Source organism: Streptomyces sp. NPDC060064, assembly GCF_042736455.1.
Taxonomy (GTDB): domain Bacteria; phylum Actinomycetota; class Actinomycetes; order Streptomycetales; family Streptomycetaceae; genus Streptomyces.
In genome coordinates, this window is record NZ_JBHWWF010000007.1 from 84,453 (window position 1) to 140,685 (window position 56,233).

Genomic DNA, 56,233 nt, shown 5'->3' on the forward strand with positions numbered 1-56,233 from the left:
GGTGCCGCTGCACCACCGGCCCCCGGGCGGTGGGTGGGGTCCGTCGGGCGGGCGCCCCGGTCCTTGTCGGGACCGGGGCGCCCGTCCGCTGTCAGCAACGCGACGAGGAACCTGGCCCGTCTCTGGACGCCGCAACAGCTGTCCGGGGCCCGCCTGCCACTGCATCCGGCGCCGTGACCGATGAGTTTTCGGTTGCCGTCCCGTCCATACCTCTGAACCTCTGACCGGGAAGTGACATGAGGAGCGGTGATGACCGACGCACAGAAGCAGGTCCAGACAGCGATCGACCGGATGGTCGACTCCGGTGCGGAACGCGGTGTGCAAGTTGCCGTCTACCGGCACGGCGACCTGCTGGTCGACGCCGTGGCCGGCGTCGCCGATCCGGAGACCGGGCGGCCCGTGACGCCGGGGACCGTGTTCTACAACTTCTCCATCGGGAAGGCCGCGACGTCGACCGTGGCACATGTGCTCGCGGATCGCGGCGCCTTCGGTTACGACACACCGGTGGCAGAGCTGTGGCCGGAGTTCGCCGCGCACGGGAAGGGCGGGGTGACCGTACGGCACGTTCTGACGCACTCGGCCGGAGTACCGGGCGTGCCTGCGGACACCTCGGTGGAGGATCTCTGCGACTGGGAGTCGATGTGCGCGGCGATCGCCGACGCCGAGCTGTGGTGGGAGCCGGGCACGGCGGTCGGCTACCACGCCTACACCTTCGGCTACATCGTCGGAGAGATCGTGCGCCGGGTGACCGGCAAGCCCATCTCGCAGGTACTCCAGGAGGTCGTGACCGGGCCGCTGGGCGTGGCCGACGAGCTCTACTTCGGCATGCCGGCCTCCGAGCACGGCCGGCTTGCCCGGCTGGAGGACGAAGCGGGCTCAGCGGACATGATGGACGGCCTCCCGGAGGATCTGCCGATGTTCAAGGCGGGGCCGCTCTCCCTGTTCCCGACGGCTGAACTCGGCAACCGCAGTGACATCCTCGCCGCCGACATCCCGGCCGGCGGCAAGACCTCGGCCCGCGCCATGGCGCGTCTGTACGCCGGGCTGCTGGGCGATGTTCCCGGTGTCCGGCTGATCTCGCCGGAGCGGCTGCGTGAGGTCACGGCCGTGGCGGCCGAGGGCACCGACCGGATCTTCGGGAACGAGAGCTCATGGGGGCTGGGCTACTCGATCGGCCTCCCCGGCGTTGAAGGGAAGAGGAGCGCGTTCGCGATGGGCGGCGCCGGCGGAAGCTTCGCCTACGGGGACACGGCCAACGGCATCGCATTCGCGATGACCAAGAACCGGCTGACCGTGGACTTCTCTGCCGCCATGGAGCTCATCGGTATCGTGACCGGGGCCACGACGGAGAGCTGAGAGGCGCCCGGAACGGTGCGCGTGCGGGCGCGCCGTCCCGAAGCCGTAGCTCGTCGTTCTCCAGCGGGGGTCTTCGGGTCAGGGGTCTCAGCTCTGGGTTTCTCGAAGCGGGGCACCGATGGCCAGGTCCTCATCGAGTTTTGCCCTCACAGCGGAGCGGAGCATGGGAGGGGGCGTTGTGACTCCTCCCCGCCCTCAAGGGCGGGGCTTCTCGCTATGCCTTGTTGGCGTTACGACGGACCAGCCCGGCCCGTAGAACATTGAGTGCCCCAACCTTGTCGGCATGCGCCTGGTGGCCGCAACTGACGCAGTGGAACTTCTCCTGCGTGGGCCGGTTCTCCTTGGCGGTGTGCCCGCATTCGGGACACCGTCGGGAGGTGTTGCGGGGGTCCACGGCCATCACTTCCCGCCCGGCACTCTCAGCCTTTGCGTTCAAGATCGCGAGGAACACCCCCCACCCGGCGTCAGCGATCGAACGGTTCAGGCCGGCTTTGGCCGCTGCCCCGTTGGGCAGGAAGCTGCCTGGTTGGTCGGGGTCCGGCTTCGGGGCGGGGGCCCTGCTCATGTTGCGGATCTTGAGGTCTTCGTGCGCGATGAAGTCGTGTTCACGGATCAGGGCGACGGCGGTCTTGTGCGCGTGGTCCAGGCGCTGACGCCGGACCTTGTTGTGCAGGGCCGCGACCTTCTCCACAGCCCGCTGGTGGTTCTTGGTGCGGTCCTTGGCCTTGCGGCGAGGGAATCGGCTCAGGGCCTGCTGTGCGGCCTCCAGCTTCGCAGCGGCCTTGCGGGCGTGGCGCGGGTTGGGGGTGTGCTCGCCGTTGGAGTCGGTGAGGAACGACGCTGTACCGAGGTCGATGCCGACCACACTGCCGGTTGCGGGAAGCGGCTCAGGCTGGGTCTGCTCTGCGGTGAGAACGACGTACCATTTGCGCCCCTCGCGCTTGACCGAGACGGTCTTGACCTTGCCGACCACCGGGCGGTGCTGGTTGACCTTGACGTGTCCGACGCCCTGGAAACGCACTCGGGTGACGGGGTCGTACGGGGTGGAGTCCCAGCGGCAACCGTCGCCGTCCTTGGGAAAGTCCACCGTGTCGAACCAGTTCACGCCACGAAAGCGCGGGTAACCGGGCTTGCCCCCGGCCTTGATCCGCCGGAAGAACGCTGCGAACGCCTTGTCCAGCCGGCGAAGCGTCGCCTGCTGCGAGCTGAACGACCAGCGGCCCTGGCGCTCGGGGTCGAACGCCCGGATGTCCTTGAGCTGCCCGGACTGCTGCCCGTACTTGACGCTCGTCTTCGAGACGTGCCGGTAGGCGTCGCGGCGTTCCTGCAACGCACCGTTGTAGAGCGAGCAATGATCCCGCAGCATCTCGCCGAGCGCGGCCGTCTGACCCACGGTGGGCCGCATGAGGAACTTGTACGCACGGATCATCCAGCCCACCCCCTTCGATCGAGTCCGTTGGCCATATTACCCTTGGCGGATGTCACCACGCTGGGAACCAGACCCCGATATCCGCCGAGGAAACCACGTCATCTACAAACTGCACGTGCACTTGGTGTTTGTCACCAAGTACCGGCGTGGCGTCTTCAACGACGAGATGCTGACGCGCTGCGAAGAGATCATGCGGGACGTCTGCCAGTCCTTCGAGGCAGAGTTGCGTGAGTTCAACGGCGAAGAAGACCACGTCCACCTGCTCGTGCACTACCCGCCGAAGATTCAGCTCTCCAAGCTGGTCAACTCCCTCAAGGGCGTCTCATCCCGGTACCTGCGCCAGGAGTTCACCGGCCGTACCAACCGGGCCACCATGCACGGCCGGTTCTGGTCCCCGTCCTACTTCGCCGCGTCCTGTGGCGGAGCACCATTGAGCATCGTCAAGGAGTACATCGAGCAGCAAAAACGTCCGCTCTGACCAGCACGTCGGAGCAGTCCCGAGATCGCATTCCCTCCCGGCCTGAAGGCCGGGATTCCCTGCGAAGATCAGGGATGGACAGCCCACTGTTCGACGAGAGTCAGGAATCCGCCCAGCTCGTCCCGGACGGAGCCCAGAAGTTCGGGCAGCTCATCTCGAGGTATGTCGATGGGGACCCCCGTCGGATGCTCCGCGTCCGGCCACAGACGGACGAGCGATCCGACCTGCTCGAGGCGCGGCGCGGGATCGTGGCCGAGCCATGGCTCTTCGCCGTTCATCAGATCGAGCCAGTCCCGCCAATTCTCCAGGCCGAAGCAGCATCCTGGTAGTGCGGTGACGCCGGTATTGGTGTCCCGGATCCGCAAGCCACCCGGCGCGATGGCGGTTTCAGCCGCCGCCAGGCGACGGATCTGCTCGATGCCGTCCTCGGAATCCAGGGCCGGACGGTCGCGATGTCCCTCGTTGTAGCTAGTCAGGATCGCCATCGCAGTACCGACCTCTCGCGGCGACAGTCGGCCGGAAAGGGCCAGGAGGTGGTCTGCTTGCGGATCGGCGATGGGCCAGAGGGTGAAGTCGGTGGCCGTATAGGTTTCCAGGACTGCATCCATGATCAGCACGTCTCCAGTGTCGCCGTACGCCGAAGCGAACGCCTCTCCTTTTCCTCGTGACGTATTTCCTGGTGAGGGTACGAGTCATGGCCGGCGTCCCGCACGACAGGCATCTGGCTCCGCAGCCTCCGCCCCGCAATGTGATCCGAACCAGCAACGCTCCCTGAGCGGCCTCGGGGAAGTTCAGGCACCCGCCCCGACCCAGGCGTCAGCCTCGCGCAGGAAAACGCCCCGCCAGGAATTGCTCGAACGTGCCCTTGCCCACGGCCCGCTCCGGCGTCAGATGCCCGCCCGTCCGGAACCCGCGGTAGGCCTTGCCTGCCAGGCGCATGCTCAGCAGGGGACGGCGTCGTCCGCTCGCGCGCAGATAGGCCCGGGCCAGCTCCGGAAACGTACGCACCTCGGGGCCGCCCATGTCCGGCACCCGCCCCGCGGGCGCCCCGGTTGCGAGCTCGGCCAGCCGGGCAGCGACCTCCGCCACCTCGATCGGCTGGTCGGCGACCCCCGCCGGGAGCAGCATGACCGGCAGCTTCGCCGAGCCTTGCAGGAGTTGCAGCACCAGGTCGTGGAACTGCGTCGTGCGCAGCACGGTCCAGCCGAGCTCCGATTCCTCGACCAGCCTCTCGACGGCGAGCTTGGTCCGGTAGTAGCCGAGCGGCACCTGGTCGACGCCGACGATCGAGATGTACACCAGATGCCGCACCCCGGCCCGGCGGGCCGCCTCGATCAGATGGCGTGCCGCCGGCTCGTCGCCGCCGCGGGGCGTGGTCGCGCAGTGCACGACCGTGTCCACGCCCGCGACGGCTTCGGCCAGTCCCGTGCCCTCGCGCAGGTCCACGGCGTACGGCCGAGAGTGTCGGCTCAGCACGCGCACCTCGTGCCCGTCCGCGCGCAGCCGCTCGGTGACGAGCCGGCCGAGCGTTCCGGTGCCGCCGGTCACCAGGATCGTGGTCATCGCAGTTCTCATCCCTTCGGTGGGCGTGCGCTCCCCGGTGGAGTGCCCGTCACCCGCTGAGAACCGACGAGCACCCAAAGATGTGACGGCCTCTTCGTGACCGCACTCACCCATCGATCGCCCAACGGTCGGCGCCGCTCCAGCGCAGATACGCGTCCTGCACCGCGTCCTCCGCCTCCTCGGCGGAACCGAGCAACCGGTAGGCCAGGCCGAACATCCTGGGGCGGTGGGCAGTGAACTCCTCGGCGGTCCCTGACGTCACGCGCCCAGCCTGTCACAGGCGCGGAAGCAGCCTAGGACCGCGGCCCGGTCGGCCGTCCGCGCACTCGGCCCGACGCCGTGGCCGACGCGGTAGCCGACGGCAAGGCGTATTCCTCACGCGTCAACCGCGCCTACCTGCGGCGGACCCGTATCGTGGCGGCTCAACCCGCAACAGGCCCTGGTCCGCTCACACGGAGTCGCCGGGCCGGGTTGCATCGCCGGCGAACTCCCTTATCAGGTCGAGAAGACGTGCGGGCTGTTCGATCTGCGGGAAATGACCCGCGTCCGCGACGAGTTCGAACCGCGCCGCCGCGAACGACTCCGCGTATGCCTTGCCGTAGGCCGGGGTGACGATCCCGTCCTCCCGGCCCCAGGCGACAAGGACGGGCACATCGACCTTGGGCAGCCGCCGACGCAGCTCCGGGTCGTGCATGTACGGATCGCGGGCGTAGACGGCGGCCGCCGTCCGGTTTGCGGCGGCCGCGGCGATTTCGTCGTTGGTGAGTGTGGCCGGGTCGGGCCACACAGACGGGTCATGGAAAGCCAGCCGGGCGGCCTGGTCGGGGTGCAGGGCGAAGATGTCGGCGATCTCGGTGGCGTCCCCGTCGACGTGGATGCCGACGGCGTTCACGAGGACGATGCGGCCGATGCGGGAGGTGTCGCGCAGGGCGAGTTCGGACGCGATCCAGCCGCCCAGGGAGTTTCCGACCACGGTGACGTCACGCAGGTCGAGCTGCCGGAGCAGATCGAGGTAGACGGACGCGAGTCCGGGGATGCTGTCGAGGTTGTCGGGACGTGGGCGGCCCGCGAAGCCCGGGTGGGTGGGCGTCAGCACCCGCCCGTGGCCGGCCAGCAGCCTTGCGAACGGCAGGACGGAGCCGGGGCCGGCGCCGCCGTGCAGGAGGAGGAACGGGCGCCCGGTGCCCTGGTCGTCCCAGGTCAGGCTGACTCCGCCGATGAGCGGGGCGGCATGGGCGTGGGCTGCTGTGCGGTCGGACATGGGTGAGCCCTTCAGAAGGTGTGCGGCGACGACACCCCGACCCTAAGTAATGATGTTTATATAAGCAAGCTTACTCAGTCCTCTATAGTGGCCGTATGCCCGTTGCACTCCAAGACCTGGGGCTGGCCGTCAAGCGGCTGCAGCACCGTCATCACCGCACTCTCGACGCCTTGCTGATCGAGCAGGGAACCACGCTCGTCCAGTGGGACGCCCTCCGTGCCATCCACCGCCATCCCGAGTCGACGTCCCACGAGTTGGCACTGCTGACCTTCCAGAGCGACCAGTCCTTCGGCACGCTCGCCAAGCGGCTGCTCGCGCAGGGTCTCATCGAACGCACCGTGGGACCCGGCCGGGCCATCCGGCACCGACTCAACCCTGCGGGCGAGGCCGTGCTCAACAAGGGGCAGGCGGTGGTGGACCGTGTGCTCGCGGAGTCCTTCGCACCGCTCTCGCCGCAGGAACGGGATCTGCTCCATTCGCTGTTGATGCGACTGCTGCCCGAACGGGCCCAAGCCGACACGGAACTCCGCAACTGAGTCACACGTCGACCAGCTGCGCCGCCGTTCACCGAGTACACCTCACGCGTTCCTCCGGCCGTTCCGGAGTCCCGGGTGTCAACCTTGACGCCCATGAGCATCAAGGCCATGCCGTCAGGCGTGTTCCTTCCGATTACGGTGCGAACCGGAGGAAGATTCCGGCGAGGTGAAGTCCGTCCAGGTACGGCACCTCATCCACGCCAGTGGGAGCCATGACCGTGCGGTGGTCCACAACTCGAAACCGATACCGCGATGAACGGTACGCGCGACCAGGCCGTACTGCTGGCTGGCAATGACACCTGGACCGTCACCGCCACGGCCGGCCTGTCATCCGCCGGCCGGGCAGGAAGGGACATGCTGTGACCCTGTCTTCCTCGAAGGCCAGACTGGCTTCCCTGCGCGCCGACCTCGAGCGCCGCAACCCCGCACAGCCTGAATTCCATCAGGCATCAACGGAAGTGCTGGAGACCCTGGCTCCCGTGCTCGCCGTCCGTCCCGAGTACGCGCAGCCAGGGCTCATCGAGCGCCTCTGCGAGCCCGAACGGCAGATCATCTTCCGGGTGCCCTGGCAGGATGATCGCGGCGCAGTGCACGTCAACCGAGGATTCAGGGTGGAGTTCAACAGCGCACTCGGCCCTTACAAGGGCGGCCTGCGTTTCCACCCTTCGGTGAACCTGGGCGTCGTGAAGTTCCTCGGCTTCGAGCAGATCTTCAAGAACGCCCTCACCGGGCTGGGCATCGGCGGCGGCAAGGGCGGCAGCGACTTCGACCCACGAGGTCGTTCGGATGCCGAAGTCATGCGCTTCTGCCAGTCCTTCATGACGGAGCTCCACCGGCACATCGGCGAGCACACCGACGTCCCGGCCGGCGACATCGGCGTCGGCGGCCGCGAAATCGGCTACCTCTTCGGCCAGTACCGGCGAATCACCAACCGCTGGGATGCGGGCGTCCTCACCGGCAAGGGCCAGGGGTGGGGCGGCTCAGCGATGCGCACGCAGGCGACCGGATACGGCAGCGTGCTCTTCGCCGCCGAAATGCTGAGTCGGCGAGGCGAAGAGCTCGCGGGCCAAGGGGCCGTGGTCTCCGGCTCGGGCAATGTTGCGATCCACACCATCGAAAAGCTGACGCGCTGCGGCGCCCATCCCATGACCTGCTCCGACTCCGAGGGCTATGTGGTGGACGAGAAGGGCATCGATCTCGAGCTGCTCAAGCAGATCAAGGAGGTTGAACGCGCACGCGTCAGCGAGTACGCCTCGCGCCGCGGCGCCTCCGCCCGCTACGTCCCCGGCGGCCGCGTGTGGGACGTACCCTGCGACGTCGCCTTCCCTTCGGCCACCCAGAACGAGCTCGACACCCAAGACGCTCGCACCCTTGTCCGCAACGGGGTCAAGGCCGTCTCCGAGGGCGCCAACATGCCCACCACCCCGGAAGCGGTGCGCATCCTGCAGGACGCGGGTGTGGCCTTCGGCCCGGGCAAGGCCGCGAATGCCGGCGGCGTCGCCGTCAGCGCCCTGGAGATGCGCCAGAACGCCGCCCGTGACTCCTGGACACCCGGGCGCGTGGAGGACGAACTCGCGGAGATCATGCGCGATATCCACCGCGTCACGTACGAGACTGCTGAGCGCTACGGAGCACCAGGCGACTATGTGACGGGAGCGAATATCGCAGGCTTCGAGCGCGTCGCGGACGCGATGCTCGCCCAGGGAGTCATCTGACGGGAGCGGTAGCCGGTCGGTGGGCCCGGTCGACCCCGGGCCCACGCAGCGAACACCATGACAGGCGACGGGCAGCATTCTGCAAGAAGCCCCAACGACTCCTGTTGCGCTAAGCATTGACGAAACAAGGGCGCAGATCTAGCTTCATCGCGTTGCACTTCAGACGTCATATATGAGACGCGATACGCGAGATCTGAGAGTGTCCATGGCTTTCGCCCCGAGCCCGATCCCCTCCCGGACCCAGTACGTACTGGAGGCGATCAAGCACGCCATCCTCACCGGCGGCCTCAGCCCCGGCCAGGCCCTCGTCGAGACTGAACTCGCCGCGCAGTTCGGGGTGTCGAAGACACCGGTACGGGAAGCACTCAAGACTCTGGCCGGCACCGGCCTGGTCGTCATGAGCCAGTACAAGGGAGCCACCGTCCGCACGGTCGACGCGGGCATGGCGCGCGAGGTGTACGACGTGCGGCTGCTGCTGGAGCCGGAGGCGCTGCGGCGGTCCATCGAACACTCGGCGGACCTGGACACCGCCAAGGACGCCCTGCTCAAGGCCGATGACTCCGCCGACCGGGCCGAACGCTCGCTGGCCAACCGGGAGTTCCACCGTGCCTTGTATCTGCCGTGCGGCAATCCGCTGCTCGCGCGGATGCTCGACGAGCTACGCGATCAGGCGGCACTGGTCTCGGCCGTGGTCTGGGCCGCCCAGCCGTCCTGGGAACTGGAGGCAGTCGAGCACCGGGAGATTCTGCGGCTCGCACTGGCCGGGGACGCCGACGGAGCGGCCCGCGCCCTGCGCGAACACATCGCCGACTTCGTACAGCGGGCGTTTCCTGAAGGAGCGGACGCATGACCACCTCGGATTTCCCTTCCCTGCGCGCCGCGCTCGCCGATGTCGTGGCAATCCCCGTCACCCCCTTCACCGCAGATGACACGCTCGACACCGACACTCACCGCGCACTGCTCAGACGGCTCCTCGACGGCGGTGTACGCACCGTCACGCCGAACGGCAACACCGGGGAGTACTACGCGCTGAGCCCCGAAGAACGGCGCGCCGTCACCGAGTTGACCATCGATGAGGTGGGTGACCGGGCGGCGGTTCTGGTCGGTATCGGCCTGGACCTCCCGACCGCTGTCGCAGCCGCCGAGCATGCCCGCGCCGCGGGGGCCGGGATGGTGATGGTGCATCAACCTGTGCACCCGTACGCCTCGCAGGACGGCTGGACCGACTACCACCGTGTGATCGCCGAGGCGGTGCCGGAGCTCGGTGTCGTCCCGTACATCCGCAATCCGCAGCTCGGTGGTGACTACCTCGCCGAACTGGCGGACTTGTGCCCCAATGTCATCGGCGTGAAGTACACCGTTCCGGATGCCGCGAGGTTCGCCGCCTTCGCCCGGGACGCCGGCCTGGACCGCTTCGTCTGGGTCGCCGGACTCGCCGAGCTGTACGCACCGTCCTACTTCGCGAGCGGCGCCACCGGCTTCACCTCCGGTCTGGTCAATGTCGCCCCGACCGTCTCGCTGACCCTGCTGACCGCGCTGCGTGCGGGCGACTACCCGGCCGCCATGAAGATCTGGGAGCGGATCCGGCCCTTCGAGGAACTGCGCGCCGCTCATCAGTCCGCCAACAATGTGACGGTGGTGAAGGAGGCCCTCGCGTCGCTCGGTCTGTGCCGGCGCGACCTCCGTCCACCGAGCCGCGCACTGCCGGAAGCGCAGCGTGCGGCGGTCGCCGGACTCGTGGCCGGTTGGGCCGGATGACCGTCAAGCGCCCCGAGGAACTGCGCAGTCACCAGTGGTACGGAACGGACGGGCTGCGCTCGTTCAGCCACCGCGCCCGCACCCGCCAGCTCGGCTATCTGCCCGAGGAGCACCTGGGCAGGCCCGTCATCGCGATCCTCAACACCTGGTCCGACATCAACCCCTGCCATGTCCATCTGCGTGACCGGGCTCAGGCCGTCAAGCGCGGTGTGTGGCAGGCCGGCGGCTTTCCGCTCGAATTCCCGGTCTCCACACTCTCCGAGACCTTCCAGAAGCCGACCCCGATGCTCTACCGCAACATGCTGGCGATGGAGACCGAGGAGCTGCTGCGCTCCTATCCGGTGGACGGCGCGGTACTGATGGGCGGCTGCGACAAGTCCACGCCCGCGCTGCTGATGGGCGCGGCCAGCGCCGACCTGCCCACCGTGTTCGTACCGGCCGGGCCGATGCTGCCGGGCCACTGGCGCAATGAAGTACTCGGCTCCGGGACGGACATGTGGAAGTACTGGGACGACAAACGGGCCGGGCTGATCGGCGACGCGGAGATGGCCGAGCTGGAGAACGGACTGGCCCGCTCCCCCGGCACCTGTATGACCATGGGCACCGCTTCCACGCTGACCGCGGCGGCCGAGGCGCTCGGCGTCACCGTCCCCGGCGCGTCGTCCATCCCGGCCGTCGACTCCGGGCACGAACGGATGGCTGCCGCCTCCGGGCGGCGGATCGTCGGCCTGGTGCACCAGGACCGGAAGCTTTCGCAGATTCTCACGAGGGAGGCGTACGAGGACGCGGTCGCCACGGTTCTCGCCCTCGGCGGCTCGACCAATGCGGTGATCCATCTGATCGCGATGGCCGGGCGCTCGGGCGTGCAGCTCACGCTCGACGACTTCGACCGCATCGCCCGTACCGTGCCGGTGCTGGCCAACCTCCGGCCCGGCGGCCGCTATCTGATGGAGGACTTCCACTTCGCCGGCGGACTCCCGGCGTTCCTGGCCCAGTTGACGGACGTACTGCATCTGGACCGGCCCACTGTTGCGCAGGACACTCTGCGTGAACAGCTCGACGGCGCCCTCGTCCACAACCCCGATGTCATCCGCCCGCGCGAGAATCCGCTCGCCGAGGAGGGCGGCGTGGCCGTGCTGCGCGGCAACCTCTGCCCCGACGGCGCGGTCATCAAGCACATCGCCGCCGAACCCCGCCTCCTCAAGCACACCGGACCCGCCATGGTCTTCCCCGACTACAGGACGATGCAGCGAACCATCAACGACCCCGGGCTCGGCATCACCGCCGACCATGTGCTGGTGCTCCGGGGCGCGGGCCCCAAGGGCGGCCCCGGCATGCCCGAGTACGGGATGCTGCCGCTCCCCGACCACCTGCTCAAGCAGGGTGTACGGGACATGGTGCGGATCTCCGACGCCCGGATGAGCGGCACCAGCTACGGCACCTGCGTACTGCATATCGCCCCCGAGTCGTACGTCGGCGGGCCGCTGGCGCTGGTCCGCAGCGGGGACCTCATCACCCTGGACGTCGCGGCGCGCACCCTCAGGCTCGAGATCCCGGACGAGGAGCTCGAGCGGCGCAGGGCTGAGTGGACTCCGCCGCCCGAGCGGTACGAACGCGGCTACGGCGCCCTCTACACCGAGCAGATCACCCAGGCCGACACCGGCTGCGACTTCGCCTTTCTCGCCAGGCGCGGCAAGAACCCCGACCCGTACGCGGGTTGAGCTCCGCTCCTGAGCCTCGATGCCTCGCGGGGTCCCGCACCGGCATCCGAGGCCCGCCGGCCAACGGCCGTTCCCGGGCTCGGCTCGATCACGGCCGGCCGGCCGGCGTACGACGGCAACACCTTCAGCTTCCAGACCGTCGGAGAGAACGCCGCGTCACAGCATGACGTGCTTGACCTGGGTGTAGTCCAGCAGGCCGGCCAGGGAGAGATCACTGCCGTAGCCGGAGTGCTTGATCCCACCGTGCGGCATCTCCGACACCGTGGTGCCGTGCGTGTTCACCCACACGATCCCGGTCTGCAGGGCCCGAGTCGCGCGCATCGCACGGTCGTGGTCCTTGGTCCATACGCCGGCCGCGAGGCCGAACCGCACGTCATTGGCAAACCGCAGCGCCTCCTCCTCGTCCGAGAACGGCTGCACGGTGACGACCGGGCCGAAGATCTCCTCCTGCACGATCTCGTCGCTCTGGCGGACACCGGCGACCACGGTCGCCTCGTGGAAGTATCCGGTCCTTCGGATCCGGGAACCCCCGGTGACGACCTCGGCGTGATCCGGCAGTCTGCTCAACAGGGCCTCTACTGAGGCGAGTTGAGCAGCGTTGTTGAGCGGGCCGTAGTCGGCGTCCGGCTCGCCGGGCGCCGCGGTGCGCAGTTTCTGCGCCCGGGCGGAGAACGCCGCGAGAAACGCATCGTGAATGCGGTGGTGCACCAGCAGCCTTGTGGGGGCCGTGCAGTCCTGGCCGGCGTTGTAGTACGCGACCGCGGCGAGGTCCGCCGCGGCGGACTCGACGTCCACATCGTCGTGGACGATGACCGGAGCGTTTCCGCCGAGCTCGAGATGGACGCGCTTGAGGTCCGCCGCCGCGGCGGCCGCGATCTCCCGGCCGGCCCGGACGCTGCCGGTGACCGCGATCAGCCGGACGACGGGATGGGCGGTGAGTGCCCGGCCGGTGTCCCGGTCACCGCAGACGACGTTGAGCACGCCCGGCGGCAGGTGTTCGGCGGCGATCCGGGCCAGCAGGGCTGATGAGGTGGGGGTGGTGTCGGCGGGTTTGAGCACGGTCGTGTTGCCGGCCGCGATCGCCGGGGCGATCTTCCACGCCGCCATCATCAAGGGGTAGTTCCACGGGGTGATCTGGGCGCAGACACCGACCGGTTCGCGCCGGAGCAGCGAGGTGCGTCCCTCGGTGTACTCGGCAGCGGCGGCGCCGGGCAGGTTCCGGGCGGCTCCCGCGAAGTAGCGCAAGGTATCGGTGATCGCGGGCAGTTCCTCGGACCGGAAGAGGTCCGCGGGCTTGCCGGTGTCCCCGACCTCGGCGGCCACAAGGTCGTCCGCGTGGGCCTCCATGGCGTCGGCGATGCGCAGCAGCGCGCGCTGCCGCTCAGCCGGAGTGGTCGTGGACCAGCGGTCGTACGCGGCTGCGGCTGCCGCACAGGCAGCGTCGGTGTCGGCCTGTGCGGAGCGCGGTGCGGTGCGGTGCACTGTTCCGGTGGCAGGGTCGGTGAGCTCCATCAACTCACCTGAGATGGCGGGGAGTTCGGCTCCCGCGATGTGGTTGAGGACCACGGGATACGCAGAAGGCTCAGCCACGGCGCAGCGCCTCCTTCGCCGCGGCGCGGCCGGTGCGTACGGCGCCCTCCATATAGCCGGCCACCCACTGGTCGGAGCCGCACACATAGAACGGCGGTTCGTGGGTGCCGTGCCGGGGGCCCACGGCCATGACGTCGCCGGGGGTCCACTGGGTGACATAGCCCTGGGTCCATGGATCGGTGCCCCACATCCGCAGATACGCGGTGAGTGGCTGGTGGGCCTCGTCGCCGTACAGGCGGGCGACGTCGCCGAGCAGTTCGGGCACGCGCAGCCGGCCCGGCATGCCGAGCAGTACGCCGTAGCGCTCGGGCGGGATGAGAGCGGAGAGGATGCCCTCGTTCTGCGGCCAGGTGCTGCCGAGGACCCCTTCGCATTCGGAGAGGCCGCTCAGATCGTGGTCGCGCCAGAAGGGCTTGTCGTAGGCGGCGACGAACTTGGCCGCGACCGCCTGGCGCTGCTGGTGCAGCGAGGCGAGCCGTTCGTCGGGGACTCCGGTGACGGTGACCGAGCGGAGCGGGCCGACGGGCAGCGCACTGACGACGGCACCTGCGGTGAGGGTTTCGCCTCCGGCCAGGCGTACGGTGCAGCCGCCGGGCCGTACGGCGATCGCGTCGACCGGCGCCCCGAGCCGTATCCGCTGACCGAGCCCGTCCGCCATGCGCAGTGCCACGGTCGCCGAACCCTCCGCGACCCGCAGTCCCTCCCAGTCCTCGTAGTCGTAGTGGTCGGCGTGCCCGGTGCCGGGGACGGCAGCATGCTTGCGCAAGGCGGCCAGCAGCGAGGTCCGTTCGTACGAGCCACTGGCCAGGGCGAGTTGGCCGATCTCCCAGAGGCGTACGACGGCGGGTGTCGCACCCTCGGAGCGCAGCCAGTCGCCGACCGAAATCCCGTCGAGGGCGGCGGCGTCGGGGTGGGACCACGGGTCGTCCGGGTCGACGGTGCGGGCCAGCGCGGTGAAGGCGGCGGTGACCCGCTGGTGGCAGGCGTCGTCGCCGGGGCCGAACCAGTGCGGCGGGTCTCCGGCGGACATCCCTTCCGGCGTGGCGCGGGCGATGACCCCGGGCTCGGCGACATAGCTGGGGATCAGAGTGAGGCCGAGTTCGGCGGCGAGGGTGAGATACGAGGTGTGGGCGCGGCCCACGACTTCGCCGCCGAGCTGGACGAGCCGGCCGTCGGGCAGCGTGGTCTGCTCGACGCGGCCGCCGACCCGTTCGCGGGCCTCGAGGACAAGGACGTGGGCTCCGGCCGCGGCCAGGTCCCGTGCCGCGGCGAGACCGGCGAGTCCGGCGCCGAGCACGATGACATCGTGGTTCATGGGGGCGTTCCTTCGCTGGATCGGCTGCGGGGCGGGCAGTCAGTCGAGAACCAGGCAGTGTTCGGGCTTCCAGCCGATCTCGACGCTCTCGCCGCCGCTCCAGCGGTCCTCCATGCGGGAGCGGTCGGTGTTCTGCTCCAGTACGGAAAGGGTGATGCCGGGGGCGAGTTCGATGAGGTAGGTGGTGGTCGGGCCGGAGTAGACGGTCTCCCGGATGACGCCGTTCACCAGGGCCATGCCCGGTTCGAAGTCGGAGAGCCAGATCTTCTCGGGACGGATGGAGAGGCTTACCCTGCTGCCCTCGGTGACCCCGGTGCGGGTGCCGACGGGCAGCGTGGGGCCCTGATCGACGACGACTTCGCCGGAGCGGTAGATGCCGGGGACGAGGTTGGAGGTGCCCATGAAGGAGGCGACGAAGCTGCTCGCCGGGCGTTCGTACACGTCCTCGGGTGTTCCGCACTGCTCGACGCGGCCCTCGTTCATCACCGCCACCCGGTCGGACATGGTCAGCGCCTCGTCCTGGTCATGGGTGACGAAGACGAAGGTGATGCCGATCTCCCGCTGGATCTGCTTGAGTTCGACCTGCATCCGGCGGCGGAGTTTGAGGTCCAGGGCGGCCAGCGGTTCGTCCAGGAGCAGGACCTCGGGACGGTTGACGAGTGCGCGGGCCAGGGCGACGCGCTGACGCTGGCCGCCGGAGAGAGTACCGGGCTTGCGGTCGGCCAGGCCACCGAGCTGCACCCGGTCGAGCATGCCGGCGACCCGTTCGCGTATCTCGGCCCGGCCGACGCCCTTCCGCTTGAGGCCGAAGGCCACGTTGTCGGCGACCGAGAGATGGTCGAAGAGCGCATAGCTCTGGAAGACCGTGTTGACGTTGCGCCTGTCGGGCGGCAGGGCGGTCACGTCCTCGCCGCCGAGCAGAATGGTGCCGTCGGTCGGGTCGGTGAAGCCGCCGATCATGCGCAGCGAGGTGGTCTTGCCGCAGCCCGAGGGGCCGAGGAGCGAGAAGAACTCACCGCGGGCGATGTCCAGCGAGAGGTCGTGGACGGCGTACGAGTCGCCGTAGCTCTTGCTGATGCCGTCGAGCCGGACGGCGGGCGAGGTGTCGAGCAGGGCGGCGGGTGAGGTGTCCGCGGATGTCGTGGGTATCACGGGTGTCACTTCCCGGAGAGCAGATCGAGGCCGCCGCGGCGGCCGAACAGGCGCGGGATGGCGAGGGCGAGGGCGATGAGGCCGATGGATCCGGCGAGCATCAGGGTGCCGACCGCGTTGATGGTGGGTTGTACGCCGAAGCGGATCGCCGAGTAGATGCGTACGGAGAGCGGCTGCGGGTCGACGCCGGTGGTGAAGTAGGCGAGCACGAAGTCGTCGAAGACAAGGGCGAAGACGAGCACCGCGGACGCGAGGATGCTGGGGAGCAGGGCGGGCAGGGTGACCAGACGCAGCGCCTGCCAGCGGGTGGCCCCGAGGTCCATCGCCGCCTCCTCCACCTCCGGGTTGAGGGCGGCGATCCGGGAGCGCAGGATCACCGTCACATAGGAGATGGAGAAGGTGATCTCCGCGAGCATCACGGTCCCGGTGGACAGCGTGATCCCGAAGCCCTTGAAGAGCAGCATCGCGGCGACACCGGTGACGATCTCCGGGGTGATCAGCGGGACGAGCATGACCAGGCCGGCGAGGGAGCCGAGTCGGCTGCGGCAGCGGACCAGGCCAAGCGCCAGGGCGACCCCGAGGGTCAGGGAGCCTGCCATGGCCACCAGGGACACCCGCAGGCTCATGCCGAGCGAGCTGAGCAGTACGTCGTCCTTGAGGAAGGCCGAGTACCAGCGGAGGCTGAAGTCCTTGAAGACGGTGAGGGACTTCTGGGAGTTGAAGGAGAAGAGGACGACGACGCCGATGGGGAGGTAGAGGAGTGCGAAGAAGGCGGCGGTGACGGCGATGGCAAAGCGGGGCCTGCGGTCGGTGCCGCGGCGGTGCCGCTTGACGGCCTGGCGGCGGGCGGGGCGACGGTTCAGCCGCGGACCTGGGCGACCGGCCGGGCGGCGGTTCGCCTTGGCGGCTGCCGGCTGACGTTGCGGCTTGAGGGCGGGGCGGAGTGTCATCGGGCCGCCTCCGCTTCGTCCTTGCGGGTGCGCCGCAGGTAGCCGAGCATTCCGATGAACAGCACCGCCATCATCAGCATGGTGAGTGCCGAGCCGAGCGGCCAGTTCTGGCCCTGGAAGAACTTGTCCTGGATCAGGTTGCCGATCATGATCTGGTCGGGGCCTCCCATGAGCTGGGCGCTGACGAAGTCGCCCATGGCGGGCAGCAGGACGAGGACGCAGCCGGCCATCGCTCCCTGCCGGGTGGCGGGCAGAGTGACGAAGAAGAACGTCCTCAACGGGCCCCCGTAGAGATCGCGCCCCGCCTCGATCAGCGAGACGTCCATGCGCTCCAGGGCCGCGTACAGCGGGATGATCATGAACACGATGAATCCGTAGACGAGTCCGGCGACGACTCCCGTGCCGGTCTGCAGGATCTTGGTGTCCGAATCGGCGAGCCCGACGGCGCGCAGGGCCTTGAGCAGCGGCCCCTCGTCGGAGAGGACGACGGACCAGCCGTACATCCGCACCAGGTAGTTGGCGAAGAACGGCACGACGATCGCGGCGATCAGGAGGTTCTTGAAGCGTCCGCCGTGCAGGGCGATGGCGTACGCGACCGGGTAGGCAATCACCAGGCAGATGACGCAGGTGAGGAGCGCGTAGCCGAGGGAGCGGAGCAGCACGGCGCGGTAGGCCGGATCGGTCATCGCCGTGATGTTCTCGAAGTTGAGTCCGAACCGCGGGTTGCCGAGCGGGTCGGTGGTGCCGAAGGCGAGAGTGGCCACCAGCAGGAGCGAGGCGATGAGGAAGCCGGTCATCCAGAGGGTGCCGGGGATCATCAGCCAGGTCCACAGCCGCGTGCCGCCGGCGGATGGTCCGCTGCGGGGACGGGACTCCTTGGGGCGAGTACGTAGTGCCATGTCAGCCGGCCTTCACATGGGTCCAGGCGGTGTCTCGGGCCTGTTCGCCCTTCGAGGTGCCATTTCGGAAGAAGAGGTCGTCCTTGAGGTCTCCGGCGGTGACGAGACATTCGGGGAAGGGCTCCACGATCGCGGCGTAGGTGTCCTCGCTGCCGCCGACCGGCATGGGATAGCCGATGTACTCGATGTTCTTCTTCACGTTCTCCGGGCGGAGCATGTAGTCGATGAAGAGCATCGCCGTGCCGGGATGTCGGGCGTTGGAGGGGATGGCGTAGCAGTCGGAGTTGACCGGGGCGCCTTCCCTGGCGACCTCGAAGCCCAGGACCGATGGGTCCTTGGCCTGGCCGAGCATGGCGGCCATGTCCCCGCTCCAGGCCTGGGTCATGGACGCGTTGCCGTTGAGCAGGTTGTTGTAGCTGTCGCTGGAGAAGCCGCGCAGATGCGGGCGGAGCGACTGCAGAGTGTCGGTGATCCGGCCGAGATCGCTCGCATCGGCAGTGGTGAGGTCGAGACCGAGCTTGAGCGCGCCCATGCCGAGCACCTCGTCGCGGTCGTCGAGTACGAAGACCTTGCCCTTGGCTCCGGCGTTCCACAGATCGCCCCAGGAGCCGGTCAGGTGGTCGCCGATCCGATCCTTCCGCCAGCCGATGCCGGTCTTGTACATGGTGAACGGGACGGTGTGCGTGGAGGCCTTGTCGTACCAGGGATCGGTGAAGTAGTCGTAACGGCTGAACACCGCGTCCGCGTTCTTCAGCCGGGAGTGGTCGATCCGGCGCAGCCGGTGGCCGGAGACCAGCCGCTCAGCCCACTTCGCGGTGGGAAAGATGATGTCGTAACGGTTTCCGGCATTGAGCTTGGCGGCCATGCCCTCCATCGAGTCGAAGTTCGACTGGATGACCTTGACGCCGTACTCCTTCTCGAACCCTTTGAAGACGGCCGGGTCGACGAAATCGGCCCAGTTGAAATAGATCAGATCGCCGTCGACCCGGACATCTATGGGTGCTTCCGGATCGCCGTGGGCGGCCGGATCTTCGGGGAGGAATCCGCAGCCGGCCACCGTGAGGCCGAGAGCGGCGGCGGAGCCGGCACGGAGAAGGGAGCGGCGGGACAGCAGGGGTGCCTCGGGGGACATCGATGGTCCTCTCCGTAGGGTCCATGGGGGACGAGCACTGCTTCAGGGCGCGGTCACAGGTACACGGATGCCCTGACTCCGTGCTCGACCAGGGAGCCGCGAGGCGGTGCGGGGCACACCGCCGGCACGGCTGGAACAGCTCGCCTCGCCGGGAGCGGCTTACAGCTCCGCGCCGTCGAGGTCGGCCCGGACGCGGCCGGCGAACCAGCCGACCGCCGACTCGCGCCGGGACAGAGGCCCCGGCTCGAAGCCGGGCGTGGTCAGTCCTTTCTGCACACGGGCCACCAGCTCGGCGTCTTCGTCGTTGGTGATCCAGCCGATGTGGATGTTGAGCCGCCGGGCGAGCCGGGTGCGCAGACCGGTCCCGCGGCGGGTGTAGAACGCGCCGGGTACGGCCACGCGGTCCACCGCCGTCGGGATTGCGGTCCAGGCAAGCACATGGTCGGGGTAGAAGTCGATGAGTGTGTTGGGATAGATCACCGCGTACCGCCAGACTCGCCGGTCGGCCTCCGTGAGGCCAGGCATCGGGGCGGCGACCTGCTGGTAGAGGCGTTCCGCCCAGTTCGAGGACGGCTTGTCCCGCAGCGGTGAGGCGAAGAGCGCGTACGACTCCTCGATCTCGCAGGTGTAGCCCTGGTAGTCGAGCAGCCGCATCAGCCCGGGGTGAGCCACCGGCACGTGGTAGCCCTCGAGGTAGTTGTCGACCGCCACCTTCCAGTTGGCTTCCTGGATCTCGGCGCCGGCGAGGTCGTGGATCCGGCTGCGGCCGACCGGCACCAGATCGGTTCCCGCGTAGTGGCCGACCGCTTCGGCGAGGCCGGAGCACTGCTTCGCCAGCGGTACGGCGTCCGGGTCGAGGTTGGCGAAGACGAAGCCGAGGAACGACTCGACGCGGACCGGGAACAGCCCGAGCCTGGGCTTGTCCAGGCAGGGGATCTGCCGCGCCTCGGGGGCGCCGACCAGCCGTCCGTCGAGTTTGTACGTCCAGCCGTGGTACGGGCAGCGGATCGCCTTTCCGGCCGGTTCCGGGGTGGTGACCAGGCGTGTTCCGCGGTGACGGCAGACATTGAGGTGGGCCGCCAGGCTGCCGTCCTCGGTCCGGATCACCAGGACCTCGCGGTCTGCGACCGTGGCGGCGAGCCGGGCGCCGGGTCCGGGCAGGTCCGATTCGTGGCACACGAGCTGCCAGGACCTGGCGAAGATGTGCCGGGTCTCGGCGGCGGCCGTGCCGGCGTCGGTGTAGTAGCGGGCGGACAGGGCTGGCCCGGGGCTCTGCTGGTCCTGGGGTCCAGCGGAGGCTGTGGGGGCTTTGGGGGCCTCAGGGGCTTCTGAGGTCTTGGGTGCTGCAGCGGCTGCGAGTACTGCAGGGGCTGCAGAGGCTTCGGGGGCTTCGGGCTGCATCGGCTGACTCCTCCATGCCGCACATGCGGCGGTCGGTGTTGAGGCGGCCCAGGGGCTGTCTGCGGGCCGTGGTGAGACACCGGGAAGCCGCGCTGACTAATTGGTCAGTCAGATTGCTGCCGCGTTTCCACAGTGTCAAGGCTTGTGGACTGACTAATTGATTAGTTAGCGTAGTCCTCATCGCCGCTCCCCGCGTTTCGTCGTTTCCCGTCGAACCGGACGCCGGCAGCCTCCCGGGCACCCACGCCCGGTCCGTACAGCCGATTTCCCGTCGCACGGCACCCCGGTCCCCGGCAGTGAGCCACAGACAGCGCACATCGCACCCCTGGCCACTGCCGGCCCGGTCGGGCCGTGACGGCTCTCCCATCCCTCCCGGAGGCAGGCATGAGCGGTCGTCGGAGTCTCGTCTGGCTCGGGCTCACCCCCGAGCCGGAGCGGGAGCTGCCCCCCACCGTCGCCGCCCTGCGCACCGGTGCGCGGGGTCCGGCCGCGACGCCACCGCAACTGGCGGCCGCCGAGCGCCGCCGTGTGGAGACCTTGATCCTGCACGGCAGCCAGCGCGGCTGGCTGCGCTATCTCGCGGAGGTCACCGGTCTGGTGACCGCCGTCGCCGACGGCTCCCGCCCTGGCGACCCCCGGGCCGCCCTGCTCGCGGGAGAGGTGGTGCTCGACCACCACCGCATGCTCATCGGCCTTCCGGGACCCGGATACGGCCGGACCGCGGCAGACCGCACAGCTCTCGAAAACGCGGTGCGCACCCTGCGTACCCATGTAGCGGAAGGAGGCCGGGGATGACCGGGATCCTGTCCCACATACCGGCCCGGACGGGCTCCCTCCTCGGAGCGGCACCGGCCGTGGCGGAGAGCGCCGAGGCGTACGCCGCGACGGGCGGCTACCGGGACGCCGTAGGCCCGGACGCGCTGCTGGCCCATATCGCCGCGGCCGGGCTGCGCGGCCGCGGCGGCGCCGGATTCCCCGTCGCCGTGAAGCTGCGGACCGTCCGTGACGCCGGCGGCGCTCCGGTGGTGGTGGCGAACGGGGAAGAGGGCGAGCCCGGTTCGGTCAAGGACCGCTGGCTGCTGCGGGCCCGGCCCCATCTCGTCCTGGACGGCCTCGCCCGCGCCGCCGCGATCACCGGAGCCGTACGGGGCTTCATCTACCTCTCCGACCCCTACGCCGGCGCACGCGTCCGCCATGCCCTCGCCGAGCGCCCGCCGCGGCTGCCGGTCGAGGTGATCGAGACCGGACACACCTACGTCGCCGGCGAGGAGACCGCGGTCGTACGGAGGATCAACGGCGGTCCGGCCATGCCCACCGCCAAGCCGCCCCGGCCGTTCGAGCGGGGAGTCGGGGACGAGCCGACGCTCGTCTCCAACGTCGAGACGCTGGCCCGTATCGCCCTCATCGCCGCCCGGCCGGAGCTGCGCCGCCGGATCGCCCGCGCCACGCTGCTGACCCTGTCCGGCCGCCACGGAACTCCGCTGCTCACCGAAGTTCCGTACGGCTCCACGCTGGCGGCGCTGGCCGCGGCCCAGGGCACTCCCGACGCCACCGGGGCGCTCATGGGCGGGCTCTTCGGCGGGCTGATCGACGCCGGCTCACTCGGCCTCCCGCTCGATCCCGGCGCGCTCACCGCCGCCGGCACGGCGCTGGGCTGCGGGGCCATCCGCTTCCTCGCCCCGGGCGAGTGCCCGGTGGCGGTCGCCGCCGACGCCGTGGACCATCTGGCGGCCGAGAGCTCCCGGCAGTGCGGCGTCTGTGTGTCGGGCACGGCCGCGATCAGCGCCACCCTGCACCGGCTGACCTCGGGCACGGCCGGGCCCGACTCCGTCGAACGGCTGCTCCGGTGGTCGTCCGGCCTGCCCGGGCGCGGCGCGTGCGGCCTCCTCGACGCCGCCGCCGGCACCGCAGGAAGCCTGCTGCTCGCCTTCCCCGAACCCGTCCGAGCCCACCTCGGCACCCCGTGTCCGGCCTGCGACGCAAGCCCTCCCAGCGGCGGCCACCGGCTCTCCGTGCCCGTACCGGACGTCATGGACGCGACCCCGTCCGATGCCCCACTGCCCGGCTTCTCCCCCGTGCCCGCGCTGAAAGGAACACCGTGAAACTCCTTCTGGACTCCACACGCTGCCAGGGCTACGGCCTCTGCCAGGAGCACGCCCCTGGCCTCGTCGAGCTCGACGAATGGGGCTACGCCACGGTCGTCGCCGTACCGGTGCCGGACGGCGGCGAGGACGCGGCCCGCGCCTGCGCCGAGGTCTGCCCCAACTCCGCCCTCCGGCTGGAGAAGTGACATGGGACGTGATCTGACCGCTCTCTTCGACCCCAAGTCCGTCGCCGTGGTCGGCGCCAGCAACGACCCGGCGAAGTACGGCCACGCGGTGGCCGCACAGGCGCTGCGCGACCCCGAGCGGCGGCCCGTGCACCTGGTGAACCGCCGCGGCGGTACGGTCCTCGGCCGCGCCGCGGCCACCAGCCTCACGGAGATCGGCGAACCTGTCGACCTGGTGGTCATCTCCGTGCCGGGCCCCGGTTTTGAGGCCGCCGTCGACGACGCCCTGGCCTGCGGAGCCCGGGCGATCGTCGGCATCACCGCCGGCTTCGCCGAAACGGGCCCGGCCGGACTGGCCCGGCAGCGGGCGATCGCCGATCGCGTACGCGCCGCCGGAGCGGTCCTGGTCGGCCCCAACTGCCTCGGGATCGCGGACAACACGACCCAGCTGTACCTCGCCTCGGACACCTTCGCGCCCGGCGACATCGCCCTGCTGAGCCAGAGCGGCAACCTCGCGCTCGAGCTCCAGCTCCGCTGCGCGCCGCACGGCCTCGGCTTCTCCCGCTTCGTCTCCCTCGGCAACCAGGCCGATGTCACTCTCGTCGACCTCGTCGAGGACTGTGCGCGGCACGAGGCCACCCGGGCCATCGCCGTGTACGCCGAGGACTTCGGGGACGGCCGTGCCTTCGCCCGGGCGGCCGCCGCGGCAGGCAAGCCGGTCGTACTGCTCACTGCCGGGCGCGGCACCGCCTCGGCCCGCAGCGCCCAGTCGCACACCGGCGCCCTCACCACGTCGTCCGACGTCGTGGCCGCGGCGTGCCGTGACGCGGGGGTGGAACTCGTCGCCACGCCGCGCGGGATGACCGTCGTCCTCGCCGCGCTCAACGCCGGCCTGCGTACGGGTGGACGGCGTACCACGGTCTTCACGGACGGCGGTGGACATGGCGCGATCGCCGCCGACGCCGCCGAGGCCGCCGGTCTTGAGGTGCCCGAACTCGGCGCAACGGCCCAGGAAAGGTTGAGGACCGTGCTGTGGGAGCAGTCCGCGGTCGGCAATCCCGTGGACCTGGCCGGGATGGGCGAGCAGAACCCCGGGTCGTACGCCGACACGGTCGGCGAGCTGCTGGCCACCGACGAGGTCGACGCCGTGCTGATGACGGGCTACTTCGGCGGTTACGCGGCTTCCGACGGAGGCCTCGGCGGCGGTGGATCCGCGCTCGCCGAGGGTGAGTTGCGGGCCGCCCGGGCGATCGTCACGCACCGGAGGGCAACGCCCAAGCCGCTTGTCGTGCAGACGATGTATCCGCGGTCGACGAGCTGCCAGGTGCTGGCCGACGCGGGGATACCGGTGTTCTCCTGTACCGAGGACGCCGCCCGCGCGCTTGCGGCGATGACGGTCCGCGAGGCGGACGGTCCGCCCGGTGTCGCCTCGCTGCCACCGGCGGCGGCCCCGCTGCGGGACGCCGGGTACCACGGGGTCCGGGGCCTCCTCAGTGCGGCGGGTGTGCCGTTCCCGCCGGCGCGCGAGATCACCGATGAGGCCCAACTGCTCGCCGCAGCCGAGGAGTTCGCCGGTCCGTACGTCCTCAAAGCCCTGCACGTACTGCACAAGTCCGACGCGGGCGGCGTGGCGCTGCGGCTCACGGACCGGCACGCGCTCACCGCCGCCTACCGGGACATGCGCGCCAGGCTCGGCGCGCCTTCCTACTCGGTCGAGGCGATGGCCGACCTCACGGACGGCGTCGAGCTGATCGTGGGGGTGAACCGCGATCCGCAGTTCGGTCCGGTCGCCATGGTGGGTCTCGGTGGCGTCCTCACCGAGACGCTGCACGATGTCGCCTTTTCTCTGGCGCCCGTCCCGGCCCGCCGGGCCGGACATCTGCTGCGCGGTCTGCGTACCGCCGCACTGCTGGCGGGCGTCCGGGGCCGGCCGGCCGTCGATGTGGCGGCCGCGGCGGCCGTCATCGAGCGCATCACCGCCGTCGCCGCTGCCCACCCGGAGATCGCCGAGCTCGAGGTCAACCCGCTGCTGGTCCGCCCGGACGGCGTACTGGCCCTGGACGCCCGGGCCGTACTCGTCTGACGACCCCACTCCCCCTCACCACTTCTCGGAGGACACCATGGACTTCCGCTACACACCCGAGCAGGCCGACCTCAAGGCGCGGGCCGCCGCGTATGCGCGGCTTCTGATGCAGTACGAGAACCAGTCGGAGGAGGCGGGCGGTCCGCTGCCCGCCGACACGGTCCGCGAGCTGACCCGCGCCGCGATCGACGCCGGCGTGTACGCGATCAATATGCCCGCCGAGTGGGGCGGGGCCGGGCTGTCCCTGCTCGACCAGGTCATTGTCGAGGAGGAGTTCGGGAAGGTCACCAACTGCCTCTGGGACATCCCGTGGCGGCCTGCCAACGTGCTGGCGTACGGCACGGAGGCGCAGCGGGAGAAGTATCTGCTTCCCGTCATCCGGGGCGAGCGGTTCGACGCTTTCGCGGTGACCGAACCGGGAGCGGGCTCCGACCCCGGCTCGGGCACCAGCACCGCCGATCGCACCATCGGCGGCTGGCTGCTGAACGGCGAGAAGTGGTTCGTGACCTGCGGGGACATCGCCGACTTCCTGCTGGTGCAGGCCGATGCGGGCCCGGAGCGCGCGGCGACGCTGTTCTTCGTGGACAAGCATGCGCCCGGCGTCGAGATGACGCGCGTGCCGCGGTTCATGCACTCCGCGGTGAACGGGCACCCCGAATTCACCTTCACCAATGTCTTCGTCCCCGACGAGGACGTGCTCGGCGGCGTCGGCAACGGCTATGAGCTGACGAAGGAGTGGTTCACGGACGAACGGCTGATGATCGCGGCGCGGACGACGGGCGCGGCCGAGCGGGCGCTGGAGCTCGCCCGCGACTGGGCCGTCGAGCGCCGCCAGTTCGGCTCCCCCATCGCCGACTTCCAGCTCATCCAGGGCATGCTCGCCGACTGCGCCGTCGACATCGCGGTCAACCGCGCCTACACCCACCAGGTCGCCTGGGAAGCCGATCAGCCGGGCACCGACCGCAAGACCCTGCACGCCAAGGCATCGACGGCGAAGCTCGCCGCGAGCGAGGCGGCCGGACGGGTCATCGACCGGTGCGTCCAGATCTTCGGCGGACGCGGCTACGACCGCTCGTACCCCGTCGAGCGCATGTACCGCGAGCTGCGCGTCGACCGCATCTGGGAAGGCACCTCCGAGATCCAGCGCCTGATCGTGGCCAACGAGCTCATCAAGCGCGGCACCAGGGCACTTGCCCTGCCCACCTCCTGACGCCCCACGCCGCCCCCGCCGGCACACGTTCGTACCCGACAACTTTGAGGAATGACATGGACTTCCGCCTCACCGCCCGTCAGGAGGAGCTCAAGAGCTCCGCGCGCGGGCTCACCGACTTCATCATGAAGTACGAGCTGGACTGCGAGGAGAACAACGGCCTGCCCCCGCAGGCCCATGCCGAGATCCGCGACGCCGTGCTCGGCAGCGGGCTGCAGGCCGTCAACATGCCGACCGAGTGGGGCGGTGCCGGTCTCTCGATCCTGGAACAGGCCACCGTCCAGGAGGAGCTCGGCCGGCTCACCGGTGCCCTGTGGGACATGGTGTGGCGGCCGGCGAACGCCCTGCGCTTCTGCACGCCCGAGCAGCGCGAGCGGTACCTCGTCCCTGTCATCCGGGGTGCGCGCCGTGACTGCTACGCGGTGACCGAGCCCGAGGCCGGGTCGGATCCGCAGAATCTGAAGACCACCGCGACGCGGACCGCCGGCGGCTGGGTGCTGAACGGCGAGAAGTGGTTCGTCACCGTCGGCGACCACGCGGATTTCATGATTGTGCTGGCCGCTGCCGGTGAGGAGCAGGCCCCGACCCTGTTCCTCGTCGACAAGGAAACGCCCGGCATCGAGATGACCCGCGTGCCGCGCTTCATGCACACCTTCGTCTACGAGCACCCCGAGTTCACGTTCACGAATGTCCATGTCCCCGAGGACGCGGTCCTCGGCGGCATCGGGAACGGGTACGACATCACGCGGTCCTGGTTCACCGAGGAGCGGCTGATGATCGCGGCGCGGACGACGGGCGCGGCCGAACGGGCGCTGGAACTCGCCCGCGACTGGGCCGTCGAGCGCCGCCAGTTCGGCTCCCCCATCGCCGACTTCCAGCTCATCCAGGGCATGCTCGCCGACTGCGCCGTCGACATCGCGGTCAACCGCGCCTACACCCACCAGGTCGCCTGGGAAGCCGATCAGCCGGGCACCGACCGCAAGACCCTGCACGCCAAGGCATCGACGGCGAAGCTCGCCGCGAGCGAGGCGGCCGGACGGGTCATCGACCGGTGCGTCCAGATCTTCGGCGGACGCGGCTACGACCGCTCCTACCCCGTCGAACGCCTCTACCGCGAACTGCGCGTCGACCGCATCTGGGAAGGCACCTCCGAGATCCAGCGCCTGATCATCGCGGGTGAACTGGTCAAGCGGGGCACGGGCGTTCTGCAGATGCCGTCCGCCGGCTGAACGCTGCCGGCCGCCGGGCCCGGTCCACGCGACCGGGTCCGGGCGGCGGCGCGGTGACCCGCAGCTCATGGCCCGCAAGACCGTCAGGGAGAACCGAGGAGAAGCAATGGCCGGTATCGAACGGATCGGGATCGTCGGCTGCGGCCTCATGGGATCCGGTATCGCCGAAGTGTGCGCGCGGGCGGGACGAGACGTGATCGTGGTCGAGGCGAGCCGTGCGGCGGCGGACGCCGGGCACAGACGCATCACCGCCTCGTTCGACCGAAACACCGCCGCCGGAAAACTGTCCGCCGAGGACCGGGATGCCGCGCTGACCCGGATCGCGACGACCACGGACATGGACCTGATGGCCGACCGGGATCTGGTCGTGGAGGCCGTCGCCGAGGACGAAGCGGCGAAGGTGGAGGTCTTCGCCCGGCTGGACGCGACCGTGAAACGTCAGGACGCGATTCTGGCGTCCAACACCTCCTCCATACCGGTCATCCGACTGGCCGCGGCCACGGCGCGCCCGGAACACGTGGTGGGCCTGCACTTCTTCAATCCCGTCCCGGTCCTCCCCCTGGTCGAGCTGGTGCCGTCGCTGCTGACCGGCGAGAGCACCGCACAGCGCGCGGAGGCGTTCGCCTCCGATGTGCTGGGCAAGCAGGTCGTCCGCGCCCGGGACCGTGCCGGGTTCATCGTCAACGCCCTGCTGGTTCCGTACCTGCTGGCCGCCGTACGGATGGTCGAGTCCGGTACGGCGTCGGTCGAGGACATCGACCGGGGCATGACCCTGGGCTGCGCCCACCCGCTCGGTCCGCTCGCCCTGACCGATCTCATCGGACTGGACACCACGCAGGCCATCGCGGAGTCGATGTACGAGGAGTTCCGGGAGCCGCTCTACGCACCGCCGCCGCTGCTGGCCCGGATGGTCGACGCGGGCCTGCTCGGCCGTAAGTCGGGCCGGGGCTTCCACACGTACCGATGAATCGGCGCAGTGTGGCGCACGTTTCGCGGCGCCTGTGGCCAGGGGCCCGGGGTCCGGCGCCGGGCGAGATACGGGAAGATGGAGTGGCGCGGGGCGGGCAGGCGGCCCCGCCGACCACACATGGGTGGCGATACGGAACGGGAGCAGCAACGTGGCCAAGGCCGAACGCACGCTCGAAACACGTGAGCGGATTCTCTCCGCCGCGTGCGAAGTGATTGCCGAGGTCGGCTTCGAGAAGATTCGTATGCGCATGGTCGCCGAGCACGCCGGCGTGTCGACGGCTCTGCTGCACTACCACTTCGAGACCCGCGAGAAGCTCTTCGCGGAAGCGATGACACACTCCTTCGCCCAGACCGGCACCGAACTCGAACGCGACGCCGACTCGGTCCCGGCCTCGGTCACGCTGGCACGCATCGTTCACAGCATGCTGCCCACGGACCCGGAACTCCGGCAGGACTGGAAGCTCTGGCAGGAGCTCTGGGTACGGGCGCTCCGCGACAAATCCGCACACCATCTCGCCGTGGATCTGTACGACCAGCTCCACACCTGGGTCGCCGAGGCACTGCGGCGGGGAATCCGCACCGGCGAATTCGCCGACTGCGACATCGACGCGACCAGCACGCTGGTTCTCGCTCTGTGCGACGGCTTCGGTATCCGGCTGATGCTGGACGACCCGCGGGTCACGCTCGACACGGCTCAGGCAGCGATCTGGCAGGCCATTTCCGGAACTCTCGGCATTCCGTCCATGTTCCCGGACATCTGAGCACCGGGCGGTACGGGCCGGCTGCCGCCGCTGCCCAGAGGAGTGTCCTACCCTCGGCCAGATGTTGATCGAGCATCGCGGAAAGTGTCCTGTCGTTCCCGATTCTGCCTACGTCGCCCCCTCCGCAGTCCTGTGCGGTGCGGTCGTCCTGGGCGAAGGCGCACGCATCATGCACGGTGCCGTACTCACTGCCGAGGACGGCGAAGTGCGCACGGGCACGAACGTGGTGGTGCTGGAGAACGCGCTCGTCCGTGGCCGGGCAGAACATCCTGCCATCCTCGGCGATGCGGTGCTGATCGGCCCGCACGCCCATATCAACGGAGCGACGGTCGAGGACGAGGTCTTCGTGGCGACGGGTGCCGCGGCGTTCCCGGGCGCCGTGGCAGGCACACGCTCCGAACTTCGGCTCAACAGCGTGCTTCACGTCAACTCGCGGCTGGCGCCCGACACCGTTCTCCCGATCGGCTGGATCGCCGCCGGAGACCCGGCGCGCTTGTTCTCCCCCGACCAGCACGACGAGCTGTGGGAGGTGCAGCGCGGCCTTGACTTCCCCGGAACCGTCTATGGCGTCGCACGCGGCACTTCGATGCGCGCACTCATGGCCCGCCAGGCCGACTTCTACGGCGCCCACAGAGACGACCGCACACTCTGACCGGCGCGGCGATCAGCCCCCTCGTGCGGCTGACGTACGGGCGTGGCCACGCCCGGAGGGAATGAGGGCCGCCCTCCGGACCGTCTCAGGGGCACACTGAAGGCGTTGCCGTCCCGGAACGCCGAGGAGCAAGCACCGTGCCTGTGCCGATCATCATCGACTGCGATCCCGGGCACGACGACGCCGTCGCCATCATGCTCGCGGCCGGAGACGCCGCGATCGACCTGCTCGCGATCACCACGGTCGCCGGCAATCAGACAGTCGAGAAGACCACCTTGAACGCGCGCCGGGTCTGCACCGTCGCCGGGATCACCGATGTTCCCATCGCGGCCGGATGCGCACAGCCGCTCGTCCAGCCGCTGCTGGTGGCGGACGACGTCCATGGGGCCTCGGGCCTCGACGGGCCGCAGTTCACGGAACCCACCGTGGACGTGGTCCCGGAGCATGCGGTGGACCTCATCCACCGGATCCTGACCGAACATCCCGAACCCGTCACCCTCGTCCCGACGGCGCCGCTGACCAACATCGCCCTGCTGCTGACCCGGTACCCGGACAGTGCCGCGCACATCCGCGAGATCGTGCTCATGGGCGGCTCCACCGATCGCGGCAACAGGACCCCGGCGGCCGAATTCAACATCTACGTCGACCCCGAAGCCGCGGACATCGTCTTCCGCAGCGGGGTGCCGCTCACGATGTGCGGGCTCAACGTCACCCACCAGGCGCTCGCCACGCCCGAGGTGGTGGCCCGCCTCGAAGGGCTCGGCACCGAACTCGGCCGTATGTGCGCCCAGTTGATGACCTTCTTCGCATCCGGATACCGGCGGCTGTGGGGCTTCGAAGCCCCACCGCTGCACGACCCCGTCGCGGTGGCCCGGGTCATCGACCCGGCGATCGTACGCTGCGTCGACGCGAGCGTGGCGGTCGAACTGCGCGGCCAGTACACGCGCGGGGCGACCGTGGTGGACCTGCACCAGTACCTGGACCGGCCGGTGAACGCGCGAGTCGCGGTGGCCTTGGAACAGGAACTGTTCTGGGACCGGGTGATCGCCGCTGTGGAAACGCTCGGGAAGCGGCGCGCTCAAGCCGCCGGACCCATCCGCGGGTAGCAGGTGACCCAGCGGTGGCGTACCTCCCAGGTGCCGCCCTCGGCGGTCGCGCCACGCAGCCCGTGCAGGGTGTCCGGTCCGGCGAGGGCCGGAAGGCGGGAGTCCGCAAGGGACGCGAAGGCGACGGTGCGGGCCGGATCCCAGTCGGTGCTGTGGCGCAGGCGTCGGCTCAGCTGGACGAAGCCGGGCGGAGCCGCCGCCACGACCCACGCGTCCGGCGGCCCGGCGGTCAGCCGTCTGCCCGGGCGCAGCCAGGACGCGGCCGTCTCGGGCCAGTCCACCACCGCGAGGACCTTCCCGCCGCGTGCCTGCCATGCGGTGGTGAAGGCTTCGGCAGCGGCGCGGGAGGCGGCGTCGCGGCTGTGGCCGACGGCGACTGTCTCGATCCGCGACTTCTGCTGCGTCAACAGGCCGATGAGGGACGCGAGTTCGGCCCCGGTGTGCGGGGCGGGCTGCGGCAGGTCGCCGTATGCGGCCAGGTTCTCGGCGCTGATCAAGGGTGAGCGGGTCTGCTCCCGCTCCGTGTGAACGCTCATGACGTCGTGCTCTCTCGATTCGCTTTCCAGCGCGTGTACTGATGGGGCAGGCACACGGCGCACGGACGGTATCCGGCCCCGACGGCGGTGTTCTCGTCGGCGAAGAAGACACGGTGCCGGGTGTAGCCGCCGCGGGCGATGGCCCGCAGCGCGGAGGGGCAGTCCAGCCGCCCGTACAGCCGGATCCGCCGATGGCCGCCCAGCGTGCCGGGTGTGGCGCTGCGACAGGCATGGCCATCGGCACCGAGCAAGGTGTACGTGCGCATCACGCCGCGTCGTGGAAGACCAGCCCGAGCGCGTGACGGCGGCCGGAGCGGACGGTGCTCACGCCGTGCCGCATGGCGCCGGCGGACCAGCCGCGCTTCGAGCGGACCGGCCGGTCGCGCGTGGTGAAGATCAGGCCGTGGCCCTGCTGGAGGACGGTTGCCGTGCCTCGGGACTGGGCGCGGGGCCGCTGTTCGACGAGCAGGAACTCGCCGCCGGTGTAGTCGCTGCCCTGCTCGTCGAGGCCGATGACGACCTGGAGCGGGAAGAGCATGTCGCCGAACACGTCGCGGTGCAGTGCGTTCCAGTCGCCTTCCTCGTAGCGAAGGAGGATCTGCGCGGAGCGATCCTGTCCGGCCTCGTGGCACATCGCCAGCCACTCCTCCAGAGTGTCCGGCCACGGCGCCGGGCGGCCGAGCCGTTCGGCCCAGTCGCGGGCGATCGACAGCAGGTGCGGATAGAACGCGGCGCGCAGTGCGGCGACCGGCTCGGGCAGATCGTGTGTGAAGTAGCGGTACTGGCCGGAGCCGAAGCGGTGGCGGGCCATGTCGACGGTGGTGCGGAACAGATGCTCCTGCTCGTACAGTCCGGCGATGCCGGCGCACTCGGCGGGGTTCAGCAGCTGCGGGGTGAGCGCGCAGCCGTAGGTGTCCAGCTCGTCGGCCAGGGCCGTCCAGTCAGCCTCGTCCACGTGCTGGTGAGCCCGTGCGGAGGCGATTTCGGTGATCATGCGATGTCTCCGGGAAGGGTGGGGCGGGCCTCGATCTGTGCTTCGAGGCCCGCGCTCAGGCGGCCTGCAGGACGCCTTCGTGAGTGAGGAGCTGCTGCTTGCGCTCGAGGCCGCCCGCGTAGCCGGTGAGTGAGCCGTCGGCGCCGATCACGCGGTGGCAGGGGCGTACGACGAGCAGCGGGTTGGCGCCGATCGCGGTGCCGACGGCGCGGACCGCGGCCCGGGACGCGCCGATCTGCGTGGCGATATCGCCGTAGCTGAGGGTGTTGCCGTACGGGATGGTCTCCAGCGCGTTCCAGACCTGTCGCTGGAAGTCCGAGCCGGTGACGAGGAGTTCGATGTCGAAGCGGGTGCGCTTGCCGTCGAAGTACGACTTCAGCTGGGCGGCGATCTCGGTGAACGCCTTCGCGTCCTTGCTCCAGCCCTCCTGGACTGTTGCGCCGCCTTTCTGGCCGGGGAGGGAGAGCGAGGCGAGCGCGGTGCCGCCGTTGGCGGTGGCGGACCTCTCGCCCACCAGCAGCAGTTCGCCGAGCGGGCTGTCGATCGTCGTACAGAGGGTCATCGTTCTGATCCTTTCCGGGTGGTTCAGCGGTGTTCCGCCATCAACTCTGCGGCGTGTCGCGGGCCATGGCTGGCGGAATTCGGACGTCGCGTTCGCGGCGCTGTCAACGAGGCCGGCGCGGCGGAGAGCAGGAACACACAGCGATGACCTTCGCGATGATGCCGCCCGGCCGCCCACCCGGATTGCGCCATCCGGGGCAACAAGTGGGGCGCCTCATTGACATGCCCCACTCAGATCTCTTAGCGTCGAAAATCAGTTAGTAAAGGTTCCTAACTTGAATCTGCCGAAGCTGCCGAAACCCAGATGCTCCGAACAGACCCCCGGGAGACCACCGTGGCCCACCGCCCCGCCCTGTACCGGCGCCTGGCCGCTACGGCCGTCGTCCTCGGCCTGCTCCTCACACTCCACCGGAGCACGACGTCCACCACCCCCGCCGGACACTCCGCCCGCGGACCGGCGGTGACCCACGTCGCCACCGCGCCCGGCAGCAGGACCGCGCTGTCCGGCTACCGGATCCAGTCGACGGCCAAGGTCTCCGACTCCCCGGCCGTTGTCTCCAGCCCCGGGTATCCGGCCACCGGCTGGCATCCGGCCGGACCACGGTCCACCGTGCTCGGCGCCCTGCTCGCGAACGGCACGTACGCCGATCCGTTCTACTCCACCAACCTCAAGAAGATCCCGGCGGCCGACTTCGCGGTCCCGTGGTGGTACCGCTCGGACTTCACGGTCGCCGACACCGCTGGGCCCCTCCCGCCCGGCGGCGGGCTGGAAGGGCGCACCTACCTCGACTTCAGCGGAGTGATCTCCGCCGCCGATGTCTACGTCAACGGCAGCCAGATCGCGACCAGGAGCGCGGTGGCCGGTGCGTACACCCACCATGAACTCGACATCACCGCCCTGGTGAAGGCCGGCACCAACACGGTCGCGTTCCGCGTCCAGCCCAACGACCCCAACAAGAACCTCACCATGGGCTGGATCGACTGGCTCCAGCCTCCTCCGGACGAGAACATGGGCATCGTGCGCGATGTCCTGGTGCGCCGCGGCGGCCCGGTGGCGCTGCGCGACACGCACGCTGTCACCGAACTCGCGGTGCCCTCGCTCTCCTCCGCCGAGGTGACCGTCAAGGCGCAGGCCCGCAACGACTCGGCGAATCCGGTCACCGCCACCGTGTCCGGCACGCTCGGCACCAGTACCTTCAGCCAGGACGTCACCCTGGCCGCGCACCAGACGAAGACGGTCGTCTTCGCCCCCGCCGCCTACCCGCAACTGCGCCTGCAGGCACCGCGCGTATGGTGGCCCGCCTCGATGGGCGAGCAGCCGCTGTACGACCTCGACATGACCGCCACGGTCACCGGAACCGTGTCCGACACCGCTCACGAGACCTTCGGCATCCGGGAGGTGAAGGCGCCGCTGAACAGTGACGGCGCCCGCCAGTACAGCATCAACGGCCGCCCGTTGCTCATCAAGGGCGGCGGCTGGTCCCCCGACGAATTCCTGCGCTGGGACCGTACGTACGTGGCGGACCGGCTCAAGTACGCGCTCGATCTGGGACTCAACACCATCCGGCTGGAGGGGCACATCGAGCCGGACGAGTTCTTCGACCTCGCCGACCGCTACGGCGTGCTGGCCCTGCCGGGCTGGGAATGCTGCGACAAGTGGGAGGGCAACAACAACGGCGGTGAGCCCGGTGACAGGTGGACCGACGCCGACTATCCGGTCGCGAAGGCGTCGATGGCCGCCGAGGCTGCACGGCTGCGCGACCACCCCAGCGTCATCTCCTTCCTGATCGGAAGTGACTTCGCCCCCGACGCGAAGACCGAGAAGAACTACATCGACGCCCTCAAGGAGACCGACTGGTCCACTCCGGTGGTCGCCGCAGCCTCGGCCAAGTCCTCGCCGATCTCGGGCGGTTCGGGCATGAAGATGTCCGGCCCCTACGACTGGGTCCCGCCCAACTACTGGTATGCCAAGCGCGAGGGCGGAGCCACCGGCTTCAACTCCGAGACCAGCGCCGGCCCCGACATCCCCACACTCGATTCCTTGCGCCGCATGATGTCCCCCGCCGAACTGGAAACACTGTGGCGCAGCCCCTCCGCCAAGCAGTACCACCGGTCCCCCTCGAGCACCTTCAGCACTCTCAAGCTCTACAACAACGCCCTGAGCGGCCGCTACGGCGCCCCCACAAGCCTCGATGACTATGTACGCAAGGCGCAGCTCGCCCAGTACGAGAACGTGCGCGCGCAGTTCGAGTCGTACGGGCGGAATGCCACCGACTCCTCCAAGCCCTCCACCGGCGTCGTGTACTGGATGTTCAACAGCGGCTGGACCTCACTGCACTGGCAGCTGCTGGACCGCTACCTGGACCAGGGCGGCGCCTACTTCGGCGCCAAGAAGGCCAATGAGCCGCTGCATGTCCAGTACTCCTACGACAGCCGGTCGGTGGTCCTCGTGAACAACCGGCGCGCTTCCGCCTCGGGCCTCAGCGCGCGCGTGACGCTGTTCAACACCGACGGCACCGAGAAGTACGACAGGACCGCGTCCGGGCTGACGGTGGCCGGCGACGGTGCGAAAACCACCGCGCTGACCCTGCCCTCGTCGGTCGCCGGACTGTCCACCACGTATCTGGCCAAGCTCGTACTCACCGACAGTACGGGCAAGGAGTTGAGCCGTAACGTGTACTGGCTGTCCACCAAGGCCGACGTCCTCGACTGGGACAACACCGACTGGTACTACACACCCACCACCGCGTACGCCGACCTCAAGGGGCTGGGCTCCATGGCGAAGGCGGCCCTGTCCACGACGGCGAACACCACGACAGGCGCCGACGGGACGTCCACGACCACGGTCACCGTGCGCAACTCGGGCACGGGCAAGACCCCGGCACTGCTCACGGACGTCCATCTTGTGAACGGCGACGGCGTGCCCGTGCTGCCGGTCCAGTGGTCCGACAACCAGGTCAGTCTGTGGCCCGGCGAATCGACGACTCTCACCGCCGCCTACCGCACCGCCGACCTGCACGGTTCCGCGCCCCGCCTGCGGATCTCCGGCTGGAACACCCCGACGACGACGGTGTCCGCACGCTGATCAACACCCCTTGGACCGCCTGCTGCCGGTCGACCCATGTGCCGCACTTGTGCTCTCACCCCTGACGGGGTTGTGTGCCGTCGAGGGGACAGTCGGTGAGCAGCGTGCTCGGACCGGCCGCCGGGCGGGCCACCGTGTGGCTGGGCGCAGGCTGCCTGCCCTGTCCGGTCCAGGCCTCCAAGGCGGTGAACGCTGAGCGGTGGCAGGGCGTCAACGGGCGCAGCCGGTCCGGAAAGACGTCGTAGAGCGAGTCGACGTGTGTGCCGCCTTCGACACGGTAGTAGCGGAACAGCCCGCCGCGGCCGGCTTCGCGCACCATGCGGGCGTACACATCCGAGTCCCGGCCGATGGGCAGCAGCACATCGAGCGTGCCGTGCAGACTGATCAGCGGCTTCCCGATCCGGCCGGTCAGCCCGATCGTCGCGACGGCACGGCGCACCTCCGGGGGACGCGAGGCGTACGCGTAGTCCGCGTCGCACGCGGGCGTGCCGGGCGCGCAGTACGGCGTCCCCGCCTCGGTCGGCCCGTCGTAGCCGGGGTCCAGCTCCTCCCGGTAGATCCGCTGGGTCAGATCCCAGTAGTACTGATGGTGGAAGGGCCACAGAAACTCCGAGCCTTCCGGATATCCGGCGGCGAGCATCGCCCGGTGTGCCGCGTCGGTGCCGGGGCCACCGGCTGCGTACACCGGGTAGTGGCGCAGGGCGGGTGGCAGGAAGGTCAGCAGATTCGGTCCGCTCGACCGCCAGAGCGTCCCCTCCCAGTCGACGCCGCCGTCGTACAGCTCGGGGTGGTTCTCCAGCTGCCAGCGCACCAGATAGCCGCCGTTGGACATGCCGGTGGCAAGCGTGCGGGAGGTCGGGCGTTGGTAGCGCCGGGCGACGACCGCGCGGGCGGCCCTGGTCAACTGCGTGACGCGGTCGTTCCACTCGGCGATCGCCTCGCCGGGCGCGGCGCCGTCGCGGTAGAAGGCCGCGCCGGTGTTGCCCTTGTCGGTGGCGGCGAAGGCGTAGCCGCGGGACAGGACCCAGTCGCCGATGGCCCGGTCGTTCGCGTACTGCTCGCGCACGCCCGGGGAGCCCGCGACCACCAGTCCCCCGTTCCAGCGGTCGGGCAGCCTGATGACGAACTGCGAGTCATGGCTCCAACCGTGGTTGGTATTGGTGGCGGAGGTGTCGGGGAAGTAGCCGTCGATCTGGATACCGGGCACACCGCTGGGCGTGGCAAGACCTGCGGGTGTCAGCCCGGCCCAGTCGGCCGGGTCGGTGTGACCGGACGCGACCGTCCCCGACGTCGTCAACTCCCCAAGACAGGCTGTCTCTTGGCGCTCGGCGCCCGGCACCTGCAGCCGGGTGATCCGGTTGCAGTGGCCGGTCGCCGGCGTCTCGGGCGGTTGCTGTGTGACGGCCGGCACGGCGGTGAGCGCGAGCAGCAGCGCGGCCGTGTACGGAAGAGCGACGGGCATGGGGAACCTCCTGGGGCGTACCGACCGTCGGTCAGGGGCAGTTGCCGTCGGCGACGACGAAGTAGCCGACGGGTGATTCCTTGAGCGTGTGGGTGACGAAGGTGTTGTGGAGGCCCATGTTCTGCTGGGAGCCCTTGGCGTAGGCATGGCTGCCGTCGGTGGTGGCCCGGCCTGCCTGCACCTGGTGGTAGTTGTCGGCGGTCCAGCAGGCCGCCGCGCCGCCGGTGGTCGTGGCCGTGACCTGGCCGGAGCGTGCGCCTTCGGCCCCGGCCGCGTCGCGGGCGGCCACGCTGTAGTCGTGCCTTGTACCCGGGCTCAGACCCGTGTCGGTGAACGGGGCGCCCGACGGAGTGGCGATACGTGTCCCGTCCCGGTACACCGCGTAACCCGCCGCGCCCTCAACTGCCGTCCAGCTCAAGGTGATCGAGGTCTGGGTGGCACCCGTGACGGTGAGCCCGGCCGGGGCCGGCAGGCCGCCGGGATCAGGCGCGGAGCCGTCGAGGCCGAAGAACTCGGTGATCCAGTAGCCGGAGCAGATCGAGTCGATGAAGTTCGCGGTGCCGGTCTGCCCGCACTGCTGGGGCTCGCTGCCCGGGTCCACCGGCGTGCCGTGGCCGATCGCGGGCACCCGGTCGACCTCGACGACGACCCTGCCGTCCACCGCGAGATACTGCTCGCGGCGCGTCTGATTCGGCCCGAGGGTGGAGGTACGGTCCGGGCTCTGGTCCACTCCGTGCACCGCGGTCCACTGGTCCCGCAGTTCATCGGCGTTCTTCGGCACGACCGTCGGGTCGTTGTCGCCGTGCCAGACCGCCACCCGCGGCCACGGCCCGGAGTACGCGGGATAGGCGTCGCGGACCCGCTGCGCCCACACCGCAGGTGTACGGTCCACGCCGGGGTTCATACAGGTGAAGGCCCCCGTGTCCCTGGTGCAGTCGTACGGCAGTCCAGCGATCACCGCGCCCGCCTCGAAGACGTCGGGGTAGGCGGCGAGCATGACCGAGGTCATGCCTCCTCCGGCCGAGAGACCGGTGACGTACGTACGCCCCGCATCGGCGCCGTAGGCACTCTCGGCATGCGCCACCATCTGCCGGATGGACGCGGCCTCGCCCTGCCCTCGCCGGTTGTCGGCGGCCTGGAACCAGTTGAAGCAGCCGCTGGAGTTGTTCGCGGACGTCGTCTCGGCGAGGACCAGCAGGAACCCGTGCCGGTCGGCGAACGTCGTGAGCCCGGAGTTGTCGGCGTAGACCTGGGCGCTCTGCGTGCAGCCGTGCAGGGCGACCACGACCGCCGGATGTGCGGGGAGGGCGGCGGGCCGGTACACGTACATGTTCAGACCACCGGGATTGGCGCCGAAGCTGCTGACTCTCTCCAGGGGTACGGCCGCCTGCGCGGCGGGCGCCGGGGCGAGCCACAGGGTGGCGGCGAGCAGAGCGAGTACGGCGCCCACGCGAGGGGCGGCCCGGCGCATACCGGCAGGCTTGGGCGAGCTTGTGCGCAACAGCATCCGAGACCTCCCACAGACATACCAAGGTGCCGGTCACAGTAGGAACGGGCCGGTCGCCCGCGGAATGGTGACGCCACCCATAGCGGCGGCGACCGACGGCGGTGCGCGCACTGTTGCCCGTGCGGCGTACGCCTGCTAAGAGCCCGAGCCACCGACCGAACGGGCGAGGTCGGGCGGGCGGGCGGCACAGGCGACGTCGCTTTCCAGCAATCATCGCGCCCGCCGGCCGTCGGCCGTACGACGCCGGGACGTCGCCCGCCGCGGGGAGCCTGATGGCGCGACTACTTCCCGGCAGCGTGAGAAGCGGAGACCGACCGAGGCGATGGCCACATCCCATGGAAACCTCCTTCGGGGGCTGCCACTGCGACAGATCGCCTGCCTGGTGCCGATCGCTGCGGTCAGCATCTGGGCGGCCCAGCACTGGCCGCTCATCACGGCCGGCGGCAGCCAACTCCTGTCCGCCAACCAGTACTGGCTGCTGCTCGCTGTCACGCTCACCGTGCTGGGATGGGTCGCCGTATCCTTCACGCGCCAGGGAGCGACCCTCGAACGCCTCCCCCCGCTACGGCTGTTCGTGACGCAGTTCGCCGCGGGTGCCGCCAACCATCTCCTCCCGGCAGGGCTCGGCGCGGGCACGGTCAATCTGCGCTTCCTCCAACGCTGCGGACTCTCGCTGCCGCGCTCCTCCGCCGCTCTGGCCCTGCACATGCTGGCGGCGGGCACGGGGCGAGCCGTACTGCTGCTCGCTCTCCTCGCCGCCTCTCCGCACGCGCTGCAACTGGACGACCTCCTGCCGCACGCGGCAGGCCCGGTGCTGGTGGTGGCGGGATCTCTGGTGTGCGCGGTAGCGGTCGTGCTGGTGGCGGTACGGCCACTGCGCAGAGCCATCCGCGCGTTTGTCGACACCGCGCTGCGGGACGCGCGCACCGTGCACACCAGACCTGCGCGTGTGCTGGCTCTGTGGGGTGGCGCCGTGGCCTATCCGACCCTGCAGGCTGCGGGACTGGGCGCCGTGGCGATGGCGCTGGACGTGTCCATTCCGGCCGCCCATGTCGGGCTCGCCTATCTCGCCGGGAGCACGCTGGCCGCTGTCATCCCGACACCCGGTGGCATCGGCTCGGTGGACGCGGCACTCGTCATAGCGCTGGTCATGGCCGGGGTTTCGGTCGCCGTGGCCACCTCTGTGGTTCTCGGGTACCGGATCATCACGGTGTGGCTGCCGCTGCTTCCCGGTGCCCTCGTACTCGGTGTCCTGGTCCGCTCGAAGGTGATCTGAGAGCCGCTTGCGGCGCCGGTGCCCCGGGTCGGCCGACTGGGATCGGCCACTGCGGCCTGGCTGTGCCGGGACGCTGAGCGAAGCCCCTGCCATGATGCTCGGATGCGCGTACTTTTGCCGGTTCCCGACCGCGATTTCGACGTCACCGAGGTGGCCGTGCCCTGGCGGATTCTCACCGCCGCCGGGCACCAGGTCGTCTTCGCCACCGAGCGCGCGGGAACAAGGCCCGCCGCGGATCCGCTGCTGCTGACCGGCGTGCTCTTCGGCCAACTCGGCGCCGAGAAGGAGCCCAGGGACTTCTACGACGAGCTCACCCGGTCCCGGGAATTCGCCGCGACCGTGGGGTGGGCGGATATGAAGGTGGACGAGTTCGACGGGCTGATCCTGCCGGGCGGCCACGCGCAGGGGATGCGGCAGTACCTGGGCTCGGAGGTGCTGCACCAGCAGGTTGGCAGGTTCTGGGCGCTGGACCGGCCGGTCGGCGCGATCTGCCACGGCGTGCTGGTCCTGGCGCGGGCGCGTGCGGGCGTCGGCGGCCGCAGCGTGCTGGCGGACCGTCGTACGACCTGCCTGCCGAAGTACATGGAACGCTCGGCCTATCTCACCACCGCGTGGCGCCTCGGCCGCTACTACCGCACCTATCCGGCTTATGTCGAGGACGAGGTCAAGACCGCGCTGAACGATCCGGGCACCCTGTTCGAGCGTGGGCCCAGGGTGCTCACCGCACGCGGAACCGCGACCGACGACTCACACGCGTACGTCGTGCAGGACCGCAACTACCTCTCGGCCCGTTGGCCGGGGGACGCATACCTTTTCGGCCGCCGGTTCCTCGAACTCCTGGAAGCCTCCGGATCCGCCGGATCGGCGTAGAATTACGGAGAGAAGATTTTGCGTTCAATTACCTGCGACGCCGGAGGTAACCGTGGACGTCCTCGTGCTCATCGGTCGCATTCTCTTTTGCGTACTGTTCCTCAACTCGGCGGTCGGCCACCTCACCAAAGCGAAGGCCATGGCGGGCTACGCCGGCGCCCGGGGTGTCCCCGCCCCCGCGGTGGCGGTCCCGGCCAGCGGGTTCCTCCTCCTCGCCGGCGGACTGATGGTGGCATTCGGGGTCTGGGCGGACCTGGGCGCACTGCTCCTGGTCGTCTTTCTGGTCCCGACCGCGCTTCTGATGCACTCCTTCTGGAAGGAGACCGCCGAAGAGTCCAAAACAATGGAGATGGTCAACTTTTTCAAGGATCTGTCACTGGCCGGTGCGGCGCTGATGCTTCTCGCGTTCTTCTCCTATGTGGGCCACGATCTGGGACTCACCCTCACGGGCCCACTCTTCGACATCAGTTGATGGCTCAAAGCGGAGACAGCACTCGCGCCGCGACTACGAGGACCTGGTTCCCTGAGCAACCCGGTGAACCCCCGCCAGCTCGTCCCGGAAGGCGATGACCGTTTGCCGGGCGTGCCGCAGCCCGATCCGCTTGAACTCGCCCTCCAGCTCCGCGAGTTCCGCAAGCGTCGTGTCCGGTGCACGGCCGTGGCGGGAGCGGGACTTGATGAGGCCGAGGCGGGACAGCGCCGTTCCGCGGGGCTCGTTCATATCGCGGAATTCGCGCAGGGACAGTGTGTAGGCGACGCAGGCCTCCTCGTAACGGGCCGCACGGAAAAGGACGTTGCCGCGCATCTTGTGGTTGTAGGCGAGCGCGCCGGCCAGATCCATGTCACGGCAGATGGTTTCGGCTTCGGTCAGCAGCGTCAGTGCCCGCTCCGTATCGCCCTGCACGGACACCACGTCGGCTATGCCGCGCAGTGACCAGGCCCTCCCGCGTGCGTCGTCCGCTTCGTCCGCGATCCGGGCGCATTCTTCGAACAGTTCTAAGGCCTCTTCGTATGCGCCGGTGTTGCGGTGCATCTGCGCGATGCCGGACATCGCCCAGACTATGTGCCGGGATTCGCCGTGAGCCCTTGCCTGTGCGAGCAGTTGCTCGTGCATCTCCGCGACGGCCTCGTAGTCCCCCTGGATCCGCCCCGTCTCGGCGAGGCCTGCGAGCGAGTAGCCATGGGCGAGTCGATCACCGCCTTCGGCGGCGAGGTCGACGGCAGCGGCCAGCAGACGGCGGGCCAGCGGCAGGGCTCCGCACTGCCGGGCCAGCGTGCCACCGCTCCACAGTGCCCACGCCATCGCGCCCCGGTCGCCGGCCTGCCGGGCGGAGCGGTAGCTGTCGCGCCAGGAGTCACCGGCTTCGGCCACCCGGCCCAGCCGTCGGTTGGCCTCGGCGACGGCGAGCGAGGCCCGGGCGCGGTCGAGTGCCGAGACGGCGTTGCGCCGCGCGTGGCTCGCAGTGGCGAGCACTTCGTCGTACGAGGAATTGACGCCCAGCATCGAGCCCAGTTCGCCCTGGTATTCGGGGGCGAATGCCTTGCCGTACATATCTCCGTGGCCTCCTGATCATGGCGGTGACTGATCAAGAAGCTATGAGCCGGCAGGTATGCGGCGAATCCCCCGGCGTATGTGTCATCCGGTACGACCAAAGTGCTACGGGACCGAAGCCGATCATCATCGAGACGTACGGGGCACAGCCTCGACCTGCGAGAACGAGGAGTTCCCGGGCAGGCCGGACAGGGCAGAGCCCTACCCCGAGACTCGGCGCGGGCCAGGGCCGCACCGAGCTTTCCTCACCCAGGTCCTATTCGGCGATCTCCGTCCGTTCCCACCATTCGTAGACAGGCAACCGTCCCTCCGGGCTCTCCTGGTGCCGCGACGTGACCTTGAAGTGCTCGTACCCGCCGCGGTGCGGAATCTTCAGCTCTTGTCCGGGAGGGGTGATCGGGACGATCCGCTCCTGCAGATCATCCGGGCCACCCTCAAGGACTGCCTTGCTAGCCATGACCCCAGTCTTCCTATCCAGGCCACCACTCGCACCTTGGGCGGCGACAAAGGGTGGGGGACTCATACGTTCGGGTCACCAATGTGGCCAGCGCTCCGCATGGGACGTCGGCTGCCGCTACGACTTCTCCCATCGCGACTACCGCTGAAGCACCGGCCATGGCCTGTCGAACCTCCCCGCACACGGCAGAGCCCGCCGCGGCGGAGGGCCGGCTCAGGCCCATGATCCGTGTCGCGACGGGCTCGGCCCGTGGGGGGCGGCTTGTCAGGCGGTGTGCAGCGTCAGGCCGTACCGGCCGAGGATTTCGTTGATCGGCTGGTACCAGGTCTCGCCTCCGCCGCTGCAGTTGCCCCAGCCACCGGAGGTCACCCCCTGGGCCTGGTCGCCGCTGATGAAGGATCCGCCCGAGTCCCCGGGCTCGGCGCAGACGCTCGTCTTCGTCATCTGATGGACCGCGCCCTGGCTGTAGTTGACGGTCTCGTTCTTGGCCAGGACATTGCCGCAGTGCCAGTGCGACGTGGAGCCGGAGCGGCAGATCGAGGCGCCGACGGGGGCCTCGGCGGAGCCGCGGACCAGCTGGTCGGAGACGGTGCCCCAGCCGAGGACCACGGGGACGGTCCACCAGCCGTTGCCGACACTGACCCAGGCGTAGTCGTTGTCGGGGAAGGACGAGCCCTGGAACGCGCCGATGGCGGAGCCGTCCCAGCCGCGGACCGCCGCTCCGGGCTGACCGCAGTGCCCGGCCGTGACGAAGCCGCCGTACACGGAGAAGCCGATCGAGCACCGGACGTTGCCGGTGTAGTACGGGTCGCCACCCACGGTCCCGGCCGCGAAGGTCGTCGGCGCCGCCGTCACCTCCTTGACCTGGACCGGACCGGCTTGGCGGGCTCGGGCGAGGAAGTCTTGGACATCGTTGTCACGTCGCTCGGAAGCGACAACGTTCACGACGACACGGTTGGCCTTCGGGTCGACGTGCCAACTGCCGACACCGGCCGGGGCGGACAGCTTGTCGATCTTCTTCTTGGCCGAGTCCAGCTGTTGCGCGCTGTGCGTCACCAACCGGACCGAGGCACCCGTCGCGCGTACGGCGTCGGCGTGCAGCCCGTCGGTGACGGCCACGGTCAGCTTTCCGCTGTCCGCGTCGAACCAGGAGCCGCCGAACGACGCTCCTGCGGCGCGACGCGCCTTTCCTTCGACGGCGGCCGCCGTCTGCTCCGCCGTCAGGCGCGCCTCAGCCTGACTCTTCGTCAGGCCCAGGTCCTGTTGCATGGCGGCGAGCAGACCGGCGGAGGCCTGCGGTTCGGAAACAGGGGCGGGGGCGGGAGTTGCGGCAGCGGCCGGGGCGAGCCCGACAGCTGCCCAGGCGCCCAGGAGGAGAAGCGCGGACATACCGGCGCGTATACCTGTCGTGCGTCTCAAGGCTTTGACCCTTCGGTTGTTCCAGCTTCGTGGGGGATGGAACAGCGAGCACACGAGAGCGCTCTCACAGTGCGCCCGGCCGGAGCGTAGCGGAGCAGAATCATCAGGTCCATGCCAATGGACCAGGGCTGGGCCATGTTGGCCGGATTCCGAGCAGGGGCCCCGCGCGCTCGGGCGGCCCGACCATCACGCCCGCCATGCCCGTCACGCCCGCCACGCCCGTCACGGCCGCATCGCCGACACCGGCCACAAGCACCCGGCAGGTCACCCCGGACGAAGCGCTGCGCAAGTCGGCCGCCGGCAACCGGCGACGGGGAGAGCGGACCGACGCCCGGCTGCTCCCCGCACGGTCTCCTCCAACCTGCGGTGGCCTACCGGATGCGACCCAGAGGTGGCGGGAACCAGCCGTGACGGAAATGTGTCCCCCATGAGGACAGCAGGTGGGCTAGCGTGCGGCGGTCGTACACAACTCCGTGGCGGCGCATCCGACCGCCGGGAACCGTGGCGTCGAGGGGGGCAGGGATGAACGCGTGGTCGGTACCCGGGTACACCGAGTCCCGGGAGTTGGGCTCCGGCGGCAGCGGGCGCGTCGTCCTGGCCGTCCATGACGCGACCGGCTTGCCGGTGGCCGTCAAATACCTCAGCGAGAGGCTGCGGACGGATTCCGGCTTCGTTCAGGTGTTCCGGGCGGAGGCACGTCTGCTCGGCGGCCTCGACTCGCCGTATGTGGTGGGGCTGTACGAATACGTCGAAGCGCCGCAGGGCGCCGCCATCGTGATGGAGCTCGTCGACGGCATCGCGCTGCGCGCGCTGCTGCAGCGCGAGGGTGCCACCGGCCCCGAGGCGGCGCTGGTGGTGCTCAAGGGCTCGCTGCTGGGACTGGCCGCCGCACACCGGGCAGGTGTGGTGCACCGCGACTACAAACCGGAGAACGTTCTGGTCGCGGCGGACGGCTCGTCCAAGCTGGTCGACTTCGGCATCGCCGCGGGACGCGGTACCACGCCGGGAGTCGCCGGCACTCCCGCCTACATGGCTCCGGAACAGTGGAACGGGGAGCCCGCCTCACCGGCAGCCGACGTCTATGCCGCGACCGCGACGTTCTACGAGTGTCTGACCGGCCGCAAGCCGTTCTCCGGCGAGAACTTCGCCGAGCTGGCGCTGCAGCACATCAGCGCACCGGTCCCCGAGGAGGAAGCTCCGGAGCCGGTGCGCCCGCTGATCAGGCGCGGAATGGCGAAGGAGCCGGAAGGGCGGCCCGCGAACGCGGCGGCGTTCGTGGCGGAGCTGGAGGAGATCGCCGGGGCGGCCTACGGCCCGGACTGGGAGGAGCGGGGCCAGCGGAAACTCGCCGCGCTCGCCGCGCTTCTGCCGTTGCTCCTCCCCTCTGCTGCCGGCCAGGCCGCGGGGACCACCGAGCAGGCCACGACCGCCCTGGGCGGCGGCTGGGGCAGCTGGAAGCCGGGCCTGCGCGGGGTGTTGACAGGTATCGCCGCGCTGGTTGTGGCCGTGCTGGTCGCCGTTGCCGCGAAGGCGACCGGGGACGACCCGCGGCAGTCGACGGCCCAGGCCGTCGCCACCACCAGCGCGGTACCTGGCGCGTCGACCGCTTCGCCCGTCGGCCCGTCCGGCTCCGCGAGCCCGTCGCCTACGGGCAGCGTCTCCGCCGACAGCTCCCCTTCTCCGTCCGGCAGCACGGCCACCGGAACAGGCGGACCCATCACGCCCTCACCCGTGATGTCGTCGACTCCGGCCTCCCCGCCGTCGTCGTCCGCGCCGTCCACCGACCCCAGCACTCCCACCATCGCTCCGGTAAAGGTGAGGTCCGTCTCCGTCTCGAGCCTGCGCCAGACGAGTACGACGGGTGCCGCCGCGTCCATCGACGTCGTCACGGACGGGACCGGTCCCGTGACCATCGTCATCGAGTGGTTCACCGGCGATGCGAAGGGTGAACTGGGCTCGCAGGACGGCTCGCAGACCTTCGAGCGCAGCGGCGCGACGCAGTACACGATCGCGCTGGACCACACCTTCCGGGGTCGGGCCTGCTACTGGGGAGTCCGGGCGACGACGAACCCGACCGCCGCGAATGGCAGTTCCACGCAGCAGATCCTGACCCGGCGGTGCAGCATTCAATGAACGATCCACGTATCCCCCACGACCGCGCGCCTGGTTCCCCCGGCGACGTCGCACCGGCGCGCGCCGGGCACGACGGAGTCGGCGAAAGCGACGGCTACAGCGCGACCGCGCTGGGCAGCCACTGGTTCGAACATCCGGGCCCGGAGGAGACCGCGTCGGTCGCGCCGGAGAACGCCACCCTGGTCCAGGCCGCGCAGCCGGAGAACGCCACCCTGGTCCAGGACGCGCCGGAGAACGCCACCCTGGTCCAGGACGCGCAGCCGACGAGCGTGGCACCCGACCGTGTGGAGGGCGAGGTACTCCGCTTCGGCCCGGGAGTGACCGCGGTCGTCCGGAACCGGAACCGCGACAACACGACCGCCGCACTCTGGCACGGGACACTGCCCGGCCGGCCCGCCGGGCCTGAGCCCCGTGAACGCCGCCGCGGTGGGCTCCGGCGGTACGCCCTGGCAGCCACGGTGCTGCTGGCCGTGCTGGCTTTCCTCGCCTGGCAGCGGTACGGGCCCGGCCTGGCCGTACGGGACGTGGCGGTGCAGACCGCTGCGGAGGGGCCCGGCTGCGAGGGCACGGCCGACGTCGTGGGTGTGCTGGAGACCAACGGACGGCCCGGCACCGTGACGTATCGCTGGGTGCGCAGCGACGGCACTGAGTCGGGCCTGCTGCGGGAGAAGATGACGCGCGGTCAGAAGCAGGCACATCTGCATCTGCTGTGGACGTTCCGCGGCCGGGGCGAGTACCGGGCCGGTGCGGAGCTGCGGATCATCTCGCCGTCCCGGCACACGGTCGCCGTACAGTTCAGGTACCGGTGCGTCTGAGCCTCGACTGGCCCGGCGCGGGGGGCCGCACCCACAGGCCCGGAGTCAGGCCGGACGGTGTGCGATGACGCCGAACATGGTCACGGACATATGCAGAGCGTCCTGCTCGGCGGCCGCGGTGAGGTCTGCGTACAACCGGTCCCGCTGCTTTTCAGTGATCTGCTCGCGCCGCACGGCGGCCACGCCGAGCATCCGGATGAGTGGCCAGTTGACCTTCCTTGTGCTCTGGATGAGCGCCTGTGAGCCGAGGTCGTCGATCTCCAGCCCCGCTGCGGCCAGCTGACCGGCCAGCTTCCGCCCGGCGTACGGGTTGGCGGCCGCCGAGAGCGCGCCGCCGGTCAGCTCCGCGACCACGTCGGCCTCGCCGGGGTGCAGGATCGTGGTCGCCCAGTCGGTGTCCAGCAGCGCGACCCGCCCACCCGGCCGCAGCACCCGTGCGATCTCCGCGGCCGCCTTCTCCGGCTCGGTGAGGTGCTGGAACACCCGCTCGCACCAGACCACGTCCACATCGGCATCGCCCATCGGCAGCGCGAGCGCGTCGCCGTCCACGAATCGGGCCGGGCTGCCGGCCTCGGCCGCCCGCTGCTGGGCAACCGACCGTAGTCCGGGGTTCGGTTCAACGCCGATCGCGTCACCGCCCGGTGTCACTGCCGCCGCCAGCACCAAGGTCTCCGACCCGGTACCGGCTCCGATGTCCACCGCTCGCTCGCCGCGCCGCGCGGCGACACCGAGGTGCGCCCACTCGCGCAGTCGCCGCACGCCCTCGCTCGCCGCCTGCCCGTCCAGCGCGCCGACCAGCCGCTCCGTGTCCGCGCCGCCGATATTGTCCGAGTGAAACGCCGAGGTCGGCCGCGAATCCGCCATGCCGACCACTGTAGTTGTCCCCTGGACCGATGCCATGAGGCCGATGAGTTTCGCCGGCTGCGGCAGTCGTCAGTGGTGAACGAGTGCCGACCTCCGGAGGCTCTGGAATGAGGGACCTGATCGTCACCGAGAACATCACGGTGGATGGCGTCGTCGAAGCGACGGAGGGCTGGTTCGCGCCGGCCGGTGACGGGCCGCAGGTCGACCGGTCCGACCTCGAGGCAGCACTTCGTGCACATATGGAGGCTGCCGACGCGTTTCCGGTTGTTCGTGTACCCGGTCGTCCTCGGCGGACACGGCCGGCGGTTGTTCGCGGACGCGAGCGAGATCGCGAAGCTGCGACTGGTGGAGACCCGGCCGTTCGGCTCGGGCATCGTGCTGCTGCGCTACCGGACGGTACAGCCGGCCCCGCCGCCTTCGTGACCGGCCGTAATGTGCGGGAAGGCGTCGCGGGACCGTTGCCCTCGCGACGCTGCGCGCAGCGGAGGCGCACCCGGGAGTGCCGTCGTACGCTCATCGTCATGACCATCGACCGGCGCATGCTGCTCCGCGGCATGGGCAGGGCAACCGCGGCAGGCGTGATCGGTGCCGCACTGGCCGCCGGCAGCAGCGGCAGGCCACCCACGGCGGCTCGCGCGGAACGCCCCACCCGCCCGCGGCCCCGGCCCGCCACCCCGTGGGCCACCGCTCAGCCGGCCGTCGTACCGCGCGCTGCCTGGCAGACCCACCCGATGCCTCCCCATAGGCCCGAGCTCTCCGCGACCACGGTCAAAGCGGTCTTCATCCATCACACCAACAGCGGAAACGACTACTCCCGGCGAGAGGTCCCCAATCTCATCCGCTTCCTCTCCGACGACCACATGGAGCGCCGGGGCTGGGACGACGTCGGCTACAACTTCTTCGTCGACCGGACCGGCACCATTTACGAGGGACGCTCCGGGGGCATCGCCGATCCTGTCGTCGGCGCGCACACCCTGGGCTTCAACGTCGGCACCGTCGGCATAGCGGCGATAGGCAGCTATGGCTCCGGTTCGGCCGTGCCCGAGCCGATGCTGGAGGCGATAGCCCGGCTCGCCGCCTGGAAGCTCGGTCTGTACGGGGTCGACCCACGCGGCACGACGCCCCTGGTCTCCACCAACGACGGCAGCAAGTACCCGAAGGGAAAACAGGCCGTCTTCCACACGATCTCCGGGCATTGCGACGGCTACTGGACACGGTGCCCGGGTTCCGGGCTCTACACACGCCTTCCGCAGATCCGCGAACGCGCCGCCCGCCTCCAGGGCCGCACCGACGCGCCGGCGGCCCGCGCCGATGTGCCGTCCTGACCTCGTCAACCGGCGTATGCAAGCCTGGCATCGGACTTCTCGGCCCAGCGCACCGCGGGTCCCATGGCAAGTCCGGCTGCCAGGAACAGCGCGCCGAGCAGCAGCCATCCGGGGACGCCCCAGTCGACGATCAGGGTGGTCAGCAGCAGCGGGCCGAGCATCCGGGCCACGGAGACGCCGGTACCGAAGAAGCCCTGGTACTGCCCTTGTTGGCCGGCCGGGGCCAGGTCGAAGCTGATCTGCCAGGCACCGGCGGACTGCATCATTTCACCGGCGACCTGAAGTACCGCTCCGGCCAGCAGTACGGCCACGGCGACCCAGGCGGCTGGTCCCGCCGCCGCCGAGAGGGCGAAGACGGCGCAGGAGGCGAGCATCACCGCGCCGCCGCGCCGGACCGTGCGGGTGGCGCTGGGCAGGTCGGTCACCGCGGCGGCCGTGCGGACCTGGAAGAGCATGACGGCTCCGGTGTTGAGCACGAGCAGGGCGGAGACGCTCCAGCCGTGCGCCGAGGTCCGTTCCACGATCCACAGCGGGATGGCCAGGCTGATGAGGGGCATCCGCAGCAGCATGACCATGTTGAGGAACGAGACCAGCGCGTACGGGCGGTCGCGGAGCACGGCGAGTTCGGGACCGCCGCCGGTGGTCGGGGCTGCGGGCTGCACGGTGGGCAGCCGCAGCAGGACGACCGCGCACAGGGTGAAGGCCGCGGCGTCCATCGCGAAGACCGAGAGATAGGCCTCGCGGGTGCCGAAGTGCAGGGCGACGCCGCCGGCTGCGGCACCGACGGCCAGGCCGGCGTTGAGCGTCGACTGCAGGTAGGCCAGGGTCTCGGTCCGTTCCTCCTTGGCCACCAGACCTGCGAGCAGCGCCTGCCGGGCTGCGGCCAGGCCGCACTGGGCTGTTGCGTAGCAGCAGGCGGCCAGCAGGAACGGCGCGAAGGAGCGTACGAAGAGGAAGGAGGCCACCGAGGTGGCGGTCGCCAGTGCCAGGAGCACAGCGGTGGAGCGGGGACCGCGGCGGTCGGCCAGGTGGCCGAGGGGGACGCCCGCGACGGAGCCGATGGCCCAGGCGACGGTGAGGCCGAGGCCGATCTGGGCGGGCGAGAGGCCGACGATACGGGAGAAGTAGAGGGCGGAGCAGACGTAGTACGCGCCGTCGCCCAAGGAGTTGATCAATTGCGCCACGGCCAGTATTCGTGGGGACCCGCTCGGCGGCACGATCCGGAGAGACATGGGGCTCCTTGGCTGAGGGGCGACCTGCCTGCCGGTCGCGCTGCCCCTTACCCTAGGAGACCAAATGGCCCCGTATGCAGGCCATTTCACTGCTGATTGACTGGGCCACTCTGTTTCCGTACCCGTCCGTCGTGACAGCGAATAGGGTGGGTGCGTGACCGAGCTCTGGAAGCCCTCCGCCGCAGGTGTCCTCCGGCTTCCTTCCGGCCGTGCGGTCCGGGGCCGGGGCCTTCGGCGCCCTCTTCCGGACGGGCCGAAGCCCGCGTACGGCGTGTACCTGCTCGGCAAGCGGCCTCCCGAGGTCCCGTGGGAAGCCCGGTGGCTGCGCTGGCCGGATTTCCGGCTGCCCAGCAGCCATGCGGATGCTCAGGCTGCCCTCGGCGAGGCATGGGCCCGCGCCGGTGTCGAACGGGTCGAGATCGCCTGCGGCGGAGGCCGTGGCCGGACCGGAACAGCCCTGGCCTGCCTTGCCGTCCTCGATGGAGTGCCGGCGGACCGGGCGGTGGACTTCGTGCGCCGGCATTACGACGCCCGCGCGGTCGAAACCCCCTGGCAGCGACGCTATGTGCGGCGCTTCTCCGACTGAGTGCGGCTGAATTCGGCTGCCCCGGGCCGGAATTGCAGTAACGGTGGGTAAGTGACCAGTCTCACCGCGCTTGGTCCCCTGCGCGCGTTTCCCGCCCGTTTCCGACTGCCATGATCCCTACTGATGCGGGGTCAGTTGGCTCCGCGCGGACCGAAACAGGCAGTAGAAACAGGGGCGTTGGCGTGAGAGATACGTGGTTGCGGCGGGTGGCGCGAAGGCGTGGGGACAGCGGTGGGGGCTCCGCTCCACGTGGGCCGGGGACGGCCCGCTCCGCTGCCGCGGTGGCCGCGGCGGCGGTGCTGCTCGGCCAGCTGCTCGGCGGGCACCCCGCCGCAGCGCAGACAGCCGCGTTGCCGGGATCCGCGTACCCCCTCGTCCTCGACGTGGATCTGACGCCGAATCCGGTGTGCAGCGGACCGGTCCGGGGCCGGGTGCAGATGTACGACCCCGCCGCGGCGAAGGCTGGCGTCACGGTGGAGTGGCGGGTGCGGGCGGGGCAGGAGCAGCTGGCCGGCGGGCAGACCGTCATGGACGCGAACGTGTCCGCGGCCGAGTTCAGCATCCCGTTCGACCGCGTACCGGCGGCGAGCACGGCGCTGCAGTTCGACGCGCGCGTGCTCCACTCGTCGGACGGACGGGAGCCCGGCCCGTACGGAAAGGTCTGGCGGGACACCGTCCGGCGGGGCTGCGACCCGGTGCGCGTGGCATCCGTCGGCGACTCCGTCGTATGGGGGCAGGGTCTGGACCACGACCAGAAGTTCCCCTATCTGACGGGTGAGCTGCTCGGCCGCGAGACCGGCCGGGGACATCAGCACATGGACTACTCGATCTCCGGCGCGGTCCTCGACGCACCCGAGCTGCCCGCGGGCAACGACGACGCCGGCTGCCTGCGGATGCAGGAGAAGCAGGACCCGGACGGCGACGGGGAAATGGAGTTCGGCGAGGTCACTCAGCAAATGCCTGACGTGTTCTGCCAGTTGGAACAGGCGGGCGCGCAGGCGCGGGCGGGCGGATACGGTCTCGATCTGGTCGTCGTCAACGGGTGCATCAACGATATCGACCCCTTCTTCGGCATCGGCGTCGGCATCACACCCGGCTCGAAGAAGCTGCCCGAGGCCGTGCGGCGCGAGTGCTCCGGCATCGGCGCGGCAGCCGAGAACCCGGCCAAGGATGTGCCGTACTTCAGCGGCGCCAAGGTCGGCTACGGCGGCCGCGGTATGCAGGCGGCGATCGAGAAGGCGCATTCGCTGCCGGGGCGGCCCAAGGTGCTCGTGGCCGACTTCTACTACGCGCTGAGCCGCAGCAGTTCGCCCGTACCGGTGAAGACCTGCACGGCACCGGGGGTTGCCGGTGCCCGGCTGGGGGCCTGCAAGGGCGCGCTCGGCGGTGTGGCCGAGCGCTACGAGCAGTACACCCAACTGGCCAACGACGCCTACCGGCAGGCGGCCGCGGCGGCCAACGCCGCCTCCTCCGACGGCCCGTACGCGATTGCCGCCGACGGCCTGTTCTCCCGGGACAATGCCGTGCTCGCCCCGCACTCCAAGGTCTGGGCCACTCCGGTCTCCGACCCCGCGTTCCCGCTGCGCACGCGGGCCTGCCCGGAACTCAGCGGGACTCCGGCGCAGTGTCTGTCCGCGGCCGTCGCCCATCCGGACATCGTCGGCGCCCGTCAGTACGCCGACGCTTTCCTCCTCAACCCGCGCCTGCGCCAGTGGTTCCACCTCCCGGCCGACGGCCCGCACGCGCTGCTGGACGCCCCGAAGGACGGGCACACCGGGAGCCCGCTTCGACTGAGCGCGACCGTGGACGGGAAGGAGCCTCCGGCCGGATACAGCTATCGCTGGTACTTCGGTGACGGCACCCAGCAGGAGACCAGCGAGGCAACCGTCACCCATGTATTCGATGGGGAAGGACCCTTCCTGCCACGCCTGGTGCTGACCGCCCAGGACGGCCGACAGGTCCTGAGCGAGGCCGCGGAACCCGTCACGGTGAGCTGACGGTTTCGCACGAAGGGGAGTCTCGGCGGCGGTTCGCGAATGCGGGCCGCCTCCGAGCCGTCCCGGACGCCCGCCCATTTCGTCGCCTTGACGATAACAGCCCCGGCCTATATCGTCTGACTGACGAAAAAGGGGGAAGCTTTCATGGCCGACATCATCAAGCGCCTGGGATGGCGCCATCTCCGTACCGCGCCCACCGCCCACGTACGCCACTTCCGGCGCGGGCGGCTCGTGCACGACGGGCCGGGACTGAGCTTCTGGTTCCGTGCGCTGACCGCCGCGCTCTCCGAAGTCCCGGTCGACGACCGGGAACTGGCCATGGCCTTCCATGCCCGCACCTCAGACTTCCAGGACGTCAGTGTGCAGGCGACGGTGACGTACCGGATCAGCGAACCGGCCACCGCCGCCGCCCGTCTGGACTTCTCGATCGATCCGGACACCGGCGTCTGGCGCGGCGCCCCGCTGGAACAGCTGTCCACCCTGCTCACCGAGACCGCACAGCAGCACGCGCTGGACGTCCTGGCCCGTACGCCGCTGGCGGCAGCCCTTGTCGACGCGTCGCGGCGGTCCTGGAGCGGATCACCGACGGTCTGGCCGCGGAGCCCCGGCTGCCCGCCACCGGCATCACCGTGGTGGCCGTCCGCGTGGTCGCCCTCCGCCCGGAACCGGAGGTGGAACGGGCGCTGCGCACGCCCGCGCGCGAGCAGATCCAGCAGGAGTCGGACCGGGCGACGTACGAACGCCGCGCCGTCGCCGTGGAGCGCGAACGCGCCATCGCCGAGAACGAACTGGCCAGCCGGATCGAACTGGCCCGCCGCGAGGAGCAGTTGGTCGAGCAGCACGGCACCAACGCCCGCCGCGAGGCCGAGGAGAACGCGGCGGCGGACGCCGTACGGGCCGAGGCCGAGGCCGCGCGCACGGTACGGCTGGCTACGGCGGAGGCCGAAGCGGCACGCGAAGTCGGGCAGGCGCGGGCCCAGGCACAGGCCGCCTGGCTGCGGGTGCACGCCGAGGTGGACGCCGCCACTCTGCACGCGCTGGCCGCGACCCGGGTCGCCGAGAACCTGCCGCGCATCGACAGCCTCACCCTCTCCCCCGATGTCCTCACCGGTCTGCTGGCCAAGCTCGGCCGGGCCGCCGGCGCGCAGTCGTGAGTCTCGCGCCGCGCGCGGTGCTGGTGCACCGGGCCACCGAGTACGAGGAGTTGCTCGCCCGGCACGGCACCCATGGCCAGGCCGACTTCTTCCTCTCCTCGCGCGGCCGGAGCATCCAGGAGGTGACCGAGCGGCATCACCGTGCGCGGCGGGCGCTCGCCGATGTGGCGGCGGCGGTTCCGCCGGCATGGCGGCAGACCAGGGTGGAACGCGCGGACCTCGACCGTTTCCTCTTCGGTCCCGAAGACGTGGTGGTCGTGGTGGGCCAGGACGGTCTGGTGGCCAACGCCGCCAAGTATCTGTCGGGTCAGCCGGTGGTGGGGATAGATACCGACCCCGGCCGCAACCCGGGCGTGCTGGTACGCCACCGTGCGGCCGACGCCGCCAAGTTGCTCCCGGCGGCCGCGTCCGGCGGAGGCGCCGTCGACGAACTCACCATGGTGGAGGCGGTCGCCGACGACACCCAGCGGCTGCTCGCCCTCAACGAGATCTACCTCGGCCCGCCCGGCCACCAGACCGCCCGCTACCGGCTGAGTACCGGTGCGGACGCCGCCCGCACCGAACCCCAGGCCTCCTCCGGTGTCCTGGTGGGCACCGGCACCGGCGCCACCGGCTGGCTGCGCTCCCTGTGGCAGCAACGCGGCAGCAGCCTGCCGCTGCCCGGTCCGGCCGAGGCCCAACTGATCTGGTTCGTACGGGAGGCCTGGCCGTCGCCCGCCACCGGCACCACACTCGTGGAAGGCGTACTGGCACACGCGGAACAGCTGCGGCTGACCGTCGAGTCGGACCGGCTGGTCGCGTTCGGCGACGGGATCGAGACCGACGCGCTGGACCTCACCTGGGGCCAGACGGTCCGTCTCGGCATCGCAGGCACCGCACTGCGGCTGCTCCACTGACCCAACCGCCGGTGGGTGCGGGCCGTCGGCGGTGGGCTCGGGCCCGCGTCAACGCAGGGCGCTGGCCCGCGTCGACGCCGGCGCGGGCCCGCAGCCGGTCCACTCGGCGGTACGAGCCCGCGCCTACCCCTCGTACGGCCGCCGGTACGCTGTTGTGTCTATGCGCCGCTTCCCTCACACCGGCCACCTTCACCACAGGCGGCCCCTCCTGGCCGCCCTCGTCGTCGGTGCGGCCCTGTCCGGGGTCGCCGGCTGTGCGTCCGAGACCGGCGCACGGGACGGTGGCGTGGCGCCCAGCCTCTCGCCGCCCATCAGCGCGCAACCGCTGTGGCCGCAGTACGCCCCACCGTCGCCGCCCGCGGCAGGCGAGACCAGCCCCTCGTACAAGCGGTACCTGACCGTCGACGGCATCACCGTGCCCGCGGGCGGGCTCAGGAAGGTGGCGGTGAAGGAGTTGCTGGAGAAGGACCCCAATGTGCCGCAGTTGGTACGGGCCGCGATGAAGAACTGCCCCGGCTCCGGCTGCGGTCTGCGCAACCCCGCCTACCGGGACCTGACCGGGGACGGCCGGGACGAGCTGGTGGTGGCGCTGGATGAGGAGTCGGCCGGGCTGACTCTGATTCAGGTCTACTGGGCCTTGGGCGGCACGGTGCGCCCGGTGCTGATCAGTTGGGGGCCGATCGGGCTGACCGGCGAGACGTTTGGCCACGACCTGGTGCTCACCTCGACCGGCGACGACGGCCGGTTCACCACCCGCTACCGGTGGAACGGCGCGGTGATGACCGCGGGCGTCCCGCAGGACCGGGCCGGCGACCCGGCGGGAACGGGCTCAGGCTCGGGCCCGAGCGCGGGCACGGGCACGGGTTCGTCCATGAGCTTGCAGAGCACGAGCCCGCCGACAAGGACACCCCGATGACCCCGATACCGCCGACGACACCCTCCTTCGCCCCGCCCGGCTCCGCGGCCGAGGCGCATCT

The 56,233-nt window shown here is 70.1% G+C and carries 53 protein-coding genes and 1 pseudogene (1 of these 54 running past the window's edge); 31 read left to right on the forward strand and 23 right to left on the reverse strand.

Features of this window, described 5'->3' with window-relative positions; all coding sequences use genetic code 11:
* Positions 1-249 precede the first annotated feature (249 nt).
* Positions 250-1,356, forward strand: a complete 1,107-nt coding sequence (locus ACFWDI_RS11430) for a serine hydrolase domain-containing protein (protein ID WP_385303043.1) — start codon at positions 250-252, stop codon at positions 1,354-1,356.
* A 214-nt stretch (positions 1,357-1,570) separates the two neighbouring features.
* On the opposite strand, the gene ACFWDI_RS11435 is transcribed toward ACFWDI_RS11430, so the two are convergent.
* Complete coding sequence (locus tag ACFWDI_RS11435; RefSeq protein WP_385303045.1) at positions 1,571-2,785, reverse strand: RNA-guided endonuclease InsQ/TnpB family protein; 1,215 nt, start codon at positions 2,783-2,785, stop codon at positions 1,571-1,573.
* A 49-nt stretch (positions 2,786-2,834) separates the two neighbouring features.
* Between ACFWDI_RS11435 and tnpA the strand changes: the two genes are divergently transcribed.
* Positions 2,835-3,263 (forward strand): IS200/IS605 family transposase, encoded by a 429-nt coding sequence (gene tnpA, locus ACFWDI_RS11440; RefSeq protein WP_385303046.1) that lies wholly within the window; start codon positions 2,835-2,837, stop codon positions 3,261-3,263.
* A gap of 68 nt (positions 3,264-3,331) precedes the next feature.
* Here tnpA and ACFWDI_RS11445 read toward each other — a convergent pair whose 3' ends face one another.
* The 4 genes from ACFWDI_RS11445 to ACFWDI_RS11460 form a co-directional block, all read right to left on the reverse strand.
* Positions 3,332-3,880, reverse strand: a complete 549-nt coding sequence (locus tag ACFWDI_RS11445; protein WP_385303047.1) for a hypothetical protein — start codon at positions 3,878-3,880, stop codon at positions 3,332-3,334.
* Positions 3,881-4,079: 199 nt separating this feature from the next.
* On the reverse strand, positions 4,080-4,826 hold the full coding sequence (locus tag ACFWDI_RS11450) for an SDR family oxidoreductase (RefSeq protein WP_385303048.1): 747 nt from the start codon (positions 4,824-4,826) through the stop codon (positions 4,080-4,082).
* A 106-nt stretch (positions 4,827-4,932) separates the two neighbouring features.
* Positions 4,933-5,088 (reverse strand): sigma factor, encoded by a 156-nt coding sequence (locus ACFWDI_RS11455; RefSeq protein ID WP_385303050.1) that lies wholly within the window; start codon positions 5,086-5,088, stop codon positions 4,933-4,935.
* Positions 5,089-5,274: 186 nt separating this feature from the next.
* A complete protein-coding gene (locus ACFWDI_RS11460; RefSeq protein WP_385303053.1) occupies positions 5,275-6,087 on the reverse strand; it encodes an alpha/beta fold hydrolase in 813 nt (270 codons plus the stop codon).
* A gap of 95 nt (positions 6,088-6,182) precedes the next feature.
* Between ACFWDI_RS11460 and ACFWDI_RS11465 the strand changes: the two genes are divergently transcribed.
* The 5 genes from ACFWDI_RS11465 (at position 6,183) to araD (ending at position 11,817) form a co-directional block, all read left to right on the forward strand.
* Complete coding sequence (locus tag ACFWDI_RS11465) at positions 6,183-6,623, forward strand: MarR family winged helix-turn-helix transcriptional regulator (protein WP_385303054.1); 441 nt, start codon at positions 6,183-6,185, stop codon at positions 6,621-6,623.
* A 359-nt stretch (positions 6,624-6,982) separates the two neighbouring features.
* A complete protein-coding gene (gene gdhA / locus ACFWDI_RS11470) occupies positions 6,983-8,338 on the forward strand; it encodes an NADP-specific glutamate dehydrogenase (protein ID WP_385303055.1) in 1,356 nt (451 codons plus the stop codon).
* A 205-nt stretch (positions 8,339-8,543) separates the two neighbouring features.
* Positions 8,544-9,188 (forward strand): GntR family transcriptional regulator, encoded by a 645-nt coding sequence (locus ACFWDI_RS11475; RefSeq protein WP_385303058.1) that lies wholly within the window; start codon positions 8,544-8,546, stop codon positions 9,186-9,188.
* A complete protein-coding gene (locus ACFWDI_RS11480; protein ID WP_385303060.1) occupies positions 9,185-10,096 on the forward strand; it encodes a dihydrodipicolinate synthase family protein in 912 nt (303 codons plus the stop codon). The genes ACFWDI_RS11475 and ACFWDI_RS11480 overlap by 4 nt, the downstream gene beginning before the upstream one ends.
* Positions 10,093-11,817 carry an L-arabinonate dehydratase gene (gene araD / locus ACFWDI_RS11485; RefSeq protein WP_385303061.1) on the forward strand — a complete coding sequence of 575 codons (1,725 nt, stop codon included), beginning with the start codon at positions 10,093-10,095 and terminating at the stop codon, positions 11,815-11,817. Before ACFWDI_RS11480 ends, araD begins: the two co-directional genes overlap by 4 nt.
* A 156-nt stretch (positions 11,818-11,973) precedes the next feature.
* On the opposite strand, the gene ACFWDI_RS11490 is transcribed toward araD, so the two are convergent.
* The 7 genes from ACFWDI_RS11490 to ACFWDI_RS11520 all read right to left on the reverse strand — a co-directional run bounded on the left by ACFWDI_RS11490 (position 11,974) and on the right by ACFWDI_RS11520 (position 20,256).
* Positions 11,974-13,407: an aminobutyraldehyde dehydrogenase gene (locus tag ACFWDI_RS11490; protein ID WP_385303063.1), complete on the reverse strand. Its 1,434-nt coding sequence runs from the start codon at positions 13,405-13,407 to the stop codon at positions 11,974-11,976.
* Complete coding sequence (locus ACFWDI_RS11495) at positions 13,400-14,722, reverse strand: flavin monoamine oxidase family protein (protein ID WP_385303065.1); 1,323 nt, start codon at positions 14,720-14,722, stop codon at positions 13,400-13,402. Before ACFWDI_RS11495 ends, ACFWDI_RS11490 begins: the two co-directional genes overlap by 8 nt.
* A 39-nt stretch (positions 14,723-14,761) precedes the next feature.
* Positions 14,762-15,874, reverse strand: a complete 1,113-nt coding sequence (locus tag ACFWDI_RS11500; RefSeq protein ID WP_385303271.1) for an ABC transporter ATP-binding protein — start codon at positions 15,872-15,874, stop codon at positions 14,762-14,764.
* 5 nt (positions 15,875-15,879) lie between these two features.
* Complete coding sequence (locus ACFWDI_RS11505; RefSeq protein ID WP_385303067.1) at positions 15,880-16,824, reverse strand: ABC transporter permease; 945 nt, start codon at positions 16,822-16,824, stop codon at positions 15,880-15,882.
* On the reverse strand, positions 16,821-17,723 hold the full coding sequence (locus tag ACFWDI_RS11510) for an ABC transporter permease (protein WP_385303069.1): 903 nt from the start codon (positions 17,721-17,723) through the stop codon (positions 16,821-16,823). Before ACFWDI_RS11510 ends, ACFWDI_RS11505 begins: the two co-directional genes overlap by 4 nt.
* 1 nt (position 17,724) lies before the next feature.
* Positions 17,725-18,855 carry a spermidine/putrescine ABC transporter substrate-binding protein gene (locus ACFWDI_RS11515; protein ID WP_385303071.1) on the reverse strand — a complete coding sequence of 377 codons (1,131 nt, stop codon included), beginning with the start codon at positions 18,853-18,855 and terminating at the stop codon, positions 17,725-17,727.
* Positions 18,856-19,014: 159 nt separating this feature from the next.
* On the reverse strand, positions 19,015-20,256 hold the full coding sequence (locus ACFWDI_RS11520) for an aromatic ring-hydroxylating dioxygenase subunit alpha (RefSeq protein WP_385303073.1): 1,242 nt from the start codon (positions 20,254-20,256) through the stop codon (positions 19,015-19,017).
* 384 nt (positions 20,257-20,640) lie between these two features.
* On the opposite strand from ACFWDI_RS11520, the gene ACFWDI_RS11525 reads away from it, so the two are divergent.
* From ACFWDI_RS11525 to ACFWDI_RS11570, 10 genes are all read left to right on the forward strand, one after another.
* Positions 20,641-21,051, forward strand: coding sequence for a hypothetical protein (locus ACFWDI_RS11525; protein ID WP_385303076.1), 411 nt, complete (start codon positions 20,641-20,643; stop codon positions 21,049-21,051).
* Positions 21,048-22,358 (forward strand): NADH-ubiquinone oxidoreductase-F iron-sulfur binding region domain-containing protein, encoded by a 1,311-nt coding sequence (locus ACFWDI_RS11530; RefSeq protein WP_385303077.1) that lies wholly within the window; start codon positions 21,048-21,050, stop codon positions 22,356-22,358. The genes ACFWDI_RS11525 and ACFWDI_RS11530 overlap by 4 nt, the downstream gene beginning before the upstream one ends.
* Positions 22,355-22,546 (forward strand): ferredoxin, encoded by a 192-nt coding sequence (locus ACFWDI_RS11535; protein WP_327327678.1) that lies wholly within the window; start codon positions 22,355-22,357, stop codon positions 22,544-22,546. The genes ACFWDI_RS11530 and ACFWDI_RS11535 overlap by 4 nt, the downstream gene beginning before the upstream one ends.
* Position 22,547: 1 nt before the next feature.
* Positions 22,548-24,608: an acetate--CoA ligase family protein gene (locus ACFWDI_RS11540; RefSeq protein ID WP_385303079.1), complete on the forward strand. Its 2,061-nt coding sequence runs from the start codon at positions 22,548-22,550 to the stop codon at positions 24,606-24,608.
* A gap of 37 nt (positions 24,609-24,645) precedes the next feature.
* Complete coding sequence (locus ACFWDI_RS11545; protein ID WP_385303080.1) at positions 24,646-25,818, forward strand: acyl-CoA dehydrogenase family protein; 1,173 nt, start codon at positions 24,646-24,648, stop codon at positions 25,816-25,818.
* A 56-nt stretch (positions 25,819-25,874) separates the two neighbouring features.
* Complete coding sequence (locus ACFWDI_RS11550; protein WP_385303083.1) at positions 25,875-27,047, forward strand: acyl-CoA dehydrogenase family protein; 1,173 nt, start codon at positions 25,875-25,877, stop codon at positions 27,045-27,047.
* Between the two features lie 106 nt (positions 27,048-27,153).
* Entirely contained in the window at positions 27,154-28,014 is an 861-nt protein-coding gene (locus ACFWDI_RS11555; RefSeq protein WP_385303085.1) for a 3-hydroxybutyryl-CoA dehydrogenase, read from the forward strand.
* 151 nt (positions 28,015-28,165) lie between these two features.
* On the forward strand, positions 28,166-28,777 hold the full coding sequence (locus tag ACFWDI_RS11560; protein ID WP_385303087.1) for a TetR/AcrR family transcriptional regulator: 612 nt from the start codon (positions 28,166-28,168) through the stop codon (positions 28,775-28,777).
* A gap of 61 nt (positions 28,778-28,838) precedes the next feature.
* Positions 28,839-29,429, forward strand: a complete 591-nt coding sequence (locus tag ACFWDI_RS11565) for a gamma carbonic anhydrase family protein (protein WP_385303090.1) — start codon at positions 28,839-28,841, stop codon at positions 29,427-29,429.
* Positions 29,430-29,566: 137 nt separating this feature from the next.
* Positions 29,567-30,535: a nucleoside hydrolase gene (locus ACFWDI_RS11570; protein ID WP_385303092.1), complete on the forward strand. Its 969-nt coding sequence runs from the start codon at positions 29,567-29,569 to the stop codon at positions 30,533-30,535.
* On the opposite strand, the gene ACFWDI_RS11575 is transcribed toward ACFWDI_RS11570, so the two are convergent.
* The 4 genes from ACFWDI_RS11575 to ACFWDI_RS11590 are packed head-to-tail and all read right to left on the reverse strand — an operon-like array spanning position 30,508 to position 32,627.
* Positions 30,508-31,071: an ABC transporter substrate-binding protein gene (locus ACFWDI_RS11575; protein WP_385303094.1), complete on the reverse strand. Its 564-nt coding sequence runs from the start codon at positions 31,069-31,071 to the stop codon at positions 30,508-30,510. The genes ACFWDI_RS11570 and ACFWDI_RS11575 overlap by 28 nt on opposite strands.
* Positions 31,068-31,337: an Ada metal-binding domain-containing protein gene (locus ACFWDI_RS11580; protein ID WP_385303096.1), complete on the reverse strand. Its 270-nt coding sequence runs from the start codon at positions 31,335-31,337 to the stop codon at positions 31,068-31,070. Before ACFWDI_RS11580 ends, ACFWDI_RS11575 begins: the two co-directional genes overlap by 4 nt.
* The gene (locus tag ACFWDI_RS11585; protein ID WP_385303097.1) at positions 31,337-32,065 is read right to left on the reverse strand and encodes a 2OG-Fe(II) oxygenase; all 729 of its coding nucleotides are present in this window, start codon (positions 32,063-32,065) and stop codon (positions 31,337-31,339) included. The genes ACFWDI_RS11580 and ACFWDI_RS11585 overlap by 1 nt, the downstream gene beginning before the upstream one ends.
* A 55-nt stretch (positions 32,066-32,120) precedes the next feature.
* Complete coding sequence (locus ACFWDI_RS11590; protein WP_385303099.1) at positions 32,121-32,627, reverse strand: methylated-DNA--[protein]-cysteine S-methyltransferase; 507 nt, start codon at positions 32,625-32,627, stop codon at positions 32,121-32,123.
* A gap of 303 nt (positions 32,628-32,930) precedes the next feature.
* Between ACFWDI_RS11590 and ACFWDI_RS11595 the strand changes: the two genes are divergently transcribed.
* A complete protein-coding gene (locus ACFWDI_RS11595) occupies positions 32,931-35,711 on the forward strand; it encodes an exo-beta-D-glucosaminidase (RefSeq protein ID WP_385303101.1) in 2,781 nt (926 codons plus the stop codon).
* Between the two features lie 55 nt (positions 35,712-35,766).
* Here the strand turns inward: ACFWDI_RS11595 and ACFWDI_RS11600 are convergent, their stop codons facing one another.
* Positions 35,767-37,173, reverse strand: coding sequence for a tannase/feruloyl esterase family alpha/beta hydrolase (locus ACFWDI_RS11600; protein WP_385303103.1), 1,407 nt, complete (start codon positions 37,171-37,173; stop codon positions 35,767-35,769).
* A gap of 31 nt (positions 37,174-37,204) precedes the next feature.
* Positions 37,205-38,680 (reverse strand): PHB depolymerase family esterase, encoded by a 1,476-nt coding sequence (locus ACFWDI_RS11605; RefSeq protein WP_385303105.1) that lies wholly within the window; start codon positions 38,678-38,680, stop codon positions 37,205-37,207.
* Positions 38,681-39,002: 322 nt separating this feature from the next.
* Between ACFWDI_RS11605 and ACFWDI_RS11610 the strand changes: the two genes are divergently transcribed.
* The 3 genes from ACFWDI_RS11610 (at position 39,003) to ACFWDI_RS11620 (ending at position 41,298) form a co-directional block, all read left to right on the forward strand.
* Positions 39,003-39,956, forward strand: coding sequence for a YbhN family protein (locus ACFWDI_RS11610; protein ID WP_385303106.1), 954 nt, complete (start codon positions 39,003-39,005; stop codon positions 39,954-39,956).
* A 102-nt stretch (positions 39,957-40,058) separates the two neighbouring features.
* Positions 40,059-40,826, forward strand: a complete 768-nt coding sequence (locus ACFWDI_RS11615; RefSeq protein ID WP_385303108.1) for a type 1 glutamine amidotransferase domain-containing protein — start codon at positions 40,059-40,061, stop codon at positions 40,824-40,826.
* Positions 40,827-40,878: 52 nt separating this feature from the next.
* Positions 40,879-41,298, forward strand: a complete 420-nt coding sequence (locus ACFWDI_RS11620; RefSeq protein ID WP_327328591.1) for a DoxX family protein — start codon at positions 40,879-40,881, stop codon at positions 41,296-41,298.
* Between the two features lie 33 nt (positions 41,299-41,331).
* Here the strand turns inward: ACFWDI_RS11620 and ACFWDI_RS11625 are convergent, their stop codons facing one another.
* From ACFWDI_RS11625 to ACFWDI_RS11635, 3 genes are all read right to left on the reverse strand, one after another.
* Positions 41,332-42,378: a tetratricopeptide repeat protein gene (locus ACFWDI_RS11625; RefSeq protein WP_385303110.1), complete on the reverse strand. Its 1,047-nt coding sequence runs from the start codon at positions 42,376-42,378 to the stop codon at positions 41,332-41,334.
* 256 nt (positions 42,379-42,634) lie between these two features.
* Positions 42,635-42,835 carry a DUF5988 family protein gene (locus ACFWDI_RS11630; RefSeq protein WP_327327658.1) on the reverse strand — a complete coding sequence of 67 codons (201 nt, stop codon included), beginning with the start codon at positions 42,833-42,835 and terminating at the stop codon, positions 42,635-42,637.
* A gap of 264 nt (positions 42,836-43,099) precedes the next feature.
* Entirely contained in the window at positions 43,100-44,224 is a 1,125-nt protein-coding gene (locus ACFWDI_RS11635) for a S1 family peptidase (RefSeq protein WP_385303111.1), read from the reverse strand.
* Between the two features lie 552 nt (positions 44,225-44,776).
* Here ACFWDI_RS11635 and ACFWDI_RS11640 point away from each other — a divergent pair.
* Positions 44,777-46,387 carry a protein kinase gene (locus ACFWDI_RS11640; protein WP_385303112.1) on the forward strand — a complete coding sequence of 537 codons (1,611 nt, stop codon included), beginning with the start codon at positions 44,777-44,779 and terminating at the stop codon, positions 46,385-46,387.
* A complete protein-coding gene (locus ACFWDI_RS11645; RefSeq protein ID WP_385303113.1) occupies positions 46,384-47,202 on the forward strand; it encodes a hypothetical protein in 819 nt (272 codons plus the stop codon). The genes ACFWDI_RS11640 and ACFWDI_RS11645 overlap by 4 nt, the downstream gene beginning before the upstream one ends.
* Positions 47,203-47,247: 45 nt before the next feature.
* Here ACFWDI_RS11645 and ACFWDI_RS11650 read toward each other — a convergent pair whose 3' ends face one another.
* Entirely contained in the window at positions 47,248-48,066 is an 819-nt protein-coding gene (locus tag ACFWDI_RS11650; protein WP_385303114.1) for a methyltransferase domain-containing protein, read from the reverse strand.
* A gap of 231 nt (positions 48,067-48,297) precedes the next feature.
* Between ACFWDI_RS11650 and ACFWDI_RS11655 the strand changes: the two genes are divergently transcribed.
* On the forward strand, positions 48,298-48,489 hold the full coding sequence (locus ACFWDI_RS11655; RefSeq protein WP_385303116.1) for a hypothetical protein: 192 nt from the start codon (positions 48,298-48,300) through the stop codon (positions 48,487-48,489).
* Positions 48,490-48,587: 98 nt separating this feature from the next.
* Positions 48,588-49,391, forward strand: a complete 804-nt coding sequence (locus tag ACFWDI_RS11660) for a peptidoglycan recognition protein (protein ID WP_385303117.1) — start codon at positions 48,588-48,590, stop codon at positions 49,389-49,391.
* A 5-nt stretch (positions 49,392-49,396) separates the two neighbouring features.
* On the opposite strand, the gene ACFWDI_RS11665 is transcribed toward ACFWDI_RS11660, so the two are convergent.
* Positions 49,397-50,623, reverse strand: a complete 1,227-nt coding sequence (locus ACFWDI_RS11665) for an MFS transporter (RefSeq protein ID WP_385303118.1) — start codon at positions 50,621-50,623, stop codon at positions 49,397-49,399.
* Between the two features lie 154 nt (positions 50,624-50,777).
* On the opposite strand from ACFWDI_RS11665, the gene ACFWDI_RS11670 reads away from it, so the two are divergent.
* The 6 genes and pseudogenes from ACFWDI_RS11670 to cseB form a co-directional block, all read left to right on the forward strand.
* Complete coding sequence (locus tag ACFWDI_RS11670; protein ID WP_385303119.1) at positions 50,778-51,209, forward strand: protein phosphatase; 432 nt, start codon at positions 50,778-50,780, stop codon at positions 51,207-51,209.
* Positions 51,210-51,490: 281 nt separating this feature from the next.
* Positions 51,491-53,206: a PKD domain-containing protein gene (locus tag ACFWDI_RS11675; protein ID WP_385303120.1), complete on the forward strand. Its 1,716-nt coding sequence runs from the start codon at positions 51,491-51,493 to the stop codon at positions 53,204-53,206.
* 144 nt (positions 53,207-53,350) lie between these two features.
* A pseudogene (locus ACFWDI_RS11680) lies at positions 53,351-54,360 on the forward strand (SPFH domain-containing protein).
* Positions 54,357-55,256, forward strand: coding sequence for a hypothetical protein (locus ACFWDI_RS11685; protein ID WP_385303122.1), 900 nt, complete (start codon positions 54,357-54,359; stop codon positions 55,254-55,256). Before ACFWDI_RS11680 ends, ACFWDI_RS11685 begins: the two are co-directional and overlap by 4 nt.
* A gap of 160 nt (positions 55,257-55,416) precedes the next feature.
* Positions 55,417-56,172: a hypothetical protein gene (locus ACFWDI_RS11690; protein WP_385303124.1), complete on the forward strand. Its 756-nt coding sequence runs from the start codon at positions 55,417-55,419 to the stop codon at positions 56,170-56,172.
* On the forward strand, positions 56,169-56,233 hold the beginning of the coding sequence (cseB, locus tag ACFWDI_RS11695) for a two-component system response regulator CseB (protein WP_385303125.1). The gene runs 679 nt beyond the window's last position; only the first 65 of its 744 coding nucleotides appear in the window; its start codon is at positions 56,169-56,171; the stop codon falls past the right edge of the window. The genes ACFWDI_RS11690 and cseB overlap by 4 nt, the downstream gene beginning before the upstream one ends.

Coding starts and splice junctions, on each gene's coding strand:
- ACFWDI_RS11545 (WP_385303080.1), top strand. CDS start 24,646: ATGGACTTCCGCTACACACCCGAGCAGGCCGACCTCAAGGCGCGGGCC.
- ACFWDI_RS11515 (WP_385303071.1), bottom strand. CDS start 18,855: ATGTCCCCCGAGGCACCCCTGCTGTCCCGCCGCTCCCTTCTCCGTGCC.
- ACFWDI_RS11625 (WP_385303110.1), bottom strand. CDS start 42,378: ATGTACGGCAAGGCATTCGCCCCCGAATACCAGGGCGAACTGGGCTCG.
- ACFWDI_RS11630 (WP_327327658.1), bottom strand. CDS start 42,835: ATGGCTAGCAAGGCAGTCCTTGAGGGTGGCCCGGATGATCTGCAGGAG.
- ACFWDI_RS11520 (WP_385303073.1), bottom strand. CDS start 20,256: ATGCAGCCCGAAGCCCCCGAAGCCTCTGCAGCCCCTGCAGTACTCGCA.
- ACFWDI_RS11650 (WP_385303114.1), bottom strand. CDS start 48,066: ATGGCGGATTCGCGGCCGACCTCGGCGTTTCACTCGGACAATATCGGC.
- ACFWDI_RS11475 (WP_385303058.1), top strand. CDS start 8,544: ATGGCTTTCGCCCCGAGCCCGATCCCCTCCCGGACCCAGTACGTACTG.
- ACFWDI_RS11555 (WP_385303085.1), top strand. CDS start 27,154: ATGGCCGGTATCGAACGGATCGGGATCGTCGGCTGCGGCCTCATGGGA.
- ACFWDI_RS11580 (WP_385303096.1), bottom strand. CDS start 31,337: ATGCGCACGTACACCTTGCTCGGTGCCGATGGCCATGCCTGTCGCAGC.
- ACFWDI_RS11495 (WP_385303065.1), bottom strand. CDS start 14,722: ATGAACCACGATGTCATCGTGCTCGGCGCCGGACTCGCCGGTCTCGCC.
- ACFWDI_RS11505 (WP_385303067.1), bottom strand. CDS start 16,824: ATGACACTCCGCCCCGCCCTCAAGCCGCAACGTCAGCCGGCAGCCGCC.
- ACFWDI_RS11450 (WP_385303048.1), bottom strand. CDS start 4,826: ATGACCACGATCCTGGTGACCGGCGGCACCGGAACGCTCGGCCGGCTC.
- tnpA (WP_385303046.1), top strand. CDS start 2,835: ATGTCACCACGCTGGGAACCAGACCCCGATATCCGCCGAGGAAACCAC.
- ACFWDI_RS11435 (WP_385303045.1), bottom strand. CDS start 2,785: ATGATCCGTGCGTACAAGTTCCTCATGCGGCCCACCGTGGGTCAGACG.
- ACFWDI_RS11645 (WP_385303113.1), top strand. CDS start 46,384: ATGAACGATCCACGTATCCCCCACGACCGCGCGCCTGGTTCCCCCGGC.
- ACFWDI_RS11465 (WP_385303054.1), top strand. CDS start 6,183: ATGCCCGTTGCACTCCAAGACCTGGGGCTGGCCGTCAAGCGGCTGCAG.
- ACFWDI_RS11610 (WP_385303106.1), top strand. CDS start 39,003: ATGGCCACATCCCATGGAAACCTCCTTCGGGGGCTGCCACTGCGACAG.
- ACFWDI_RS11605 (WP_385303105.1), bottom strand. CDS start 38,680: ATGCTGTTGCGCACAAGCTCGCCCAAGCCTGCCGGTATGCGCCGGGCC.
- ACFWDI_RS11600 (WP_385303103.1), bottom strand. CDS start 37,173: ATGCCCGTCGCTCTTCCGTACACGGCCGCGCTGCTGCTCGCGCTCACC.
- ACFWDI_RS11690 (WP_385303124.1), top strand. CDS start 55,417: ATGCGCCGCTTCCCTCACACCGGCCACCTTCACCACAGGCGGCCCCTC.
- ACFWDI_RS11540 (WP_385303079.1), top strand. CDS start 22,548: ATGGGACGTGATCTGACCGCTCTCTTCGACCCCAAGTCCGTCGCCGTG.
- ACFWDI_RS11550 (WP_385303083.1), top strand. CDS start 25,875: ATGGACTTCCGCCTCACCGCCCGTCAGGAGGAGCTCAAGAGCTCCGCG.
- ACFWDI_RS11615 (WP_385303108.1), top strand. CDS start 40,059: ATGCGCGTACTTTTGCCGGTTCCCGACCGCGATTTCGACGTCACCGAG.
- ACFWDI_RS11565 (WP_385303090.1), top strand. CDS start 28,839: ATGTTGATCGAGCATCGCGGAAAGTGTCCTGTCGTTCCCGATTCTGCC.
- ACFWDI_RS11635 (WP_385303111.1), bottom strand. CDS start 44,224: ATGTCCGCGCTTCTCCTCCTGGGCGCCTGGGCAGCTGTCGGGCTCGCC.
- ACFWDI_RS11665 (WP_385303118.1), bottom strand. CDS start 50,623: ATGTCTCTCCGGATCGTGCCGCCGAGCGGGTCCCCACGAATACTGGCC.
- ACFWDI_RS11460 (WP_385303053.1), bottom strand. CDS start 6,087: ATGTCCGACCGCACAGCAGCCCACGCCCATGCCGCCCCGCTCATCGGC.
- ACFWDI_RS11640 (WP_385303112.1), top strand. CDS start 44,777: ATGAACGCGTGGTCGGTACCCGGGTACACCGAGTCCCGGGAGTTGGGC.
- araD (WP_385303061.1), top strand. CDS start 10,093: ATGACCGTCAAGCGCCCCGAGGAACTGCGCAGTCACCAGTGGTACGGA.
- ACFWDI_RS11590 (WP_385303099.1), bottom strand. CDS start 32,627: ATGACCCTCTGTACGACGATCGACAGCCCGCTCGGCGAACTGCTGCTG.
- ACFWDI_RS11530 (WP_385303077.1), top strand. CDS start 21,048: ATGACCGGGATCCTGTCCCACATACCGGCCCGGACGGGCTCCCTCCTC.
- ACFWDI_RS11595 (WP_385303101.1), top strand. CDS start 32,931: ATGCTCCGAACAGACCCCCGGGAGACCACCGTGGCCCACCGCCCCGCC.
- ACFWDI_RS11660 (WP_385303117.1), top strand. CDS start 48,588: ATGACCATCGACCGGCGCATGCTGCTCCGCGGCATGGGCAGGGCAACC.
- ACFWDI_RS11525 (WP_385303076.1), top strand. CDS start 20,641: ATGAGCGGTCGTCGGAGTCTCGTCTGGCTCGGGCTCACCCCCGAGCCG.
- ACFWDI_RS11480 (WP_385303060.1), top strand. CDS start 9,185: ATGACCACCTCGGATTTCCCTTCCCTGCGCGCCGCGCTCGCCGATGTC.
- ACFWDI_RS11430 (WP_385303043.1), top strand. CDS start 250: ATGACCGACGCACAGAAGCAGGTCCAGACAGCGATCGACCGGATGGTC.
- ACFWDI_RS11585 (WP_385303097.1), bottom strand. CDS start 32,065: ATGATCACCGAAATCGCCTCCGCACGGGCTCACCAGCACGTGGACGAG.
- ACFWDI_RS11510 (WP_385303069.1), bottom strand. CDS start 17,723: ATGGCACTACGTACTCGCCCCAAGGAGTCCCGTCCCCGCAGCGGACCA.
- ACFWDI_RS11575 (WP_385303094.1), bottom strand. CDS start 31,071: ATGAGCGTTCACACGGAGCGGGAGCAGACCCGCTCACCCTTGATCAGC.